Here is a 57,671-nt window from a genome sequence, read left to right as displayed (position 1 = left end):
TTAAAAAGTGGTAAGTTTTAAATAGCTTTAAATAAAAAAAGCCTCTTATATTTAAGAGGCCTTTTTTATTTATCTTTAATTTATTTTATTCTGCAGAATCAAGTAATTTGAAAACCACTCGTCTGTTTTCTTTATTTTTCCATTCAGGACATTTAGAAGCAGGTTTACATTCAGGGTATTTAGGGTTAGTGAATCCCATACCTTTACCTGTTAATTGATAAGGAGGCACACCTTTAGAAACTAAATATTTAATCACAGAAGTTACTCTTCTTTTTGAAAGATTAAGATTGTAAGCATCTGTTCCTCTAGCATCAGTGTGTCCTTCAACTAAAAATCTTGTACCTTGACCGTATTTAATTATAATATCAGCTACTTGATCTAAAATAGGTTGCGATTCTAAAAGAATTTTGTCTGAATCAAGATTAAATTGAATACCTCCCATAGTAGCAATAAGTGGATTAATAGCATCCTCAGCAAGTTTTTGCGGCTCAGGACATCCATCGTTTGTTGCAGGGCCAGGGAAAGTAGGGCATTTATCATATAGGTCAATAATGCCGTCCATATCTACGTCTAAAGCTCTACCGGAACCATCAACGCGAGCACCTTTAGGAGTGTCTAATTCTCTATCCCAATCATCACAAACTCCGTCATCATCTTTATCTCCAAATACACAAACTTCTAGTTGTTGTTGACTTGCTACATCATTGATTTTTGTAAACATTTCACGTAATGGATCAACCCAACCTAAAAATTCATTATGTTTTCCAATTTTATAGGTTACCCCTAAAGATGTTGTTAGGAAGTTATCGGATTTATTACCTTTATGTAAATCGGCATAATGTCCGTTATTACCAGATCCATCAAATAGTTCATCACCGGTAATTACATACATAGCTCTTAAAGATGCATCCCATCTTTTATTTATTTTATATGTTAAGCCTGTACCTAGCTGAGCAAATAAAGATTTTAAACCCATATCTTGGTCCGCCATAGTTTCATAGACGGTTGAACCTTTTTCTAAGAACTTAGTTTTAGCTTTATATTGTATTGTTCCTACACCAGCATATGTATGTAGAGCCCATCTATATGGAGATCTGTTATCAATTCTTCTGAATAAAGATGAAACATTTAAATCACCTAATATGCTTAAAGCAAAATAATTTGTTTTTGCATCAACTTTATTAGAACCATATCCTTGCTTAGATTCACCAAATTGACCTAATAAACTTAATCCTAAGACATGTGAAATTTGTTTATTTATTGAAGCTTGAAAATCATACCCAACTCTCCATTTACTAGATGCACCATTATCTATAGAGGTAAAATCAGATGTTACTAACCAGGGAACACCTCCATATATAGATACAGACCAGTCATTAAATTGCTTTTGTTCATTAGTAAATTTAACATAATCATCAGTGAAATTACTACTATCTACATTTTGAGCTTGTACATTTATGCATGTACAAATAACTGCAAGTAAAAATAGAATACATTTTTTATTCATAACTATAATTAATTAGTAAGTATATTAAGTCTTCTCCTAATACATAATGATTGAAGGTTGTAAAATTATCAAAATTTTTTAAATAAAAAAATATATTAAACCAGTTCATATAAAATTTTTTTTGAGAAACTTCTTTTTGATATGTGTGAAGCGTGTGGTATCCCTAAGATTTTTGAAAAATATTTTATTGAATTAAAATAAACTATATCAATGTCGATAGTCCTATCCTCATATTTTCCGCTTAAATAACTGTCATTAATTCTGCCTAATGATCTTTCAATTTCTTTAATTGATTTTAAAAGTTTTATGGGTGACAAATTGGTTCTAACTATAATTCCAATATTTAGATAATTATTTGATGAAAAATAATCTTCAGGTTCGGATTCAATTAATTTGGTTTTTTTTAAAATTGGTCCAATTTTAATATTTATTAAATTTAAAGCTAATGTTATATTATTTTTTTTATTTCCTAAATTGCTACCCAGTAACAAAACGACATTATTCATCTACTAATTAATTATTTGTTAATAGAAAGAAATGAAAAAATTTATCATTCAAGTTTTGGCAACCATTGTTGGTATAGTGTTATTAACGAGTATAGTTGTGTTCGGCTTGATTTTAATAAATATTATAGCATTTATTCCATCTAAATTTGTTGTTAAAGATAAATCAATTTTAGAAATAAATCTAAATAATCCTATTTTGGAATCCCCAAATGATAAAGAAGCATCAATTTCACTTTTAAATAATGATAAGCGTGTTTATTTAAAAGATATTTTACAAGTAATAAATCAAGCTAAAACAGATGAAAAAATAGAAGGTATAAGTCTTAAATTATCCAATATAAATTCCGGATATTCACAAATAGCAGAAATTCGTCAAGCCTTGCTAAATTTTAAAGAAAGTAAAAAGTTTATATACTCATATAGTAATGATTGTGATCAAAGATCATATTATTTATCTTCTGTGGCCGATTCTCTATACGTTAATCCAAATGCAAGTATAGAATTAGCGGGTTTATCTGCAGAAGTCTTATTTTATAAAAATTTAGGACAAAAGTTTGGAGTAAATTTTGAAGTTTTAAGGCACGGTAAATATAAATCAGCCGTTGAACCTTATCTTAGGGATAATCTTTCAGAAGAGAATAGATATCAGTTAAAAAATTTGTTAGAGAACTTTTGGTATAAAATATCATCAGATATAATCTCGTCAAGGAAAATCACTAATGAAAGTTTTAATAAATCTGTAGATAGTTTATATGGTTTTATTCCGGAATTAGCATATACAAATAATTTAGTAGATAGGTTGATCTATGAGTCTCAATATGATAATTTAATTAAAAAGAGATTAAGTTTGTCGGATGAAGATTCCATTAATAAAATATCCTTGGAACAATATAAAGAAATTATTGAAGATGTTTCGTTTATTAATGATAAAATAGCCATATTATATGCATCCGGACAAATATATACAGGTAAAGGAGACTCAGAGATTTACTCCAAAACATTTATAAATCTTATTAATGAAATAAAAAATGATGATGATATAAAAGCGGTAGTTTTACGAGTAAATTCACCTGGTGGAAGTGCTAATGCATCAGCTGAAATTTTGTATGAATTATATGAGCTTAAAAAGAAAAAACCTTTAATAGTTTCATTTAGTGATATAGCAGCATCCGGAGGCTATTATATTTCAATGGCTGCTGATAAAATTTATGCCCAAGATAATACACTAACAGGATCCATAGGCGTTTTAGGTATGATCCCGGATGTTAAAAAATTAGCCAATACTATTGGTATTACTTCAGACTATGTTTCCACAAATGCAAACTCAAATTATTATTCAATTACCCAGGGAACATCTCAAGGATTTAAAGGTATAATGAATAAGGGGATTACTATAACATATAACAAATTTATTAATGAAGTAATGAAGGGTAGACATATGACCTATGCTCAAGTAGATTCGGTGGGACAAGGTAGAATATGGAGCGGAAGGGATGCATTAGAAAAGGGGTTGGTTGATGAAATCGGAGGATTCAATGAGGCTGTTGAATATGCTGCAAAAAAAGCAGGGGTAACATCCTACAATTTAGTATCCTATCCGGAAGAAAAAAACAAATGGGATCTTATAGTAAATATGTTTACCTCTGATGCCAATGAATTGAATCAATCGGGTGTAATAGATAATCTTATAAAATATGAATTAGGTAAGGATCATTATAAATTATATCAAAAAATTAAAAATATAGAAAGTAATCAAGGAATAATGTACTTAATGCCGTATGATGTAAAAATTAAATAACGGATAGAAAGTCTTGAATAAAAATATTCTAACTAATATATCATTTTCAATAAAGATATTATATCTTTGCAAAACTTAAAAGTTTGAGGAAAGTATTTTTATAATTTTTTCGAGAATTTATTCAACCAAATAGTACAATTATTTAAAAGTTAAATGGGATTATTTGATTTTCTTACACAAGAAATAGCAATTGATTTGGGTACAGCAAATACCCTAATCATTCATAATAATAAAGTAGTAGTAGACAGTCCTTCTATAGTAGCTATAGATAGAAGGACCATGAAGCCTATTGCAGTCGGAGAGATAGCTAAGCAAATGCAGGGGAAAACGCATGATGATATAAAAACTATTAGACCTCTAAAAGATGGAGTTATAGCTGATTTTGGCGCATCCGAGCATATGATCAGGGAATTTATAAAACAAATTCCGGGAATAAAAGGAAAAATTTTTAATCCTTCATTGAGGATGGTTATTTGTATTCCATCAGGTATTACAGAAGTTGAAAAAAGAGCAGTAAAAGACTCTGCAGCTAAAGTAAATGCTAAGGATGTAAAATTAATTTATGAGCCTATGGCTGCAGCCATAGGGGTTGGTATTGATGTTACACAGCCTAAAGGTAATATGATTATAGATATAGGGGGAGGAACTACTGAAATAGCAGTTATAGCTTTGGGAGGAATTGTTTGTGATAACTCTATTAAAATTGCAGGAGACGTATTTAATAATGATATCTTATATTATTTAAGAACTCATCATAATTTGTTTATCGGAGAAAAAACAGCAGAACACATTAAAATGGAGGTTGGTTCAGGACTTGAAGAACTGGATAATCCGCCTGAAGATCTACCAGTTCAAGGAAGAGATTTAATTACCGGTAAACCTAAAGAAATTATGGTAAATTATAAAGAAATGGCCAGAGCTCTAGATAAATCTATTTTAAGAATCGAAGATGCTATTATGGAAACTTTATCAAGAACACCTCCGGAATTATCTGCAGATATCTATAATACCGGTATATATTTAGCAGGAGGAGGGGCTTTACTTAGAGGTCTCGATCAAAGAATAGGAAGGAAAACAGGGTTACCTGTTTTCATAGCTGACGATCCATTGAGAGCAGTTGTGAGAGGTACTGGAATTGCACTAAAAAATATTGAAAAATTTGAGAATTTTTTAATCAAATAATAAATTATTCTTAAGATAAAACTTATTAATGTCTGTATTGATAAATTTTCTATCAAAAAATAGTAGATTCCTGCTATTTCTATTTTTGCAGATATTAGCTCTTTTTTTTACGTTTAACAGAAATGTTTATCATAATTCGATACTAGAAGAAAAAATAATTTCATTCACCGGTTATGTAGATTCTAAAATATCTTATTTAACGTACTATATAAATCTCAAAAAGGAAAATGAACGTCTAATAGAAGAGAATAAAGAATATAGAAATAAATTTCTAGGAAAAACGGGAAAAATTAAGCCTGAGTTTTTTGCTATGTTAGATTCTACAAAATATAAGCAAAAATATTATTATACAACTGCTGATATAATATCAAACTCAATTACAAGGTCAAATAATTATTTAATTATAGATCGAGGGACAGATCAAGGTGTGAGTCCGGAAATGGGCGTTGTTACCTCAACCGGAGTTGTAGGAATGATTATCAATTGTACGAAGAATTATTCCAAAGTTATTTCCATTCTTAATAGGAATACCAGGATAAATGCCAGATTAAAATCAAGTAAATATTACGGTACATTATTATGGCAGGGAGAAGATCCCAGAATCATGCATTTATCAGATATACCTAAATATGTAGGTGTAAAGATAGGAGATACTATTGAGACGGATGGAAAATCTAAAATATATCCTGAAGGTATATTAATTGGAAGAGTGAGCAGTAAATCCATAGATGAGGAGACCGGTAATTGGAATATTTCAATTGAATTATTTCAAGATATGGGAAATATACAAAAAGTATATGTAGTGGATAAACTGGATAGAGAAGAAATTAAAAGTTTGAAAGATTCTATAAATTAATAATGCTTAACAGATACACATTAATAAATCTCATCTTAATTCCCATCTTACTATTATTGCAAGTTTTTGTATTTAATAACATCTATTTTTTCCATAAATATAATCCTATCATATATATTATTTGGATCATTTTTTATCCATATGACAAATCTTTTAATTATCTGTTTCTAATTTTTTCATTCCTTTTGGGATTTGGAATTGATTGTTTTATGGATACCGGAGGCGTTAATGCTTTCTCATCCGTATTAATTTCTTATATAAGAAATACAGTACTTCGATATATCTCAGATTTAGATCGAGAAATGAAAATATTAAACTTTTCAGATTTAAATTTCCTTCAATTACTATCGTATATAATAATAATTATATTAATTCATCATTTAAGTCTTTTTATTTTAGAAAGTTTTAAAATATCTATGATATTAGATGTAATAGAAGACGCTCTTATAACATCAGTATTTTCATTTTTATTTATCATTATAATTTACGCTTTCTTTAAAAATAAGATTGGATAGTGAAAAAATTTCAGATTATAATAGGGGTGTTGATTTTCTTAGCGTTACTGTTTATCGCGCGTATATCCTACCTACAATTATTTACAGAAAAATATAAGCTTAACGCAGCAAATACTTCAATAAAAGCAGAATATCAAATTCCATTACGGGGATATATAATGGACAGAAACGGTAAAATATTAGTAGGAAATACTCCTTCCTATGAGTTAACTTTTACCCAATCCCAGATGGAAAAAAATTTTGATACCTTAGGTTTTTGCAAATTAGTTAATATTTCGAAAGCTGATTTTATAAAAAAAATCAAAAGTATTAAATCAAATAAGAAAATTTACAATAACCTGGTTCCTATGACCTTTATGAAAGGTCTGACTAGTGAAGATTTAGCCAGAATACAAGAAAAACTTTTTAAATATAATGCATTTTCAATTGTTCGAACCCCAGAAAGAAATTACTTGGTCCATTCTGCAGGAAACATATTGGGTTATATTAATGAAGTTAATGAAAAGTATATAAAATCTGATTCGTCCTATTACATGCCCGGTAATTTAGCTGGTATGACAGGAGTAGAAAAATCGTATGAAAAATATTTACGAGGAATAAAAGGAATTAAATATATACAAAAAGACAGAAGATTAAGAAGTATAGGCTCATATAAGGATGGAGAGTATGACCAGCAAATGCATAGTGGTAAAGATATAACACTCTCAATTGACTATGATTTACAAAATCTGGCAGAAAAATTGTTAGTTAATAAAAGAGGCGGTATCGTAGCTTTAGATCCCAATAATGGAGAAATATTGGTTATGGCCTCAGCTCCTGTTATTGATCCGTCAGTATTTGTAGGAAGAGATAAGAATAAACATATATATGCTCTTCAAATGGATTCTATGAATAAGCCAATGTTTGATCGAGCGGCTCAAGCAGCATATCCTCCAGGATCTACTTTTAAATTGATAAATGGTTTAGCTGCTTTACAAATGGGAGTAATAGATGAAAAAACAACATTTATATGTAAACATGGTTTTCATTATGGAAACAGGAAGATAGGTTGCCATTGTGGATATTTTTATACTCCTATAGCTATGGATAAAGCTATTCAAAAATCATGTAATAATTTCTTTGCAGAGGCTTACGTAAGAATACTTAACAAGTATCCGGGTAACATTGAAAAAAGCATTGATGAATGGAGTGATATAGTTAAAAGTTTTGCCGTCGGCGAATTTATGCATAATGATTTAGCAGTGGGAAGTAAAGGAAATATTCCGGATGCTAATTATTATAATAGACGTTACGGAAAGGATAAATGGAATATCTATACTATAATTTCGAATTCAATAGGGCAAGGTGAAGTTTTGGCAACTCCATTACAAATCGCAAATTATACGGCTGTTATTGCCAATAGAGGATTTTTTTACACCCCTCATATTGTAAAAGCTATAGATGGAAAACCGATAACAGATCCTCAATTTACTGTACCCAAACAAGTAAAAGTCGAGAAAAAATATTTTGATATTGTAAATAAAGGAATGAGTATGGTAGTTTTGTCGGGTACGGGTCATAGGATTTTTACCAATACATTTAGTCAGGAAGGAAAAACAGGTACCTCGCAAAATCCTCATGGAAAAGATCATTCCATATTTGTCTTAATAGCTCCCGTAGATAAACCAAAAATAGCAATTGCTGTAGTCGTTGAAAATGGAGGTTTTGGAGCAACTTATGCCGGACCCATGGCCTCTCTACTTGCAGAAAAATATCTTACCGGAACCATTGAAAGAAAATCAATGGAGGAAAGCATCATAAAATCTGATTTCAGTAATGAATATTTGAGACAATGGAACGATTATTTAAAAAGAACAGGAAAATATGTTCCAAATAATTTACCTCAAGCTTTAAAAGATAGTATAAATAAGATTAATTCGAATAAAAAACTATCCTTAAAAGAAAAGCAACGATTAATACAAAATATAATTAATCAGGGAGAAGCAGCTAAAAAATTAGATAATTTTATTGGTGATTAAAATGAATAAAATTTTTAGGGGAGTAGATGGCTTAATGTTATTTTTATATTTGCTTATAGCCTTATTTGGTATCGCAAATATATACAGCGTTGATAGTTCCAGTGGTACTAAACAATTCATCTGGCTGTTAATATCTTTAACAGTAGGAATTTCAACCTTTCTTGTTCGTCCTAAATTTTTTGAGAATTTTGCGGGCTTATTTTACTTATTTGGCTTATGTCTACTTACCGGTGTTTTATTGTTTGGAAGCTATGTTAACGGAGCTAAAGCCTGGTATCGAATTGGAGGTTTCAGTTTACAACCGGTAGAATTAGCTAAAATTTCCACAGCATTAATGTTAGCTAATTACGTAGATTCTCCCAATTTTAATATTAAAAATAATCAATCATTAGGAATTGCATTTCTAATTATATTTATTCCCATAGTATTAATTTTGCTGCAACCCGATGTTGGATCCATTTTAGTGTTTACTGCTTATTTTATCGCTTTATATAGAGAAGGAATGACGGGATGGTTGTTTATCATTGGTTTTTATTTTGCGATTTTATTTCTAACTTCCATCTGGGTCCCATCATGGATCGTTATTTTAATATTAACACTTTTACTATTTCTATTATTATTCTTGCTTAGAAAGAAAATTAAATGGAATCAACACCTTAATATTTTATTTATCATAGTATTTGTACTAATATCAAGTGTTATAAGTATATCCTCACCGTTTATATTCGAGCATTTACCCAAGCATCAAAAAGAAAGAATATTAGTACTATACGAAGGAGAAAAAAAATACAGAGATACCGCAGGATATAATTTGCTTTATTCTAAAACAGCCATAGGATCGGGAGGTTTCTGGGGTAAAGGATATAAACAAGGAAGTGTTACAGCAGGTAAATTTGTGCCGGAGCAACAAACAGACTATATATTTTGTACCGTGGGTGAAGAATGGGGATTTGTAGGATGTGCCTTATTGATCGGGTTATATACTTGTTTAATAGCAAGAATATATTATTTGGCAGAAACACAGAAAAGCGCATTTTCCAGAGTTATGGGATATTCATTAGCTTCCATATTATTTATGCATTTTTTAATTAATATAGGAATGGTCATAGGATTGTTTCCAACCGTAGGAATCCCATTACCTTTCTTTAGCTATGGTGGTAGTTCACTATTAGGATTTTCTTTATTTATTTTTATATTTTTGCGCTTGAATTATTCTGACAAAAATAGTCTTATCTAGATACCCTTTAGTATTAACTAATTTTTGACCATTTAATTTTATTCTTATGATATTTTAAGAAGAATTTTCTTATAGCTTGATTTTTTTCCTTTGTAAGATCAGGATCATCTTGTAATAAATGATCTACACAGGATTTAGATAATGATACTATTACCTTATCATGAATCAAATCTGTTTTTTTAAAATCAATGGTACCGCTTTGCTGAGTTCCTAAAATATTACCGGGTCCTCTTAATTCCAAATCCACTTCAGATATTCTAAATCCGTCGTTTGTTTCACACATTGTTTTAATCCTTTTCTGAGCATCATTCGATAGCTCTGATTTGGTCATCAAAATACAATAGGATTGTTCAGCACCTCTACCCACTCTTCCTCTTAATTGATGCAATTGAGATAATCCGAATTTCTCAGCACTTTCAATAACCATGACACTTGCATTCGGAACATTTACTCCCACCTCAATAACAGTAGTAGCAATCATAATTTGCGTCTGATTATTGACAAATCGTTGCATTTCATATTCTTTATCCGCAGGTTTCATTTTCCCGTGTACGATGCTTATTTGATAATCAGGAATTGGGAAATCTCTGACTATACTTTCATATCCATCCATAAGATCTTTATAATCAAGACTTTCACTCTCTTCTATAAGGGGATATACAATATATACTTGTCTGCCTTTTTTAATTTCATTTTTCAGAAAACCAAAAACGGATAGCCTGTTTGAATCTGTTCTATGATAGGTTTTAATTTCTTTCCTTCCACTTGGTAATTCATCAATTATAGATACATCCAAATCACTATAATAACTCATGGCCAATGTTCTCGGTATAGGAGTTGCTGTCATCACTAATATATGAGGAGGTATAGAATTTTTTCCCCACAATCGAGAGCGTTGTTCAACCCCAAACCGATGTTGTTCATCAATGATAGCTAAACCTAAATTTTTAAATTGTACTTTTTCTTCAAGTAAAGCATGGGTACCCACCAATATATTTATTTTTCCCGACAGTAATTCTTGATGAATTAGTTTTCTTTCCGAGGTTGAAGTTGATCCCGTTAATAACTGTACGGAAATATTCATTTCATCAACCAATTCACAAATGCTTTTATAATGTTGAACGGCTAAAATTTCGGTGGGAGCAATCATACAAGCTTGAAATCCATTATCAATAGCTAAAAGCATGGATAAGAGAGCGACCATCGTCTTTCCACTTCCTACATCACCTTGCAATAACCTATTCATTTGAATATTTCGGCTAAGGTCTTTACGTATTTCTTTAATTACTTTTTTTTGAGCATTTGTTAATTGAAACGGAAGATGAAAATTATAAAATTCATTAAAATGATGTCCGACATTAGAAAAAGGATTTCCTAAATTTATACGTTGTCTATGAATTTTTTGTAATCCAAAACCAAGTTGAAAAAAAAACATTTCTTCAAATTTCAACCTGTATTCGGCCTGTTGTAATTCAACGTAAGAATTTGGAAAATGAATTTGTTGATAAGCTTTTTTACGAGAAATTAACTTATAATTTACTGAAATTTCTTGCGATAAATTTTCCTCTATTTGATCATCAATAGCGACTAAAATTTCCCTAATTGATTTTTTAAAAAAACGTTGATTGATCCCTCTTTTTTGTAATTTTTCCGAGTTTGAATAAATTGGTTCTAAAACTATAGGAGCTAGTTTTGCATCATTTATTTTTTCAATTTCCGGATGCGCAAGGGTTAATTTTCCATTAAAAAAATTTACTTTACCAAATAATAAAACTTCTTCATGTAAAGGAATGCTTTTTACTAACCAGTTCGTTACATTGAACCAAATAAGTTCTAATTTTCCGGTACTATCTTCAAATATACCGGACAATCTGCTTTTCTTATTTAAAGTAGTTTCTTTTAAAGATATTATTTTACCTCTTAATTGAATTTCAGCAGAAGAAGAACCTAGTTGATTTACTTTATAAATTTTACTTTTATCCACATATTTAAAAGGAAAATAATTAAGTAAATCCTCGCATGAGTGTATATTAAGCTGTTTTTTTAATAAGTTCGCTTTTTCAGTTCCTATACCTTTAACATATTCAATAGAAGATTGAAGATATAATGCACTCATATTACAAAATTAAGAAACTGATCTTACTATAACTAGCAATAGAGATATAAATTAATTGAAATTTACTATTTAAAGAAAACACATAAGAAGGGAATTATTCCCTTCTTATGTGAAAGTATATATTTGGGTATCTTAGTTAATTAAATTATTGATATCAGATATTTTAGAAGTAATTTTTAAAATTTTATTTTTTTGATCTACTAAAATTAGAGTAGGGGTACCGGTTATATTTAGTTCTTTTACAAATTTACTATCCCAGTATATTAAATCTGAATCGTTTAACCATGAAGTTTCTTTAATAGCATTTTGCCAATCCTCTTTATTATAATCAACAGAAAGGGCTATAATTTCTCCACCCGATTTTTTAAAATTTTCGTAAAACTGTTTAACATATGGCATTTCTTGTTGGCAATGACTACACCAAGACGCCCATACCACAATTAATTTATATTTAGTTTTAATGTCATATAAATACGTATACTTATCGTTTAATTTATGCGTAAATTTTATGTTTGGAATTATTTTACCTTCCTTTATAGAATTATTGTCTTGAATTGTTTTTTTCAGTTCCGCACTTATTTCGCATGTTAGTGATTCAGCTCTTTTCATATATTTATCAGTAAGATTTACTAAACCATATCCATTTAGAAAATTGATAGTTGCGGATAATATCTCTTGTCCCCTGCTTGTTTCTTCACCAACTTCTTCCAATAAAACTTCTATAGCTTTATCAATTTTATTTTCCCAATCTTTTTGAGAAGTGGCTCCCATTGCAGACAGTTTAAAATAATTATATAAAAGAGATTTACCAACACCGGAAGTTTCAAATTCTTGTCCGGCATTTTTAAAATGATCTAAGATTAAATTTTTATTAGAAATAGCATCGCCGTTTCCTATTTCAGTGTTTTTAATTAGATCTGAAGTTTTTAAATAATAGGATAAAAATGGGAATTCGGAAATATCAGGTTCATTCATTTCAGATATTCTTTGAATTTCATCCTTTAATGGTAAATAAAAATCATCTTTAGAATTATAATAAAAATTTATATTTTGTAATTGAGGAAGAATTGAATTTTTTTTAATATCATAATTTAAATAATTTTGATAACGGTCATTAATTTGATTACCTGGTATATTTATAATAAATTCATCATTTGCAGTAATTGATGCGCTAAAGTCTATATCGGTATTATTAGAAATGAAAATGTAATTCTTTTTGGCATCCAGTAATGAAATTTCAATTATACCGGAATAGTTATCTTTAACAGGAATTGAAAAAGATCCATTTGAATTTGTAGTTATATTTCCTATTAAAATATCATCAAATGCTCTATCTATTTTTACTAGTATTCTTTTATTAGAATAATTGGCAATAGTACCTTTAAAAGTAAATTGAGCTTGAGCTATTAAGTTTAATAGAACTAATAAGAATGTAATTGAAATTTTTTTCATAAAAAAAGCCTTGTTATTTATTTAACAAGGCTAATTTATGAAATTAAAATCTTTATATAGATTTAATTCTTTTCTTTTTAAAAATATAAAATATTAAAAGTATAGCACTAATTAATAAAAATGGTACTATAAAATTTATTGGAGTAGTTGTGTGTGGTTCACCAATACCTATATATGCTTGGACTTCTCCTTCAGGTACAGGAGGAACCTCATTAGTTTCAACTACAACTTGTAATAAATTATAGGCATAAGTAAAATTATATATGATGACTATAAATATTATGGAAAATAATTTTTTCATATTAATGTACTTTATTATTTAACTATTTTTTTAGTTATTTTTTCGCCAGTAATCGAATTAGTTACAACTATAACGTACAAAGATGAGGATGTAGTATGAATAGGTAGTAAATAATCATTTTGGGTAGTAATATTTTTTTCTGTCGAAATTAACTGACCTAAAACGTTAAATATATTAACTTCTGCTTTACTCCAATTTTGGTCAAAGTGAATTTTATATTCGTTTCCGGTCTTATAAATTGTTGTTAAACTATTTAAAGTATTAATGTCTTCATTTCCTAAAGTGCCAGGTTCTTTCCAAAATATTTCAAATCTGTCATTAGTTGATTCATTAATTGTTACAGAATATGAAAAATTAGAATTGATTTCTTTGATAACATTCAAATCTTTATCGTGAAAATAAAATCTTGCATTAGGATTATCAAAATTTGTTTGACCTTTTTTTAATGCGTTCATATTCAATCTAAGGTCAGATTTAAATGTAAATTGTTTACCTCTGTCTTCTTTAAGAACATTTATTCCTACTGGCACAGCGATCCTAGAAGCGTTATCTGTATTAATAACATTAATGTATAACTTGGTATCCTCATATCCAGCTTGTTTTCCTCCATTAGGAGATTCTGGTATAGTATAAATATTAGTTTCATAAATAATATTATCACTATTTTTGGCCTCCCATTGATTAGTATTTCCAGTTATTAAGTCAGCACCCGCAGCAATAAAAGTATTACCATAAAAGGTTTTTCCAGAAAAAAGTTCAAGATTTAATTGATATTTATCTGTATTTACTGGTTTTATACTATATTCTTTAATGCCCCCCTTATTATATTCGTATTCTGATTGGCTAAACGTTTGAATGTCAGAATTATATAGATTAATGTTTACATCATCTGTATTGGTCTTTATAAAAAAGTTAGTCATCGGAGGAATAATTGTAATAGAATCACCACCCACCGGACTTCCATTTTTATAAGTACGCAATTGCATTTTTTGTTTATATCTAGTTACTCCATCGTCAACTACATTTGTTATAGGACCTTCACTACCAAGACCTATAATATATTGTGAATTATTTTTAACTAATACATCAAGATTTATATTAGACGTATAAGGATTAACTAAGTGCAACATCCTGTCAGCATAATATGCATTGTCTAGAATTTGGTCATCAGTTTTATTATCAAAAGTTATATTGGTAACGAAAGGGTCAGATAAATAAGTCCAATAGTAAATACCATATTCATTTTCTCTATTTTTTCCAATTTTACGTCCATTTGCAACTCTATTGCTAACATGTAAAGACAAATCAGAAGTTGAAGCTATATTTCCATCAGCTGGTTTGGTTCCTGCCACATAAGGAGTTCCAGTAAATAATAAAGGATTATTAAAATTTGATCCCTTATCAAATTTAGCTTTTTTAAATGCATAATAATTTCCGGGAACAAAATTTTCATCTCTTTGAAAAGGATCAAATCTAAAATATTCCTCTCTCCATTTAAATACAGGGTGTTTAGACCAATTTTTACTGTTTCTACAATTATTGTTTACATCAGCTCTGTAACAAATAAGTTTCGGTATACCGGCTGTTGAAGTAGAGTTTGTAATATTTTGATAGAATTGATCATATGTATAATTAACAAAAGGAGTACCAAAGAGTATTTGACCGGACCCATCATCAAAAATTTGTTTTTGAATAGTTATTTTACCAGAAGCACTTTTATTACTTGCAATAATTAATTGACCGTAATGTTGCTCGTCTATGTAAGTGAGAACAAATTTGTCTGGAAGGGCATTATTTTTAAGTGTACCTTCAGATATTTTTATATCACCTTTATTAGTAAATACATCCGAACTATTATCTATGGTTATATCTCCAGTACTAAATAATTTCGTTCCTGGACTCACAAAGAACTTTGCACCACTCGTAGTGGTTATTTGTGAATTGCTTGCAATACAACCCAATACAAAAAGCAAGGGTATAAATTTCATTTTCATTTATTAAGCATTTATTAGTTAAATTTATTTATTAAATATAATATATACTAGTAGTGCAAATATAAATAAAAATATTATTCGCAAGTCTTTTTTTTTTATTTTATTGATTTGTGTTTCGTTAACGCAACAAATTTATCCATATCTATAAGTAAATCTCCGTTATAATTGTCAATATCATAACTAATTTTAGAAAATAGGTTTTCAGAGATGCTTCGCAACCCTCTTGCCCCTAAACCTAAAATTCTGGTTTCTTTTACAATTTCTTTTAATACGTCATCGGTAATGGAAAGATTGATTCCATCTAATTTAAATAATGCCTGATATTGTTTAATTATTGCATTTTTAGGTTTAGTAAGAATTTGTAACATAGCCTCATCATCCAATGGCTCTAAATTAGTTATTACGGGGAATCTTCCTAATAGTTCAGGAATAAGTCCGAAAGTTTTTAAATCGGTAGCATTTACCTTAGATAAAATGTGTTCTTCTTCAAGTGTCTTTTCATCCGTTTTGCTGAAACCTATCGTGTTTTTATTTAGTCTATTTGAAATAATTTTATCAATACCTGAAAAAGCTCCTCCTGCAATAAATAAAATATTTTGTGTATTTACTTGAATGTATTTTTGATCGGGGTGTTTTCTGCCTCCTTGAGGAGGAACATTAATAATACTGCCTTCTAAAAGTTTTAATAAAGCTTGTTGCACTCCTTCCCCGGAAACGTCGCGTGTAATACTGGGATTATCGCTTTTTCGACTAATTTTATCTATTTCATCTATAAAGACTATACCTTGTTCAGCTTTTTCAACGTTATAATCAGCAGCTTGTAATAATCGACTTAATATACTTTCAACATCTTCACCCACGTATCCGGCTTCTGTTAAAACAGTTGCATCAACTATAGTAAAAGGAACATCCAAAAGTTTAGCAATTGATTTGGCAATTAGAGTTTTTCCGGTTCCTGTTTCACCAACCATCAATATGTTGGATTTTTCAATTTCAACCTCCCTGTCAACTTCTAAAGAATGTGCTAACCTTTTATAATGATTGTAAACAGCAACAGATAACGTTTTTTTTGCGTTTTCTTGACCTATTACGTATTGATCTAAAAATTCTTTTATTTCTTTAGGTTTTTTTACTTGCAATTCAAAATTGCTGTCGTCTTTAAAATTTTCTTCCTGTACAACAATGTTATGTGCTTGTTCAATACAATCATTGCATATATGTCCGTGAAGTCCGGCAATTAATAGTTGAACTTCAGATTTTTTTCTTCCGCAAAAAGTACATTTTTGTTCCATAAGCTTTAATAAAGCTGATATTAATTTAAAATTCAGGTTTCAAAATTAATTTATTAATTAAAATTGAAACCTGAAAAAATATTTTTTAGTTTATATTATTAAAGAAAATAACTACGATTACTTTTTATATAAAGTATTTTTAACTGCGGTTATTACTTGGTTCACATTCGGATACCATTTAGAAAATAAAGAAGAAGAATAAGGGGCTGAAGTATCAGCAGTTGTAATTCTTTTTATAGGTGCATCCAAATAATCAAAAGCTTTTTGTTGTACCATATAAGCAATTTCACTAGCAACAGATGCAAAAGGCCATTCTTCAATTAATAATACCAAACGATTGGTTTTCTTAACGGAATTAATAACAGTGTCATAATCTAAAGGTCGAACAGTTCTTAAATCAATAACTTCTGCATTTATGCCTTCTTTTTCAAGTTCAGCAGCAGCTTGTAAAGCAACTTTCATTATTTTACCAAAAGAGACAATAGTAACATCGGATCCTGGTTTCTTGATGTCTGCAACACCTATAGGGATAAGATATTCATCTTCAGGAATCTCCATTTTGTCGCCATACATTTGCTCAGATTCCATGAAAATAACAGGGTCATTATCTCTAATAGCGGATTTCAATAATCCTTTGGCATCATAAGGATTAGAAGGTACGATAACCTTTAATCCGGGACAATTGGCAAACCAACTTTCAAAAGCTTGAGAGTGAGTAGCTCCTAATTGTCCGGCTGAAGCGGTTGGACCACGAAATACGATTGGTACATTCCATTGACCACCGGTCATTTGATAAATTTTAGCTGCATTATTTATGATTTGGTCGATTGCAACCAAGGAAAAATTAAATGTCATAAATTCTACAATAGGACGGCATCCATTCATGGCTGCGCCAACACTAATTCCGGTAAAACCACTTTCTGCAATAGGGGAATCAATGACTCTTTTGGCACCGAATTCGTCTACCATTCCTTTGGAAGCTTTATAAGCTCCATTATAATTAGCAACTTCTTCGCCAATCAGATAAATGGAAGGATCTCTTCTCATTTCTTCGCTCATAGCTTCACAAATTGCTTGTCTAAATTGAACTTCCTTCATTGTACTTAAAATTATTACGGCAAAAGTACAAATTTTTTGAACAATCAAATTCTTTTATGTTTAAAAAGAAAAGAAAATTTGTATAAAAATTAAGAAATAATTTTATATAAAATAAATTGACTATAGGTTTTGGTAGTATTTTATATTGTTAATATGTTAATTTATCGAACGTTATCAATTTTTGATATACTGTAAGTTTTTAATCTAAGTAATTAGAGATGTTGTGATTATGAAATAATTTTAGGTATATATACAGTATAAAAATACTAATTATAAAATAGTTTGACTTTTTATTTTATTTAAGATATAGGAACATTCCAAATTTCTTGTACATGCCCAATCATTTCTATAACAAGGTTTATTTCCAAAAATCGAGCAAGGTCGGCAAGGAAGATCATTTATTTGTATCACATCATTTAATTGTTGACCATAACCTAAAAAACCGGCGAAAGGATGAGTAGCTCCCCAAATGGAAATAACTTTGGTTCCCACTAAAGAAGATATGTGCATATTGGCAGAATCCATAGTTATCATTAAAGGCAATTGGCTAATTAAATTCATTTGTTCCTTTAAGGTAATTTGCCCTGATAAAGAATGAATATTTGAATGCATTTTCTGCCAAGAATCAAGAATTTCAGTTTCTTCCTTTCCGCCTCCAAATAAATATATTTGATAATCATCTTTTGCAAGATGTATGCAAATATCTTTCATTTTATCTAAAGGTAACATTTTTTCCTTGTAATTTGCAAAAGGTGCAACGCCTATGGAGTTTTTCTTCTTTATAGGGTTTGATGATAATTTATGAGATAATTTTAAATCAAATCCCAATCTTCTGAAAACATCGGCGTAATATTCGGATACAGGGCGAAGTGGATAAAGTTTTTTATTTTTTCTTCGAGTTAATAATTTTTTTTCTTTACGATTTTTATCAAGGGTAGCAATTTTTTTTATATGTTTAGATAAAAATAATTTTAAAATTTTAGTTCTTAAGACATTGTGTAAATCAGCTACCATAGTAGGTTCGTAAACCTTTAATTCATCGGCAAGTTTTTTTAAACCTAAAATTCCATTATAGTTTTCGATATCCACTCCTATAAAGGTTATATTAGGAATTGATTGAAAAAAGGGAGCAAAAAAATGGCGGGTAACTATCAGCAACTCAACATCTTTATTTTGCTCGATAAATTCTCTTATAACGGGTACAGTCATTGCGACATCTCCCATTGCAGAAAAACGAAAGACTAAAATTTTTTCTTTGATCTTACTCACTTTTTTTACTAATTATTTTTTTGCAGAGTAAGCAATTGCGTAATATTTAATTTGTTTAATCATTGCCAATAACCCATTAGCTCGAGTAGGAGTTAAAAATTCTTGAAGACCTATTTCTTCAATAAAATTTTCATCCGATTTTAAAATGTCTTCAATGGGTTGTCCTGAATAGATGCGTACTAACATGGCAGCTATTCCTCTCGGTAAAATAGCGTCAGAATCTGCTTCAAAAAATAATTTACCATTTTCCGAACGAGTAGTTAGCCAAACTTGTGACTGACATCCTTTGATTAATTTATCTTGAATTTTGTCTTTTTCAGACATTTCGGGCAGAGATTTACCTAATTCAATAACATATTCATACCGTTGTTCCCAAGAGTCAAATAAATTAAATTCATTTATAAGTCCTTGTTGTATTTCAGAAATTGTCATGGAAAAATATTTAATTAATTAAGTCGAAACCGGTATAAGGAACTAATACCTTCGGAATTTTAATTCCTTCTTCCGATTGGTGATTTTCAAGCAAAGCTGCTAAAACTCTAGGTAATGCAAGAGATGAACCATTAAGTGTATGGCAAAGCTGATTTTTTCCTTCTGATTTATATCGTAATTTTAATCGATTAGCTTGAAAAGTTTCAAAATTTGATACTGAGCTAACTTCCAACCATCTTTCTTGAGCAGCCGACCAAACTTCAAAATCATAAGTAATTGCTGAGGTAAAGCCTAAATCCCCGCCACATAGTCGTAGTATTCGGTAAGTGAGTTGTAGTGACTCCAATAAAGATTTTACATGTTCAACCATTTCATCCAATGCCTCATAAGAGTTTTCTGATTTTTCGATTCGAACAATTTCAACTTTTTCAAATTGATGTAATCTGTTAAGCCCTCTAACATCTTTACCATAAGAACCGGCTTCTCTTCTAAAACAAGGAGAATAAGCAGTTAATTTAATTGGTAGTTGATTTTCATTTAGCAATACATCCCTGTACATATTGGTTACCGGAACTTCAGAGGTAGGAATCAAATATAATTTGTCTTCATTAATATAATACATTTGACCTTCTTTGTCAGGAAGTTGTCCGGTGCCGTATCCGGAAGCTTCATTTACTACAAATGGCGGAACAATTTCCATATAACCGGCTTCAGTATTTTTATCTAAAAAATATTGAACCAAAGAGCGTTGCAATCGAGCTCCTTTTCCTTTATAAACGGGAAAACCGGCACCGGTTATTTTTACTCCTAATTCAAAATCTATTAAATCGTATTTTTTAGTAAGTTCCCAATGAGGTAAAGCATCATTTATGATATTTTCATTTGCAGTATGCTTAAAAACCTCAAGATTATCCTCTTCATTTGTTCCTACAGGAACTAAATCGTTTGGAATATTGGGTACTTCATATAAAGCTAATTTTAACTTTTCCTCTGTTTCAGATAAATTTTGTTGCAACTTTTTAGTGGATTCTTTTAAAGAAAGAGTTTGTGATTTAGCATTTTCGGCTTCATCTTTTTTACCTTCTTTCATAAGAATTCCAATATCTTTTGAAATTTTATTCATTTCTGAAAGCTGGGAATCCAAATCAAATTGTATCTTTTTTCTGGATTCATCCAGTGAAATAATTTCATCGATAAGTTCTAATTTGCCGAAATTTCTTTTTTTTAATCCGGCTAAGACCTTTTCTTTATTATCTTTAATATATGCAACCTGTAACATATCAATGTAAACTTTAAATGGCAAATTTAGTGTAAAAAAATAAATATCTAATAAGGAATAGAAAAGCTCAGTTAAATATACGTTCAGACATTAAAAAAATATCTGATGAATAAAAATCATTTAAAGAATTAATAAGATGGAAAAAGAACGAAAAATCTTTTCAAATAAGAAACGATCGATTTATTTAAAGTCTAAAGTGACTCATCTAGTATGTATTGTTTAGGTGTTTTTCCAAACATTTTTTTGAAGGAGGTTATAAAATGAGAAGTGCTTTTATAACCTGTTGCCAATGCAATTTCATTTATTGGGTAATGGTTATTCAACATTTGAAGTGCCTTTTTCATCCGTAATTGTATAATATAATAATGAATGGTACAACTATAAGCCTGTTTAAATCCCGTTTTTAATTTTAGTTCATTTAAATGAATGATTTTAGATAGCTGGTTAATTGTAGGCGGTTCTTCGTAATGGGTAGTTAAATAGGCATTAGCTAGTTCAATTTTTTTGAAATCTTCCTCTTTTATAGACTTTATTTCTTTCTTGTTTGTTGATAATTTTATAAAGATTTTTAAAAACAATTCTTTTAACTTAATTTGATAATAACTGTGACCGAATACTCCCGTTTCTTTAATTTCAATTAATTCATTTATAATTGTAAGCATATTGAAATCTATCGGTAAAACTATTTCGTTAAAATCAGAATGAGCATTCCGTTGAATATCTTTACAAAAGATACTATCCAAAAACCATTTTTCATTTTTTAAGATAGAAAAAATAAAAGGTTTAGATATGAAAATACTAATAGAATAAAATGTCTTTTCATAAGGATCTATCTTAATTTTTATGTTATTTTTATTTTGATATGCTAATTGTAAAATACCGGGCTTAATACCATAAATGGTTTTATTTTGAGAAGATTCAATAGTTGCTTTTCCTTGTAATAATAATGATACTTGTATGTAGTCATTTTCAATATTTAATGTTTGAATACAATTATGCACTACAGAAAATTTTTGAATAAGAATACATAAACCTCCGGTATATATACTTTTTTGAATACCACTGGCAAAATGTTTTTTAAAATGGTTTTTCTTAGTAATTATAGGTGAATTAATATTTAATCTGTCTTCCAATTCAATAGTCAGTAAAAGATCTTGATTTATTTCCGAATAAATATTCATGATACTGTTTATATTATTTTTTATACCAAATATGATATTATTATATGGTTCTAAAATTATACTTTCGTAAATAATATTTATTTAGTCTAAACAAAAATAAGAAATAAAAAATTATTGAGGTCTTAAACTTACTGCTCCATGAAAGTAATTATCAATATTCTAATTATATGCTCATTTTCAACCTGTTTATACTCTCAAATGGCATTTGTAGAAGGAATAGTTACCTCTAATACCCAAGTATTGGAAAATTGTTCTGTTCAGGTAGACAATATAGATTATATAACTAAAACCGATCAAAAAGGATATTATAAGATAATGCTTCCTGAGGGAAATTATGGGTTAACGTTTTCAAATCCTAAATTTGACACCCAACGTATTCCTGTTTATTTAAAAAAAGGAGAAAAGAAAAATATATCCATTAAACTTAAACCTATAACCTATACCGATATTGATAACGTTGTAATTATCGGAAAATCGGCCTTACAAAAAACTAAAGAAACCCCGTATAATGTAACTGTTTTAGATGCTAAATCATTTTATAATAGCTCATTAGATTTAGCTCATATGCTTGAGAAAGCACCCGGAGTAAAAATAAGAGAAGCCGGAGGGGTAGGTTCGGATTTGTCAATTTCATTAAATGGTTTTACGGGAAAACATGTTAAATTATTCATGGATGGTGTTCCTATGCAGGGTTTCGGTTCTGCTTTTCAATTAAATAATATTCCGGTAAATATAGCGGATCGAATCGAGATATATAAAGGAGTGGTGCCTATTGAATTTGGCACTGATGCAATAGGTGGAGTGATCAACATTGTGACGGCTCAAAGTACTAAAACCTATATGGATTTATCGTATTCTTCCGGCTCATTTAATACCTACCGAACCGATTTAAATATGGGCCATACATCAAAATCAGGATTTACGATTCAACTTAATGCTTTTCAAAATTATTCAGATAATAATTACAAAGTAAAGACTTCTATATTGGATTTGAAAACAAATGTCTTTTCATCCGAAAAATTTTGGGTCAAAAGATTTCATGGAAAATATCACAATGAAACAGGTATTTTAAAATTAGGCTTTATTAAGAAACGATGGGCAGATAAATTTCTAATAGGGATTACATTAGGACAAGAATTTTCCGATATTCAAAATGCCAATTTAATGGAAATTGTTTACGGAATGAAAAAAAGAATGGGTACAACTGTTATGCCTTCTTTAGTTTACGGAAAAAATAATTTTTTGATCAATAAATTAAATCTTAAACTTACAGCAAATTATAATAGAAATTATAATAAAAATACGGATACGGCAGCCAGACAATACAATTGGTTAGGAGACTATGTACCCAAAAAAACCAGAGGTGAAGGCATTCATTCTCTTTCAAAATTTTATAATGATAACTATTCATCAACAGCAAATTTAACTTATCGATGGAATGATATGCATTCCTTTGCTGTAAATGATGTTCTTTCCGGCTACAAAAGAAAGAAATCCGATCGGGTTTCTATAGTGGAAATCGGTTCCGTGCGCGATACTATGAGAAGAACCAATTTGAAAAATATTTTAGGAGGTTCTTATAGTTTTAATTATAAAAATATATGGAATGCGAATGTTTTTGGTAAATATTACTATCAAAAAGTGAGAGGTCCTAAAAATATTTCTACCATAACCAATAGTACAAAATATATTGAAAACACGGAAAAATTTAACACCAACGGGTATGGCTTAGCCGTCACTTATTTTTTGAAAGATTTTCAGTTTAAAGGATCATTAGAAAAGGCATACCGTCTGCCCACAGATAATGAACTCTTTGGGGATGAAGTATTAGAATTGGGAAATTCAGTTTTAAAAGCTGAAAATTCCATTAATTACAATTTAGGAATCCTTTTAAATAAACAATTTAAAAATAATAATGTTATCTACTTTGATGTCAGTGGTTATATAAGAGATACTAAAGATTATATCCGAAGAATTATTGAACAACATTATGGTACAGCAACTTATGTCAACCACGGAAAAGTAAAAAATATTGGAATAGATGCTGAAATAAAATTCTATTACAGAAATAAATTTTCGTTAGGAGGAAATGTAACTTACCAAAATTTAAGGAATAAAGAGCGATATTCTTCCGTCAGTGGAAACAGGAAAGATATTACCTATAATGACAGAATACCTAATGTTCCTTATTTTTTCGGCGCAATTGATGCAGCATATTTTATTAACGATCGGGTAAAAAGAAAAAATAATTTAAGTATTGGTTATACATTCAACTTTATTGAAAAATTTTATCTTAATTGGGAAAGTTTGGGAAATAAAAAATCGAAATACACTTTACCCCGACAACTATCACATGATCTAATTATAAATTACACCCTCTACGAAAGTTCATTGAGTGTTTCATTGGAACTTAAAAATATCACCAATGAATTTCTTTATGACAACTACAGTTTACAAAAGCCCGGTAGGGCTTACTATATCAAGCTAAGATATTCATTTTCAAAATCACATAAAAAGTAAATAAATCAATAATATGAGAAATAGATCATTTAAAAGAAAATTCCTTTTAATAGCAGCACTATCAGTTTTCATAGTGGGATGCGGAAGCGATGACAATGATAACCTATCAGAAAATCCGGGAACAGATTCTGCTACACAAAAATTTGTTATAGCTGCAACTATGGGCAGTTCCAGCTATATGTTAACTTCCGATAATCTGGATATAGGCAGAACCTCGCTATCGGGAAATGGCGTGGAAGTAGGAAGAGTATTTACACATTTTATAAATAACCACTATAAATCATTAGTAGGGCTGGTATACGGACAAGGAGGGGCATACGTTGGATATTGTTTCATTTTGGCTCCAAACGGCAAAATTCAAAAATTAAAAGGAGATCAGGATATGGGATTTCAAGTAAACAGTTATAATACCGTTGGAAATTTCGGAAATTATATGATTTCTGCACGAGGATCACAGGCTTTAGCAGACGGAACGACAGGAGCCATCTTCAGTTTTATAGAACAAGAAGGAACAAATATGTCTATAACCCAAAAAACATTACATACCGATAATATAGTTGGAAACGATTATAATCCAACGATTAGCGGAATTGTTGATACCGAAAATGGAGAATTTCTTACCTCAGCCGTTAGTCCCAATGATCCCGATAAAGTGCATGTGTTAGCTTTAGACGCAAATTTAAATGTTAAACGAATTTATTCGGATGATAGAATCAGTTATTCTGCAGGAAGATGGCGATCTGCCATGTATTCTCAAATAGGAAAAGATGATAACGGAAATACCTATGTATTTTCAGGTTCATACGAAAGCGCTACCACAAAACCAGCGGGTGCGTTATGTATAAAAAAAGGAAGTACTGCCTTCGATAAAGATTACTATTTTAATATTGAACAAGCATCAGGGGGCTACCGATTTCGTAAAGTATTTCATATAACGGAAGACTATTTTCTATTAGAATTTTATAACGAATTGGACTATAACATTATAAGCCCTGCCTCTCAATATGCAATTCTAAAAATGAGCACAAAAAATTTTAATTGGTTAAGAGATGGTTTCCCATCTAAAGAACAAATTACGGCAACGGGATGGCCATTAAGTTATGACGGTAAAATATATCTGCCGGTTACCACATCCAATGAGCAGCCTACCGTATACGTGATCGATCCTAAAACTACTTCAGCTAAAGCAGGATTAGTGGTTGAAGCAGATGGCATTACGGGATTATCCCTGTTAAAAAAACAATAAAATTCAATAAACTCTTAAATAAAATATAGTATGAAAAAAACAAATTTTATCCAAAAAGTATTAGTAAGCTTTTTGGCCGGATGCATGACTATATCATGTAGTAGCGATGATGATAATACGGTAGCCACACAACCCATTCCTACTAAAGCAGATAAGTTTGTAATAGCGGCTGCTCCCGGGAGTGGAAAATTAGGTACAGGAACTTATTTTTTGACTGTCAATCATTTAGATAGCGGTAAAGATAGTATTTCAGGAAATTCTAATTCAGTGAAAACAACCAGTTCTTTTACACAGATCGTAGTAAACAATGCAAGCACCTTGGTTGGATTTATTTATCCCAACGGATCAGATTTAGGGCAAGGAAAATCGGGATGTAGAGCATTTAAATATGACACAGATGATAAAATGAAAGAATTGCAGGGAAGTCCGATAATTATTGGTAGATTTTCAGTTACAGGAAATTTTGGAAAATATGTTTATGCCATATCCAATAAAGATAACAGCTTTCTGTATGAGAGAAATGGAGATAATATATCAATGATAGATAAACCTATCGATTTAAGTTCGCATATGATTGATGACAAAAAACCAACCATTACAGGAATTGCAGATAGAGGAAATAATGAAATAGCTGCTGCATTTAAATATACAAATTCAGATAATGTTTATGTAGCCTTGATGGATTATAATATGACTATTAAATCAGTCATTAACGATTCTCGCTTAAGCTATTCTGGAGGCCAATGGAAAGGTGCTGTATATTCTCAAATTTGGCCGGATGGATCAGGAAACGTATATGTATTTTCAGGTGCCGGATCCGGAAATACCACTGCTAAAAAAGCAGGGGCTTTAAAAATAAATAAAGGTTCTCAAACATTCGATTCAAATTATTATTTTGATATTGAAACCGCTTCAGGAGGATATAAATTCAGAAAAGTTTTTCCGATTACTAAAGATTACTTTTTACTTGAATTTTACAACGAAACAGCAAATACCGGAAACGGTTCCAAAGCAACACGTTTTGCAGTCGTTAAAATGGAATCTAAATCTTTTAAATGGGTAGAAGGAATTATGGACTATACCCAAGTGTCAAGTAACGGATGGCCGTTAGCATATAAAGGTAAAATATATTTACCATTAAATCCGGTAAGCGGAAATTCAGCCATATATGCCATAGATCCGGTAACAGCAACAGCAAATAAAGGATTTGAACTTTCCAATGATAAGGAGCATATTAGAGCGGTCACTTTCTTGAAAAATTAATTAATTTTACTCAGATAATTTTTTAATAGAAGCAGTTGATTTATTCAACTGCTTTAAACTATTTTGTTTTTATTTAGTCTATATAAGTATTATTGCAAAAAAATTACTATTATAGTGCTCTCATTTAAAATATAAAAAAAAATGAAAAGAAGTTTCGTAACTCTACTTTGCATGGCATCCATTTGGATGAATGCTCAAATAAATAATACCTTGTTAGATAATAACTTTTGGAAAAATAAACCCGATTTACAAGCAGTTGAAACAGAAATTAAAAAAGGTAACAGTCCGATTGAGTTTAATGATAACAAATTTGACGCTGTTACAGTTGCCATACTAAATGAAGCCCCTTTAGAAACTATTAAATACCTGTTAAAACAGAAAGGAAATGACATAAATAAATTAACTCATGATAACAGAATTTATTTACATTGGGCAGCTTTAAAAGGAAATACTGAATTAATAAAATATTTAATCGATAAAAAGAGCAATATTAATTTAGAAGATTCCCATGGGCTCACTCCTTTAGTATTTGCAGCAAATGCAGGTCAAACCAATGTTGAAATCTATCGCTTGTTTTTTGATGCCGGATTAAATCCTAAGCAAAAATATAAAAACGGGGCAACCATTTTGCTTTTAGCTATTCCCTATGATTCTGATATTCACCTTACCGATTATTTACAATCCAAAGGTCTTTCTTTATCGGATACAGACGATAAAGGAAGCACAGCATTTGATTATGCGGCCAGAAAAGGCGATATAGAATTATTAAAAAAATTGAAAACAAGAGGGGTAAAAAGCACCAACAATGCTCTTTTACTGGCAGCTGAAGCTACACGGAGAACAGCCAATACCTTAGATGTTTTTAAATATTTGGTAGAGGATATAAAATTAAATCCTTTAATTGTCAATGACGATCAACAAACCGTACTTCATATAGTCGCAACAAAACCTGATCAGGCAGAAATTATCAACTATTTTATTTCTAAAAAGGTTGATCCACAAAAAAAAGATAAAGAAGGAAATACAGCATTTATAAAAAGTGCTTCAGGAAAAGATATTAAAAATACACAAGTATTTTTACCTTTAGTTAAAAATATCAATGAAGTTAACAATAAGGGAGAAAGTGCTCTAATGTTAGCAGTAAAATCTAGTACACCGGAAATGATTGCTTTGTTACTTGCTAATGGAGCTAATATAAATCAGAAAGATAACAAAGGAAACAGTTTGGTTTATTATCTTATCCAATCTTATCATCCTAGAAATAAAGATTTTGATGCAAATTTAGAATTACTAAAAGATAAAAGAGTTGATTTTAATGCAAAACAAGAAGAAGGCAATACCCTCTATCATTTAGCAGTCGGTAAAAATGATATCAATTTGATTAAAAAAATTTCAGGATTGAAAGTAGACGTTAATACAGCTAATAACGAGGGGATAACTCCTTTACAAAGAGCTGCAATGATTGCTAAAGACGATACTATTTTGAAATATCTGCTATCTTTAGGGGCAAAAAAAGACCTAAAAACAGAGTTTGGAGAAACAGCCTATGATTTAGCAAAAGAAAACAAAATCTTAACTCAAAATAAAGTATCCGTTGATTTCTTAAAATAATCTATTATGAAGATGAATATTAAATTAGTAGCTTACAGTTTACTTCTTATGTTGATGCCTTTTATGGGCCATGCACAGACTCATAAATATAAATGTTTACTTCAAATGAATAATTATATAGGAGAAGGTGCCTACATAGTAGTATCATTAATTTCTCCGCAAGGTCAATATGAAAAGACATTATATATAATGGGAGAAGATAAAAGATGGTATAATACCTTAAAAGAATGGCATAAATACAATTCAAAAAAGAAAACTATAGATGCTAAAACCGGAGCATCCGTAACCGGCGGAGACCGTAGCATAACCACGTTGGAAATTGAAGATTCTAAAATTGATAAGGGATATAAACTCCGATTTGAAACTGCTGTTGAAGATCAAAATTATTATGTAAAAGATCTGGAAATCCCTTTAAATTCTCAAGCCTTTACGGGTAAAATATCCGGAATGGGATATATAAATTATGTGAGACTAAGTAAGATTCAATAATTCAATGACGCTTTCCATTTGGAGATATGCTCACTTAACTTTAGCATTAGTTTCTTTCATATTTTTGAGTATGGCTTCCATAACGGGATCCATACTTGCTTTTTATACCATTGAAGAAAATACGTCACCATATTGCATTCATAATTTAAATCGTATTAGTATTGCGCAGACTCTTTCAGCATTACAATCTACTGTTCAGGAAATTTCTGAATTGGAAATTAATGAAAAATCGTTTGTAAAATTACAAGGAACCGATACGAATGGGGAGGAGGTAGTAGGATATATAAATCCTAAAACGGGAACTATCATAGGAAAACCTCAAAAAAACAATTCTTTTATCTTGTGGGTTACCTCATTACATAGATCCCTGTTTATGCATGAAACAGGACGCATACTTGTGGGTATCAATTCATTTTTACTTTTTTTAATAGCAACTTCGGGAAGCATACTTATAATAAAAAGACAGAAAAAATTCAGCAACTTTTTTTCAAAAATAAAAAAAGCATCTTTTTCTCAATATTACCATACTTTGTTTGGACGTGTACTGCTTATACCTATTGGTATAATTTCATTAACCGGAAGTTATCTATGTTTAGAAAGGTTTCATTTTTTTTCCAAAGAAGGTGAGAAAATTATTTTTCATTCTCCCCAAGATCAAACTTCAACAAAGAAACTATTATATAAAGATATCCCTCTTTTTTCACGAATTAAACTTTCAGAAGTTCGTAAAATAGAATTTCCGTTTTCCGATGATCCCGACGAATATTTTATTTTAAAATTAAAAGATAAAGAATTAACCGTCAGTCCTTTAACAGGTGAAGTTGTCTCTCAAGTTAATGATCCGATTTCAAAAAAGTTAGCAACTCTAAGTTTAGACCTTCATACCGGCAGAACTCATGTAGTTTGGGCTGTCATTCTTTTTATAGCCGGTGTATATATATTGTTTTTTATAGTTTCAGGATTTACCATAACTTGGAAAAGAGGAAAACGTAATTTTAAAAATAAATACCTACCTGAAGATAGTCAAATTATACTATTGGTAGGATCAGAAAATGGAAGTACGTTCAACTTGGCTCATTCAATTCATCAACAAATGGTTTCGCAAAATTATCGATCCTATCTAACAGAGCTTAATAAGTACCAAGTATTTCCAAAAGCGGAATATATACTAGTTTTAACTTCAACCTATGGATTGGGAGATGCTCCCTCAAATGCGCGTAAATTCGAAACACTTCTAAAAGAAAATCCACAAAACCAAAACGTTAAGTTCAGTGTAGTAGGGTTTGGTTCAAAGTCCTATGAAGATTACTGTTTGTTTGCTAAAACTGTAGACGAACAAATCAAAAAAGAGGCATGGAGCGAACAGATATTAGATTTATATACAGTAAACGACCAATCAATAGATGAGTTTACAACATGGATAAAAGAATGGAATATTAAAACGGGTATCAAACTATATGCTGATGCAAAATTTTATACAAGTAAACCTAAGAATCGTATAAAAATGAAGATAGAGGAGGTTTACATACCCAATGATTCAAAAGAAACTTTTATAGTACAAATAAATCCCGGTAAACAAAAATTTACTTCAGGAGATATCCTTGCTGTTTATCCCTGTAAAGATCAAAAGGAAAGATATTATTCCATAGCCAAAGTCAATCATAACATACATTTATCAATAAAATATTATCCGAGCGGCTTGGCGTCAGAATATTTAATAAATCGGAAAAAAGGAGATACCATATACGGGAAAATCATAACTAACACTTCTTTTCATTTTCCCGAAAAAGCAGAAAAAGTAGTTATGATTGCCAATGGGACAGGAATAGGTCCCTTTTTAGGAATGATCGATCAAAATTCAACCAAAGTTAAAACTTATTTGTATTGCGGATTCAGACAACGAAGTGAAATGGTAGATCAATATATTTGTTTTTTGAAGGAACAAATGAACCAAGGATATTTAGAACAATATAATTTTTCGTATTCATCAGATATAGAAAATAAATATGTGATGGATTTAATTCAAAATGACAGAGATTTTTTTGTTAATTTATTGGAAGAGGGAGGAGTAATCATGATTTGTGGAGCTTTGCAAATGCAACTGGAGGTTGAAAAAGTCTTGGATGAGGTTGTTTTTGTAGATAGCATAAAAAAATGTAATGATTACAAAAGAAAAGGACAAATTGTAACCGATTGTTATTAATGAATTTCAAGAAAAATAGTAAATATATGAGTAGGAAATATGTTCTATTGGCAGCATTATTTGTATTATCTTACATAAACATTAATTCGCAAGTACAACGAAACCGCACGGCAACTTTAATGGGTTGTAAGTTTGACTTTTCAATACTAGCAGAAGATTCCCTACAAGCAGAAAAATACATAGATAAGGCTATCGATGAAATAGTACGGATTGAAAATTTAATATCGGATTGGAAGCCTGATTCGCAAGTTTCAAAGGTTAACCAAAATGCAGGTATACAGCCCGTAAAAGTAGATAGAGAAGTATTGGAACTTACCCGAAGAGCTATTAAAATTTCAGAGATTACAGAAGGAGCATTTGATATAAGTTTTGCAGCTATGGATAAAATTTGGAAATTTGACGGTTCTATGAAAAAAGTGCCCTTAGAGGAGCAAATCAAAGAATCCATAAAGAAAATAGGCTATAAAAATATCATTATAGATACTTTACACTCTACTCTCTTTTTAAAGCTCCCCGGAATGAAAATCGGATTTGGATCCATTGGAAAAGGATATGCAGCTGATAAAGCAAAAGAACTAATGGTGAAGAATAATGTAAAAGCGGGGATAATCAATGCTTCAGGAGACATAAGTGTTTGGGGGCATAAAATTAATGGAGAATATTGGAACATTGGAATAATTAATCCCTTTGAGCCTTCGGATATTACAGGTTTTTTTACACTTAAAGATGAATGCGTAACAACATCCGGTTCTTATGAAAAATATGTCGAATTAGAAGGTAAAAAATATTCTCATATTATCGATCCTCGCACGGGATATCCCGTAAAAGGAATTAAAAGTGTTAGTGTGATAGGTCCGAATGCAGAAACGGCTAATGGATTCAGTACCTCAATAATGGTACTTGGAGTAAAAGCCGGACGCAAACTCATTAACCACTATCCGGATTATAGTTGCCTCATTATTACAGATGCGGGGAAAATTCGTAAATCAAAGTATTTTAAAACAAAAGTAGAATTTTATAATAAAAAAATAAAGTCTGCAACCCGACTTTAACTTTCTACTAATCGCTGAAACAAATTCATCCATTTTTGCATAATTATATCCTGTGAATAACGCAGAATATTTTCAGAAGCCGCTTTTCCCATTTGTTTTCTTATAGTTTCATTTTCTATTAAGTAGGAGAGTTTTTGAGCAAAAATTTCTTTATCATTAAAAGGAACTAATAGTCCGTCTACTTCATCATGGATAATTTCTTTAGGTCCGCATTTGCAGGTATAGGAAACAGGAGGGACTCCATGAACCATAGATTCAATTAATGTTAATGGAAATCCTTCATATTTAGAGGTCATAGCATAAATGGAACTATTTAGCAAAACAGAACTTATATCCGAAGTCGCCGGATGTAATTCAATGTTGGAATTTAAATTTAATCGATCAATCATTTCTTCAAGCTCTCTTTTTTTCTCACCATTACCATATAGTAACAATTTCCAATCCGGATGTTTTTGAACGATAGTGTTCCATATTTCAATAAGATGATCAAACTGTTTTTGCTGGTTTAATCGGCCTAAGCTAATTACTATTTTATTTTCAAGAGATGCATGAGTTTTAGGTAATATAGTAAGTAGATTTTCAATTACCTCAAGGTTGGGAAGAGTATTTCCCCAGGATTCTCTGTCTTCATTTGTTAAAACTATAAATCGGTCAAAATTCTTACCAATATCATAATCTGTTTTACGGTATAAATACGTTATGATTCTTCCTAGAAAATAATTATCCAATTTTGAATAATATTGCGCACGTTTGTATTTAGCGAAATGTCGTTCAATAATTTTTTTACTTCCATCATTTAACTCAAAAATATATTTCGAGTACTTACAAAAAGTGGATATAGCTATATCGGGCTTAATTTCCTGAAAAAGATTTCCGATTGTTTGAAGAAAAATTTTTTTATTTTTTTTAAAATTAATATGTTTTTTCAATCCCCTATCTTTTTCAAAATCCAAATTCAAATAATGAAATTTAATACGGGAATCAAAGTTGAAAAAAGGCTTTTGAGAAGATGGATATATAACGACAATATGAACTTCATAGTCTTTGTCAACCAAATAATTGGCCTTAATTGAAATCACACGTTCTATTCCTCCGGAATTATGAATGTTACCTATACAGTATGCAATTTTCATTTAGGAATTGGTTTTTAATTACGATAACGTCTAAAAAATTTTTACAATATTATGTAAATATTTTTTAGCTGTAATTTGTTGAATTTTAACTTAGGAAAGTTTACTCTTATATTAAGTATATACTTTTTGTCTATAAAGCAAATTCAAAGTTATATGAAATAGTATTTATTAAAAAGAATTAATAAATATTTCAATATGTATAATTAAACCCTAAAATAATTGATATATTTTTTTGAGTTTAAATGAATCGTTTTTTAAAAAATGAGTTATATGATAGTTGGATTATTTGATTCCCTTTTTAGCAAAATATTCTAAAAAATGATCGGGATGAGCTCCGGTTCGATCATTGGAATCTAAAGAATCTATTTTTTTTACATCTTCATCACTTAAATGAAAATCGAAAACATCAGCATTGGAAATTATTCTTTCTTTTTTTGTACTTTTCGGAATAGTAACTACCCCTTTTTGCAAATCCCATCGAATAATAATTTGTGCTACATTTTTATTATACTTATGAGCTAATTCTAAAAGTAAAGGATCGTTAAACAAAGCCCCTCTTTTTAAAGGAGACCAAGCTTCGTATTGAATTTGATTTTTTTTGCAAAAATCCAATAAATCCTGTTGTACTAAATTGGGGTGGAATTCCATTTGATTAACCATAGGAACGGTTTGTCCCAAATCTATGATTTTTTGGATATGATGCTGCAAAGAATTACATAAACCTATTGCACGTATTCTACCCGCCTTATATAATTCTTCCATTGCTTTCCATGCTTCCAAATAGAAATCCGGATGAGGCCAATGGATTAAATATAGATCAAGATAATCAAGACCAAGTTTTTCCATAGATTCATCAAATGCTTTAAAAGTGTCCTCATATCTTTGTCTACTGAACCATATTTTGGTAGTTACAAAAATTTCTTCACGAGGAATTGAAGCAGATTGGATGGCTTTTCCAACTCCTTCTTCATTATAATAATAAGCAGCCGTATCAATATGACGATATCCTGCATCTAAGGCATCATGTATAGCAGTGATTACTTCTTGCCCTCCGTCAGCTTTATACACGCCTAAACCCAAATAAGGCATTTTTACACCGTTGGAAAGAGTAGTTGTTCCTGAAATATCTGTTATATTCATGATTGCTGTATTATAATTTAATCAAATATACGATAAATATTTTTTTGCCGGAAACTGCGGAATAAGGAATAATTTCCTATAATTTTGTTTAGTAAATAGGCAGTTAAAAAATATGAAAAAATCTACCATAGCGTTAGCTTTAGGTACTTTAGGATTGGGAATGTCTGAATTTGGCATGATGGGCATACTTCCGGATATTGCACGAGATATGTCTATAAGCATACCAAAAGCAGGGCATTTTATATCGGCATATGCTCTCGGGGTAGCTATTGGAGCCCCCTTACTGGTTTTAATATCCGGTAAACTTCCCTTAAAGAGAATATTGTTGATTCTTATTTTAATCTTCATATTAGGTAATTTATTTTTTTCTTTGACTTCGTATTATGAATTGAATGTATTGTTCAGATTTATTTCTGGTCTTCCACACGGCGCTTATTTTGGTGTCGGTTCCATTGTTGCCAGTAAACTGGCACCTAAGGGAAAAGGAACTTCTGCCGTTTCGGGAATGATTTCAGGAATGACGATTGCTAACCTCTTAGGGGTTCCCTTGGGTACATTCATAAGCCATCATTTTTCGTGGAAAATTACATACTTTCTTATAGCTTTATTAGGAATCATAATTTTCATATCCATTAAAAAATTTGTTCCTGAATTGAAACCGCTTCCCTATACTAGATTTAAAGATCAATTTCATTTTTTGAAGAACTTGAATCCGTGGCTGATTGTTGTAACAACCATTGTAGGAAATGGAGGTATATTTTGTTGGTATAGTTATATAAATCCAATTATGACCCATTCGGTTGGCTTTTCAGAAGAATCTATGACAGGAGTAATGATGTTTGCAGGTTTGGGAATGGTAGTTGGAAATCTGTTGAGTGGAAAATTATCGGATAAATATTCTCCGCAAAAGGTAGCTACAGTTACCCAAGGGTTGGCAATGCTATCCTTATTATTTTTCTTTTTTTTCAGCAAATCTCAAATCCTTTCGTTACTACTTATGTTCCTTTGCACAGGTTGTCTTTTTGCCGTATCAGCTCCTCAACAAATTTTATTGTTGCATAACTCAAGAGGAGGAGAGATGTTAGGTTCTGCAATGGCACAGGTAGCTTTTAACATAGGAAATGCTTTAGGCGCTTATTTAGGAGGTATTCCTATCAGTAAAAATTATCCCTATGAATATAGTGCTTTCCCGGGTGTTGTATTAACATTCATTGGGTTTCTAGTGTTTATATATTACACCCATTTCAGAGCCAAGCTGAGTAACTGAGTAATTGTACTATTATCTAATTGATTCAAAAATCAACTTAAAAACTTCAAATTTTACTTATAGACTGTCGGTTTTAAAATTTCAAAACGAAAAGTAGTAACGTTGAAAAATGTCGTTACGATCTAATATAATTTTTATAAATATTTTATTAAATGATTGATTAATTTTGGATAATGGATCTATTTTTTTTCTAAACGGGATAAAGCTGATTTGATTTTATAGATGATTTCCTCCATTTCTTCTGTGGTAAAACTTCCAAATCCCAATCTCATAGCAGATAAATTGTGCGTTTGATAAAGCAAGGACTTAGGAATGAGCAAATCTTCCTTTAGACAATACTCTCGTAATTTCATCAAATTTACCGATGAATTCCATTGTGTCCAAAAAGCCAATCCACCGGTTGGCAAAGAAAAATTTAAATAATCCTTCAAATGAGTGTTTAATAAAGATGCCAGAAAATTTCTTCTTTCTTTATAAATAGCAGAGGTTCGTCTCAGGTGTCTGTTAAATTCGCCTTCTTCAATAAGTTCGCCCAAAGCATATTCCATAAAAATATCTCCTTGCCTGTCAAGCATGTTTGATAATTTTTGCATTTCTAAAATTAAATTCTCAGGAGCGATCACAAAGCCTTTACGGAATCCCGGGGCTAAAGATCTTCCAAACGAACCGATATAAACGACCATTCCCGAGGTATCTGCACTGGCAAGAGGCAGAATCCGATTGTTTTCGTAATGAAAATCATAATCATAATCATCCTCTAAAATAATGAATCCATACTGTTGAGATAATTCCAATAATTCCATACGACGTTTTACACTTAAAGAAACCGTTGTTGGATAATGATGGTGTGGAGTTATATATAACATACGAATCTTTCTTTTTTGACAAATTTTTTTAACAGCATCCGGAGAAATGCCTTCTTCATCAACCGGGATGGTTATTATATCTGCACCAACTTTTTGCAGAATCATATTGATCAGAAAATAACTAGGTTCTCCGACCAATACAATATCCTTTGGGGTAATAAGTAATTCTGCTGCTATATAACCTCCCATTTCGATGCTTCGCGTGATAAGAAGATTTTTTGGTGAAATATGTAATCCCCGAGATAGATTTAAAAAATTAGATAAGTTTTTTTTTAGATATTCACTTTTTTCAGTAACTTCATTATTTCCTTTAGTAAAATGTCTTTTTCTTTTAAGGTTCGATGAATAGAGGCTCGACAAGGTATTCATTTGTAAAAGTCGAGTATCGGGTCCACCATCGTTTAACATCCATGAGCAAGTTGAAGATTCAAAAGGGTTATCCAATAAATTGGAAGTTCTATATGAAAATCCCGTTTTAGAAGGATAATGAGTCAGAGAATCTTTAGATATGGATTTAATTTTTTTATTAGTCACATTGTCTTTTTGAATGATAAAACTGCCCTTATTGGGATGTACTTCAATCCATCCTTGTGCATGCAATTCATCATATACTTTAACGATCGTGTTGCGATTTACTTGAATAAGATTACTTAAAATACGCGTTCCGGGAAGTCTCATACCTATACTTAAATAACCTCTTTGAATAGCATTGATGATCTGAGTGGTAATTTGTAGATATACAGAAACTTTAGCGTTTCGGTCGATATGTATCAAGCTATAATAAGGTAGTAAATCCGGACTAGTCATAATAATAAAACTGGTATAGTTTAATCATCCGGAAAGTTACTACTTTTGTATAAACTAACTAGTATAAAAATAAATTTTAACTAACTACTGCGAAAATTTGCTGTGAACAATAGAATTATGAAACTATTTTATTCAATTATTGCCTTGTTTATATGTTTAGTACTGGTTGCGCAGGAGAGTAAAGAACTTGAAGGAGTTGTAATTCAAGGGAAAACACTTTCCTTACCTTATAATAAAACTTCACAAGATGTTCAAATAATTACGAAAGAACAAATCAAAGCTATGCCTGCCTCCAGTATTGAAGAAGTTCTTTCTTATTATTCAGGAATAGATATAAGACAAAGAGGAGCGCATGGAGTACAAGCCGATGTTAGTATAAGAGGAAGTTCTTTTGAACAAGTATTAATTCTTATCAATGGAATACGCATGAATGATAGCCAAACCGGACATAATACCATGAATCTTCCGTTAGATTTAGCATCCATTGAACGAATTGAAATAGTTAAAGGTCCTGCAGCTCGTCGTTTTGGACAAAATGCATATGCCGGTGCTATTAATATTGTTACTCGTCCGTCTACCAAGAATGATATAACAATTTCAGGATCTTTAGGTGATTTTAATACGACATCTTTAGGTGCTTCATTAAATGTTTCAGGAAAAAAGTTTTCTCACTTTATTCAAGCAGAAACTTCACAATCTGATGGATATCGTTACAATACAGACTATCAAGTTAAAAATGTATGGTATCAGAATCAGTATAAATTAAACGGGGGAGAACTTCGTTTACAAGGAGGATTTATTGATAAAAAATTTGGAGCCAACGGATTTTATTCCTCCCCTTTAGCAAAAGATCAGTATGAAGCAATTCAAACTTCTATGGTTAGCATTGGTTGGAATCAAAAATCAGGTAAATTCAAATGGGAATCCAATGCATATTGGAGATGGTCTCAAGACGAATATATTTTCGAAAGACATAATCCCTCAAAATATAGAAACCTTCATATAGGTAATAATGCAGGAATCGAAGTCAATACAAACTATTCATCTTCTTTAGGAATCACCGGCGTTGGATTGGACTTTAGAAAGGAATATTTATCTTCCAATAATTTAGGAAAAAATCATCGTACAGTTTATTTTGCATTTTTGGAACATCGATTTATGTTTTTTAAAAACAGATTGGATATTACTCCGGGAATTAGCTTTTCCGACTATTCGGATTTTGGGAATTTTTGGTATCCGGGAATTGATATTGGATACAGTATAAACCAACAAAATAAATTATTTGCTAATTTAGGAAAAACCTATAGAGTTCCTACGTATACAGATCTTAATTATACAGACCCGGTCACCGAAGGAAATTCCAATTTAAAACCGGAGAATGCTTTGTCTTATGAATTGGGATATCGATTGAATCATAAAAACATAAAAACTACCATCAGCTTTTTTAGAAGGGAATCAAGAAAAAGTATAGATTGGAAAAAAGATAGTGAAGAAGGTAAATGGAAGCCCGAAAATATTTCAAGAATAAATACGGATGGTGTAGAAGTTGATTTTAATTATTCTTTTACGGCACTCTTCATAAAATCAATCAATTTAGGTTATACCTATTTGGATAAAAATTTAAAATATTCTGACCGAGCGTACTCTAGATATTCATTAGATAATTTAAGACATCAGTTGGTTGTAAAAGTAGAGCATAAACTCTTCAAGAATATATCCAATCAAATAATTTATAGATACAATGACAGAGTAAACTTAGATGATTACCATTTATTGGATGATCGTCTTATGTATCAAACCAATAACTTACAGTTATACATCCAAATGACCAATATTCTCAATACTAAATATACTGAATCAAATTTGGTACCCATGCCGGGTAGATGGATACAAGGAGGAGTAGTTTTTAAGAATTTTTTATAAAGTTTATACATATATCTTAATAGCCATACATTTTTAAAATGTATGGCTATTATATTAATAAAGCTAAATTAAATGTTTAAATAACAGAATATTTTTATTTATTCATAAAATTTAAGCTTGTTTTTAAGTTCGGTCATCTCAAGTTGGAGTTTACGTATTTTAAAAAGTAAATTTTTTACAGCATCAATTCCTGCAAGGTTTATATCCATGTCATAAAACATTCTGGAATAAGATTCCAACTCGGAAAGAATATTAAAAGTAATGTATTTTATTTCCTCCTTTTGAACGGTATGGATAATACCCAAATTTTCTAAATCCTCAATAAATGATACATCTACATTATAATGTATGGAATATTCTTCTATAGTTATCAAATCATTTTTCATGTATCAGATAATTTTATGATTCTGCTAATTGTTTAAATAAATTTTTTTGCTTTTCAGAAAGATGAGTAGGTATTTTTACTTGGTAAATCACGAATAAATCTCCATGTTCTCCTTCTTTTTTATACACAGGAAATCCTTTACCTTTCAATCGCACTTTAGTTCCATTTTGTGTACCCGGACTCACTTTGAGTTTAACTTTACCATCCAGAGTATCAACGGTTATTTCTCCCCCTAAAACAGCTGTATAAAGGTCTACTTCTGCAGTAGTGGTTAAATCATAATGTAATCTTTTAAATTTAGGATCTTCCAAAAGATTGAAAGTAATATATAAATCACCGTTGGGACCTCCGTTTGCACCTGGGCCCCCTTGACCTTTCAATTTTATTTGCTGACCATTAGAGATGCCTGCAGGAATGGTAATACGTATTTGTTTACCGTTGACGTTAAGAGTCTGTTTATGTGTGTTGGCTGCGTCTCGCAAGGAAAGACGTAACTCTGTGGTATAATCTTGCCCTTTAAATTGAGAACTTCTTCGATGGGTTCTACCGGTTCTTCCACCAAAAAGATCACTAAAAAAATCAGAAAAACCTTCCGTACCAAAACCTTGGGAAAATCCTTCAAAAGGGTTACCGGAATTGTCATAATAGTATTGACCGCCACCGCCTCCTTGTTGTTGACGTGCTTGTTCAAATTGTTCTGCATGTTTCCAATTTTCGCCGTATTGATCATACTTCTTACGTTTTTCGGGATCGCCCAAAACTTCATTAGCTTCATTAATCTGCTGAAATTTTACATTAGCTTCTTTATCATTAGGATTTAAATCCGGATGGTACTTTCGGGCTAATTTTCGGTATGCCTTTTTGATATCATCCTGAGAAGCATTTTTACTTAATCCTAAAACTTTATAATAATCAATATATGCCATATAGTGTAAGTCAAATTTTTTATATTCGTGGAAATTTCGTGTATAATGTATCGGTACAAATTCTAAACCAAAGTACACTTTGTCATATATTTATCTGATATATGCATTTTAACTTCACTATTGAAAACTTTTTCTAAACTTATTATAAATTTAACAGAATAAAAAATATTGTTAACTAAAACGGAGTCCCGCATTTGAAAAGATAATAAGAGGTAAGAGGAAATGATCGATTAATGATATAAATTTTTGAATGTATGAATTTTCCTTTTTAATAAAGCTTAGCATATTTAAAAAAAATAAAACCATCTATACGAAGATAGATGGTTCCATTTTATAAAATAATTGATATTATAAGATAAAAAACCTCAAATTAGCTTAATCTTGAAGATTTACCACTCTTTATAACAGAGTCAATCAAATTGTCATTTGATTTAGTATCCTTGGTAGCTACAACAGAGTCGATAGATAAGGCATATAAAGCATCAATGGTTGATAGAGTACCTAAAGCTGAATTTTTTCTACCGTTAAAAGGAAGCGTATCAGGTCCACGTTGACATTGAGCATTAATGTTGATTCTACCTACTTGACAACATAGGGCATCAACAAGATAAGATACAGTATCTTCATCATTACTGAAGATAGCTGCTTGTTGTCCTTTAGTTGAATTGGTAATATAGCTAATCGGAGATTCAAGATCGTCAAAAGGAACTATCGGGATGATAGGAGCAAATTGCTCATTATTATATAATAGATTCATTTTCTCATTAGCCGGATAAATTATAGTTGGGCTAACTAATGAATTTAAAATTTGTCCTCCTCCATTTTCTTTATTAATAATTTCACCGTTGTTTTCTAAAGCTTCATCAATACATTTTTGAACATATTGAGGTTTGTCCGGTTCAGCTAGCGGAGTAATGGTTACATTATCTTCCCATGGCATTCCCACTTTCAATTTAGATATTTCCTCAGTGAATTTTTTATTAAATTCATCAGCAATTGAAGAGTGTACAAATAGTATTTTTAAAGCTGTACATCTTTGTCCGTTGAAAGAAAAAGTACCCAAAATAGCTTCTTTGACCGCTAAATCGATATCAGCAGTTTTGTCGATAATAGCTGCATTTTTGGCGTCTAATCCTAATACAGAGTGAAGACTGTTTGCATTAGGATGTTCTTTAATCATTCCGTTTACCACTTTGCTGGAACCGATAAAAGCCAATACATTAATTTTACCTGATTGCATTAAAGTAGGTATAACATCTTTACCTCTACCGTATAAAGTATTGATAACCCCTGCAGGAAAACATTCTTTAAATGCATTTAATAAAGGTTCAAACAATAATGTACCACGACGCGGTGGTTTGAACAATACGGTGTTACCCATTAATAAAGCAGGTATCAAAGTCGCAAAAGTCTCATTTAACGGATAATTGTAAGGACCCATACAAAGGACAACTCCGTAAGGAGATTTTTTAACCTGAGCAACTACCCCTTCATCTGTTTTTGTACGAGATGAATTTATATCTAATTCTTTCAGAGCTTCAATAGAACATTTTATTGCATCAACCGTTCTGTCGAATTCTTTTTCGGAGTCTTTATAGCTTTTACAAATTTCCCAAACTAGTAATTTTACTACTTTTTCTCTTTGCTCAACCATTTTAACGATGAAATTTTCCATCGCAGAGATTCTTTGAGAAACAGACATAGACGGCCATTCTCCTCTTCCTCCGTTAAAAGCTTTTAAAGCAGCCTGTAAGGCTTTTTCAGCTTCTTTAGAAGTACAGATTGGATAGCTCCCTAATTTAGTTTGTACTAACTCATCTGTAGAGTTTGATCGGGTATAAATAGGAGAATAAACTTCTTGAAATGGACCTTCCCATTCAATAAATTCTCCATCGATCAATACTCTTTTCTGAGAGATTTCGTTTTGAAGTCGAAAATGTTCAGGAATTTCATTTTCTTTTGGAAAAAAATTTATTAAGTTCTGATTCATAATACTTAATTATATTTATTGAGCAAGAAAAAATTTACTTTCAAGCTAATTAGCGTTTGCAAAGATAATAAGTTTATTTTTTTTCGTCATGATTATTTTTAGATTCATATGAAAGAAATAAAATAAATATTGAAATTAAAAGAAACTTTATTTTCTAAAGTATTGATGGATAATTATATATAGTTAATTGAAATAAAAATATCTTTTAGCATATTTTAATTGTTTGTATCCAAAATTTATATTGGAAAGACGCAATAATTTATGAAAATGAAAATATTTAAGATTAATGTAATTAATTTAATACAAAACTATTTGAAGATAAAATTACTATAGTATAAATAATTTAAAATAATTAATGATTATGAGAAGTTTGAATTAATTTTTCGAGTTTACTGTTTTTCCTTCCATATAAGAAGTAAATTGATAATCCGATCAGTAGCCATAATATAAACATTCCCCAATTAGACCATCCTAATTCCGTCATTAAATATAAATTAAACAAAATACCGAGAATAGGTATTAGCGAAAATTTATATTTGAATGCACCTAAAGATAAACCGAACCAGATAATCCAAAAAATAGCTAATAAAGGTTTATCAGCAAGTATTTCCTTATAATTGGTTTGGGTTAAGAACAAAATGATTGCCAAACAAAAAGATAAAGGAATTAAATATTGACCGTTGATATAAATTAATTTAAATTTTGCTTGATGAGAAAGACCTTTGTTATCTAAATATAAAACTCCGGAACAAACTAAAATAAAAGCGAAAAAAGTTCCCACACTTGTCAAATCCACAACCAACTGCATATCCAGGAACATAGCAGGTATTCCCACAAAGAAACCGGCAATAATAGTTGCAAATCCGGGGGTATGATATTTTTTATGAATAGTACCAAAAGGCTTCCACAATAAACCGTCTCGACTCATGGTCATCCATATTCTCGGTTGTCCGATCTGGTAAACAAGAATAGCTCCTGTCATGGCGATTACCGCACTTACGGAAATGATTCCGGCTATAAAATTTATTCCTATTTTATTGAAAACATACGCCAACGGATCATCAACGCGTAATTCTTTATAATTAACCATACCGGTTAAAATTAATGCAATTGAAGCATATAAAACGGTACAAATTATAATACAATATAGCATGGCGCGAGGCAAATCCCTTTGTGGATTTTTAGCTTCTTCAGCTGTAGTCGATATAGAATCAAACCCGATAAAAGAAAAAAATACGGCAGCCACTCCTCCCATAACTCCTCCTAAACCATTAGGAAAGAAAGGCGACCAATTATCCGGTTTTATATAAAATACACCAATTAAAATAATGCCTATGATTACAGATAATTTAATCCAAACTAAAGCATTACTTACACGGGTAGATTCTTTAATTCCTACGTACGCCAGGGTGGTAACTAATAAAGTAATTAATCCCGCCGGTAAATTAAATATTATTTTTATGTTGGCTATTTCCGGAGCAGATTGATATATTTCCGATAATCTAAGATCATTTTGGGATAGACTTTGAGGATGTGCCAGATATTCAAGATAAGCTCTGTGAGCATTCCAATAATCAATGGAAAGCCAATCAGGCCAATGAATGCCAAAACCTTGCAACATAGAGACAAAATATCCCGACCAAGAGATTGCGATCACCATGTTTGATACAGCATATTCAAGTATTAAAGCCCACCCGATAGTCCAAGCAAATATTTCACCTAAAGAAACATAAGCATAAGTATAAGCGCTGCCGCTCACCGGAATCATAGAAGCAAATTGCGCATAACATAATGCGGTAAAAATACAAGCAACAGCCACTAAGATAAAAAGTAATGAAATGGCGGGTCCTCCTTCATAAGAGGCTCTTCCGATGGTACTGAAAATGCCGGCGCCTATAATCGCAGCAATTCCAAAAAAAGTTAAATCCTTTACAGTCAATACTCTGCTTAATTCAGATTTTTGTGTTGTATCCTGTAAATCAGAAATATTTTTTTTACGAAAAAATGTGTTAAAATTCATTCCGGCTTTTTTGAATTTTTAAATAAGGGAAATGATATCAAGTGCAAAAGTATAAATATCTTTTAATTCTTGTTTAAATATTGAAAAGTTTTTACAAATGTTCATAAAAAAATAATAATTTAGCTAGTTTAAAATTATCTCATTTATAATTAAAATAAATAGTAAATGAAAAACATAGTAAATCCTAAGAAGTATATTTTTTTAAAGAAATTATGATCAAATAATGAGTCGATACTTTGGAAGAAGTTTTACAATTGTTACGGTAAAGCATCAATATTGTACTAAATTTTGTGGCAATAAGTGTAGCGTTCTTACTTATAGTGAGAGGTTTTCATATCCCTATTGACTTAGATAAACCATTTTTCATTCATTATGTCACTTTGGCAGATAGGGTAAATATTTAAAAACTTGAAAGAGTAAAGATTTTTTGGGGAATTTATTAGGGTACTTAATTTCCTACATAAGTTTTATGGATTAAATTACTAAAAAGTCTCATTAATAAATTTAGAGTAAAAATTTTTTTGCAACAAATTTAAGAGGATGATCTCGTTAAGCAAAGGATGTTAATTTCTGGATAAAGATCTCAAAAATAATTTATTAGTAAAAATAAAATAATTTAGGTTAGATAAATAATTAAAGCCTCAAAATTTATATTTTGAGGCTTTAGATGAGTTTATCCTTTTTAATAATATGAGTTATTTTTCTTTTTAGGCGGATAATAATTAAATATTTTTTGAATGGCTTTATTTATTTGTTCGTCTTTATTTTTGATATTACCAACATCAAAACCATCAACCATACCCTCCCAAACTAGAATATTTTTTTTAGAATCCACTAAATGAAACGTTAATTTACCTTCACGAGTTTCATAAACGGTACTGGAAGGTGCCCAATAGTAACCCCATCCCCATGGACCATTCCAATAAGGATCATTATCAACGTTAATAACTTTTTTTGATGAAGCAAGAACATTTACGATCAAATCTCCGTCGGCACTTTCGGTTAATCCCTTGCTTTTTAATTGATTCTCTAAAGCACGGATGATACGACTTTTATCAATATCATTCAATTTTAATTTATCGATACCCTGCTGATAAATGATAAAAGATTTATAATTTGAAAAATCAACCGTTTTGTCAAAATCATAGGAAGTAGTTAATGCACAGCTGGAAAGTAAGATGCAAAAAGCAGTCATAACTAAAAGTTTTAATTTCATAGACCTTTATTTTTTTAATTAATATTTCAGAACTAAAAATTTTCTCATCTAATATTATACCAAAAATTATAAAAATTATAACCGAATTTATTATAAAAGATTTCTTAAATTATTTCAGGCTAATATCCAAGTGGATAACATAAAATTTATTGATTAAAAACTTGTAAATTTGGAAAATTAATGACAATTTAGAACAGTAATTTGAACACTAAACTTAAAAGAGTAAACAGAACTAACTTGTAGTATAATTATATGAATAATAAAATAATAGCTATTGATTTTGATGGAACAATTGTAGAAGATAAATATCCAGAAATTGGTAGACCGATGATTTTTGCTTTTGAAACTATGAAAAGACTTCAAAAAAAAGGTTATAGACTGATTTTGTGGACTTATAGATATGGAGATAGATTGAATGAAGCAATAGAATTTTGCAAAAAAAATGGAATTGAATTTTATTCAGTTAATTCAAATTTTGAGGGGGAAATATTTGAAAGTGAAAATCAGAGTAGAAAAATAAATGCCGACTATTTCATTGATGACAGGAATTTAGGCGGATTTCCCGGTTGGGGAGAAGTTTACGAAATTATAAAGGAAAAGATAGAATTTGGAGTAGAGGGAAGACAAATATTAGTTTATTCAAAAAGAAAACATAAAAATAAGAGAGGTTTTTTTTCAAGAATTTTTAAATTATGATACAATTAAAAACAAAAGAAGAAATTGAATTGATGTACGAAAGCGCTCAATTAGTTTCTAAAACTTTGGGAGTACTGGCTAAAGAAGTTAAACCCGGAGTGACTACCATATACTTAGATAAAATTGCTGAAGAATATATACGAGATCACGGTGCTATTCCCGGTTTTTTAGGATTGTATGACTTTCCTAATACATTATGTATGTCTCCTAATGAACAAGTGGTTCACGGTATACCTAATAATAAACCGCTCGAAGATGGAGATATAATTTCCATTGATTGTGGAGCATTAAAAAATGGATTTTACGGAGATCAAGCGTATACATTTTCTGTAGGAAGCATTGATCCTGAAGTTGATAAAATGATGCGAATTACTAAACAAAGCTTATATGCAGGAATAAAAAAATGCAAAGCAGGAAATAGAATAGGGGACATAAGTTTTGCGATTCAATTAATTTGTGAAAATGCAGGATATGGAGTAGTACGCGAATTAGTAGGTCATGGTTTAGGTAAAGAAATGCATGAAGATCCGCAAGTTCCTAATTATGGAAGAAAAGGCAATGGTCCGAAAATAGAAGAAGGATTAGTATTAGCAATTGAACCGATGGTCAATTTAGGTACTTATAAAGTTAAATTCCATAACGATGGATGGACAGTAACCACGCGGGATAACAAACCTTCTTGTCATTTTGAACACGATGTTGCAGTAGTAAATGGAGAGCCTAAATTACTCTCTACCTATAAATACATATATGATGCTTTAGGCATTGCTTCCATTGAAGAAGATGAATTTTTATACCAACCCGCGCAGGATTAATTTAGTTAATGAAGCAAGTATTTAAGTTTTTTTTGAATTTAATACCCAGACCGATTCTTATTAAATTCAGCTATTTCTTTGCTCCTTTTTTTGCGTGGTTTTACAAAGGAGATCAATTTGTAGACCCAATAGACGGTAAAAAATACCGAAAATTTTTGCCGTACGGTTACGGTAAACCTAGAAATAATGCTTTAGCACCGGGGACATTATCTCTAGAAAGACATAGGCTAATGTGGTTGTATTTGCTAAAAGATACTGATTTTTTTTCAGCTAATTTAAAAGTTTTAAGTATTGCTCCGGAGCAATGCTTCCTAAAAAGGTTTAAAAAATTAAAAAATTTAGACTATATAACCGCTGATCTTTATTCTCCTATTGTAGATGTTAAAGCGGATATTTTGAACCTGCCTTTTAAAGATAATGAATTTGATGTGATTTTTTGCAATCATGTTTTGGAACATATAGAAGATGATCGTAAAGCAATGTCAGAATTATACAGGGTGATGAAACCGGGAGGATGGGGAATTTTTCAAGTGCCCATGAGATATGGATATAATAAAACGTACGAAGATTTTTCGATCACAGACAAAGAAGAAAGAAAAAAACATTTCGGACAATATGATCATGTGAGATGGTATGGGTTGGATTATTTTGAACGTTTAGAAAACGCAGGGTTTCAAGTAGAGCAAGTAAAGTATTATGAAACTTTACCCGAAAGTGAAATGGAAAAATACGCATTATCGAAAAATGAAATTTTACCGGTAGTAAGGAAAAGGTAAAAAAATATATGTAACTTCTAAAAATCAATCAACATTACTGAAAATATGCAGCAACAGGAAAGAGTAGAGAAATTAAAATTAGAATCGTTAAACAGAAAATCCCTTGAAGATTATAAAGAAAGTGAGAAAATTCCCGTGATAGTATTGCTGGATCAAGTTCGTTCCATGCATAATGTAGGATCAGTTTTCAGAACCTCAGATGCTTTTGCTATAGAGAAAATTTATTTATGCGGAATTACGCCGTGCCCTCCTCATCGTGAAATCCAAAAAACAGCCTTGGGAGCTACGGAAAGCGTTGAATGGGAGCATCAGGAAAATATAAGTGAATTAATAACTAACTTAAAAAACGAAGGGCATATTATTGTAGGAGTAGAACAAGTGAAAGGAAGCATTTTATTACAAGATTATCCTATAAACAAGGAGCAAAAGTATGTTTTAATTTTCGGAAATGAAGTTGAAGGGATCAGTGATTCAATTCTCCATTTAATTGATATTTTTATTGAGATCCCTCAATCAGGAACAAAACATTCTTTAAATGTAAGTGTTTGTGCCGGAATAGTTCTTTGGGAATGGTATCGTAATCTTTTAAGATAGTATTAAAAAGAAGTTCGGAACTAAAATTCCGAACTTTTTTATAGTGTAAATTAATAATTTTATCTTACTACATTTCTAGAATATAAGCAAAGACTAACGGAGCTACAATAGTTGCATCACTCTCAATAATAAATTTAGGAGTATCAATATCTAACTTTCCCCAGGTTATTTTTTCATTGGGAACAGCCCCCGAATAAGAGCCATAGCTGGTGGTTGAGTCGGATATCTGACAGAAATAGCTCCAAAACGGAACATCTTCCCACTCTAAATCTTGATACATCATAGGAACTACACAAATAGGAAAATCTCCGGATATTCCTCCGGCTATTTGGAAAAATCCTACACCTTTACCTTCAGAATTGTTTCGATACCATTCGGTTAAATATATCATATATTCAATACCGCTTTTCATGGTTGAAGCTTTCAAATTTCCTTTAATCACATTAGCAGCAAAAATATTACCCATAGTACTGTCTTCCCAACCCGGAACTACAATAGGTAAATTTTTTTCAGCAGCGGCCAACATCCAACTATCTTTAGGGTCTATTTCGTAATATTGTTCCAATACTCCCGAACGAAGCATTTGATACATATATTCATGAGGGAAATATCTTTCTCCTTTATCGTCTGCATCTTTCCATATTTTTTCAATATGTTGTTGGATACGTCGAAAAGCTTCTTCTTCCGGAATACACGTATCTGTAACGCGATTTAAATGATTTTCAAGTAATTCCCATTCTTGTTGAGGAGTTAGGTCGCGATATTCAGGAATTCTTTTGTAGTGGGAATGAGCCACCAAATTCATGATGTCTTCCTCTAAATTAGCTCCCGTACAAGAAATAATGGATACCTTATCTTGGCGAATCATCTCAGCCAAAATTTTTCCTAATTCAGCGGTACTCATGGCACCTCCCATAGTAATCATCATCTTACCCCCATCTTTAAGATGAGCTACATAACCTTTAGCAGCATCTACTAAGGTTGCAGAATTGAAATGTAAAAAATATTTTTCAATAAATTCCGAAATAGGTTTATTCATTGTAAATTCTAATTTTTATTTTAAATTATTAAACATTTTTTTCTTTTTTTTCAGGAAAAGTTAATGAAAGCAATACTGAAATTACAAGTACTCCTGCCACAACTCCTAAAGAAACTATAGATGAAATATGTATAAAAGGAGCTACCAACATTTTAACTCCTATAAAATTTAAGATCACAGCCAATCCATATTTTAATTTACTGAACATATACATAAAATTAGCCAGTAAAAAGTAAAGAGATCGCAAACCTAAAATGGCAAATATATTAGAGGTATATAATATAAACGGATCATTAGGTGCAATAGCGAAGATAGCAGGTATGGAGTCCACGGCAAAAATTAAATCAGTAAATTCAATGATAACTAGAGCAGTAAATAAAGGGGTTGCCATTTTAATCCCATTTTTGACTGTAAAAAATTTACTTCCGTCTAATTCATCAGATACTTTAAAAAATCGTTTTACAAAACGAGCACCGAAACTCTCATTTAGATTTTTTTTGTCGGAGTTGTTATCATCTTTGGATGTCCAAGAATGGATACCGGCATAAATAAGGAAGAATCCAAAAATAGTTAAAATTATATTAGGTCTGAAAAACAGCATTTGACTATAATCGGCATGTTCCGCACTTTGTTGGTCTAAAATAAAATGAAAATTTCCGATGGAAAAAGGAGGAAGATAGGTTTTATTAATCATTTCTACACCTAAGAAAATAAATACGGCACGGAAAGCCAAGGCACCAATAATACCCCAAAATAAAATTTTATGTTGATATTCTTTTGGAATTTTAAAAAATCCAAAGACCATTATAAATACAAAAAGATTGTCAACGGATAGTGCTTTTTCTATCCAATAAGCAGATTGAAATTGAGAGAATTTTTCAAGGGCGAATTTTGATCCATCAGCCCCTTTAAAAACAAAATAAATAATCCCACTGAAAATCATGGCTAATGATATCCAAACTACCGACCATATCGCAGCTTCCTTATTAGAAACAGCATGAGATTTTTTATTGAGAATTCCTAAGTCAAGAAGTAGCATAATAATAATCGAAACCGCGAATATGGTAATTAATCCGGGATGATTAAGCATATTGTCCTGCATGTACAGCTATTTAAAATTATTAATCCCAAAGGTACTTATTTTTAAATACAAGGGCAAAAAGTAAAAATAATTTAAATCTTGTAGTAATTGTTAAAAATATAAAAGATAAAATATAAAATTGTATAATATTAATTTAGTATTTGTAATTTTACCGAATAATGAGAATATCAGATATACATACAGTAGAATTAGACGGTATTGATAAAATCATTTTAAAAGCATTAATGGAGAATTCGAAAATACCGGTTTCAACAATAGCAAAACAGGTAGGAGTTTCATCCACAGCAATTCATCAACGAATTAAGAAACTGGAAGCAGCAAAAATCATAGAAGATCCGGTTACCCCTTTAAATTATAAATTATTAGGATATAAAACTACCGCTTATGTCGGTATTTTTCTTGAAAAATCGGCTCAATACAAAGAAGCCATTAAAAGCATGATGCAAATTCCTGAAATTATCGAAGCACATTTTACAACAGGAAATTATGCTATTTTCATCAAAATATTATGTAAAGATAATGATCATCTCATGTCGGTTTTAAGAAATGAGATACAAAATATAAATGGAATTGAAAGGACTGAAACCATTATTTCTTTAGAACAAAGTATTTCACGACAAATTATACCCTAAAAACACAATTAAAAATTATAAGATAAATGGATATAACAAAGTATTTAGATTCAACTTACCTTAAGCTACCTTCTCAAAGTGGATTAACCGAAGAACAAACTTGGGAAGAAGTTAAAAAACTTACTGAAGAAGCAATTGAAAATCATTTTTATTTAGTAATGATTCGTCCCGAATACATTAAAAAAGTGAAAGAAATGATTCAAAAAGTTGATTCTGAGGTAAAAGTAGGAACCGTCATTGGGTTTCATGAAGGTACCTATTCATTAACTGAAAAAATCGCAGAGGCACAGAAAGCTATTGAAGATGGAGTGGATGAGTTGGATTATGTAATCAACTACGAGGCTTTTAAAAAGGGAGATATCGATTTAATTAAACAAGAATTTATTACCGGAACGTCATTAGGTTTAAAAGCATCCAAAGTGGTTAAATGGATTATTGAGATTGCGGCATTAACTGACGAACAAATCCAGTCTATTTGCTCTTATTTTTCCACCTGGGCTCAAGAAAACTTTGAAAAGAATGATTTTGGTAACATTTTTGTGAAATCTTCCACCGGTTTTTACCAAGCAGAAGAGGGAAAACCAAATGGAGCGACGTTCCATGCAATGGAAATTATGCTTAAATATTCTCAACCCTTGCCGGTAAAAGCAGCTGGTGGAGTTAGAACTTATGATGAAGCAGTGAAAATGATTGAAATGGGAGTAAAAAGAATTGGAACTTCTTCGGCAAAAGCCTTATCTCAAAAAGGTAATACAAATGATTCATACTAATGAAAAAACTAATTAATATAGCGCTAAAAGCTGCTATAGAAGCTTCTCAAGAAGTCAATAAGATATATGAGGACGGCTTTTCAGTTTCCTTAAAAAAAGACCAATCACCCGTAACAACGGGTGATCTTAAGTCAAATGAAATTATTACCACTTATTTAAAACAAACATCAATTCCTATTTTAAGTGAGGAAACCGAGCACGAATCGGAAAAGGTAATGGAAAGTTGGGAAAAATATTGGTGTGTAGATCCAATTGACGGAACTAAAGAATATGTAAATAAAACCGGAGAATATTGTATTTCAATTGGCTTACTGACTCCCGAAACTTCTTTGCTCGGAGTTTTAGCTGCTCCCTCTATGGGATTGTTTTATTTTGCTGCGGAAGGATTAGGTAGCTATAAATGGAATGGAAAGTATGAAGATTTATATGCGTTACTGAATGAAGATGATCTTACTGACAAACTACTGGAACAATCCGTTACATTACCTTTAAAACCCGATTTAAAAAAATATACCGTTTTAACAAGTCGTTCCCACTATAGTCATGTGGATGAAGAGTATATAAAAAACTTAAAATTACAACATTCAGAAATTGTTGTTTTACAGATGGGCAGCGCCATTAAAATTGGCCTGGTAGCAGAAGGAAAAGCAAACGAATATGCACGATTAAGTCCTATAAATTTTTGGGATATTGCCGGTGGACACGCCATTGCCAAATATGCCGGATTGAATATCATAGATTATGAAACCAAAGCACTAATTACTTATAAAAATCTTTCATCATTAAAAATATCGGGGTATATCGTTAAAAATAATTAATGTATTTTTACCTGTGACAAACATACTTTTATGAGAAAAATATTTTTGATAGGTTTAACCTTTATTTTCTTATGTTCTTCTTGTGAAAAAGAATATAAGGTAATTGACGGGACATCAAAGGAAACCTTTACTAAAAGTGTAAAATCTATATCGTCCAAATTGACTATCCTACAACAGGATAAAATTCAAGAAGCGGTTAAACTGATTTATAAGTTTAAAACAGAAGGATCCGATGAAAATAAGAGATGGGAACAACTCTATTCATTACTTAATGGTAAAAATGCTGAACAAATTTTCGATATTGCAGAGGATATAGCAAAGAAAAACAAGATTCCTTGGTCCAGTACTTCCATGAACTCAGTAGATCCTTCTGTTTTCGATAATGATTTAAAGCCATTAACAGAAGCTGAGCAAAAACTAAAACAAATAGAAAAAGCAACACGGATCAATATTCGTTATTCTCCGATTAGCAAAGATGAAACCATCAATGATGGATTTTATTTATACCCCGAATTAATTGATGATTCAGGATCAGAAATTTTTTATGATGATTTACCATTGACTTTATCCATATCATTTATAAACAATGGTACCATAGTATATGTAATCCAAAGAGAAATTAATTCTTCGGCAGTGGGAGATCCCTCATTAAATAAAGGTATTAAAATTCCTTTTTTCATGTTTGATAACAAAAAATTGGCGACATCCTCCCTGGATGTTGAAATAAAGATTAATGCCGAAGATAAATACCTATACGGTAAACTGTCGGGTATTCCTATAGATTTATCCAAAACAAGAGATGCATCCACTCCTATAGAGGATGAAATAAATAAACAAGTTGCGTTGGACAATGTTAAAAAATTTATACAATTAATTGGTGATAAGCAATATTCCGAAGCTTATAATTTAGCACAGAATCCTAAATGGACTTCTTTAGATCAATTTTCGTCTACTACCAATGGATTTGGAACTATTGCTGCTACTAACTTAATAAACGCACAATTAGAAGAAAAAAATGATGATAAACAAACTGTTAATGTACAATATCAGATCAAAGACATTAATGGAAAAATAAAAACTTTAACTCAAAATTTTATACTAAAAAAAGTTAAAGATAATTGGTTAATAACAAATACAGAAACTAAAGAAATAAAAGAAGATACTTGGAAATAAGATTTTAAGTAAAATTAAAAATGAATTGAATGAAAGAATTAAGTTTAGGCCAAGAAATAGATTTACATATTGATAGAGTTCAAGATTTTCCAAAAGAAGGCATTCAATATAAAGATATTTCTCCCATATTTTTAAATGCAGATTTGTGTACCAAAATTGTAAAAGCTTTTGCTGATTTAAGTAGAGGTAAAATTGATGCAGTTTGTGGTATTGAGAGTAGGGGGTATTTATTTGGAGTTCAAATTGCCAGGGAGCTTGGTTTGCCGTTTATATTGGTACGTAAAGCAGGGAAATTGCCTCCTCCGATAATTTCCCAAGAATATGATTTAGAATATGGTTCAGCAATTATTGAAGTTAAAAAAGGACACATTAAGCCGGGACAAAGAATTCTTATTCATGATGACGTTCTAGCAACAGGAGGAACAGCTTCTGCATGTGCTAAATTAGTGCAAAATTGTGATGCAGTAGTCTCTCAATTTAGCTTTATATTGGGACTTTCCTTTTTAGGAGGTTTAGACGAGTTAAAAAAGTATACACAGGATATTCAATTATTGGTAGAATATTAAATTTTAAAAATTGCTTTATAAATATAACAACGCTCTGTTTATAATTAAACAGAGCGTTATTCATATATGAAATTTTAACTAAGTATCAATTTACATCCCAAACTAATTTTGTTTTCATATCATCAGGTCCTCCCAATCCTTTAACAGCTTCATAATAATTTTTTGAATTCTGTGTAGAAAGATGAGAAGGATAAGGAATACGTGACGGTAGATCAGTCACATTAATGACTAAAGGCTTAAAAGTATAGGTAGTACCTTCAGGAGTTGTATTATACGCTGGAAGAGTATGCGATTGATCAGGTAATAATAAAGTTTTAGGATACCCGGTTCTTCTATATTCAGCCCATGCTTCATGGGGTTGCATATAAAGTGCAATATATTTTTGTGTAAGTACATTTTCTTCGTTTGCTGGCGGCAAAATGCTTAAAAAGGCTGTTTGATCTGCAGCAGATACATTCCACTTATCGAGTGAAGCTTTTACACCACTTTCATAATGTATTTGATCCCAATTATTTAATTCGGATAATATAAATTCAACTTCAGCATATTCCATAAGTACTTCACCTCTGTTAATATGTAAAACGTCATAACTAGGGAAAGAAATAGTGCTGGAGGTAAAAATTTCAGATGCCATTCCGCTTGTTATACCGTAAGGCATTCCCTCATAATCATCCAAATTAGTGGATGATTTATACGTATTATTTTTTACATCGTCTATACTTGCTTTTTTAGGAGATGAGAATTTATAAAGTCTTGGATCAGAAGAAAAATTACCTGTTTTTCCTTTTAATAAATCAATAAAAGTATTTGTGACTGCAAAATCAGTTCTATTTTTAACAAAATAAGCTATCCACATTGGATTTGCATCTGATGTAGTGTTCCCATACGCAAATACTGCATTATCATCATTAGATGTAAATACACCCATTGAAATTGCATCATTAGCTTCGGCTAATGCTTCAGGTAAAACGTTTTTTAAACGATTAGCTAATCTTAGACGTAAAGAATTAGCAAATTTTTTCCATTTTATTCCCTTACCTTCATATATGTGATCTCCTGTTGTAACTTTTTCAGAGGTATCAAGTTGGCTGGAAGCTTCTTTTAATTCTTTTAAAATGTCTTTATATATGGTTATTTGTGAAGCAAATTTAGGGGTTTTATATTTTTCAACCTGTAAAGCCTGAAAATCTGGATTAGATTGTCCCCCGTAAGACCAATAAGGAACATTTCCGTAGGTATCTGTAAGTTGCATAAATAAATAACTTAACATTATTCTTGCGACAGCTATTTGATTGTTTATAGCACCAAATTGCACATTGCTTATCGGATCGGCTTCTACTAATTCAATGGAGGTTTTAAGATTTTCTGCAGCGCGATAATAATCTTTCCACAAGCTTTGATTAGCTCCGTCTCTATATTGATATCGATCTTCTTCCGTATAATTTACCTGACACCAATATTGTATCCATGGAAGAACCATTCTTCCGGATCCCCATTCATCTCGAGTGTTATCAATAAAATATCGGCTACCGTATCTAAATGTAGTGTAACCGGGTACTTTCTCCGGATTATTGGGATTGGTATTGATGTTTTCAAAATTATTATCGCAAGATATAGTGGCAGACAGAAAAATTAGAGAAGCTATATAGATGGTTATTTTTTTCATATTAAATATTTTAATTAGAATTTAACTTGCACATTAATTCCAAATGATCTTGTAGTAGGCATGGATCCTCCTTCAATCCCTGAAGCATTTCCACTACCATAATTAGCTACCTCAGGATCCATGGATTTCCAATCTAATCCCCATACAAATAAATTTCTTGCAAAGGCAGAAAATGTTATGGAATTAATAAAATCTCCTAAATATTGAGTAGGAAGGGAATAAGCCAATGATAATTCACGTAGTTTGATGTAATCCGCATCGAATACATTTTGTGCGCTAGGTCCACTAAAAAAATGCTTAGAATAATCGGTTGCTGAAACTCTAATATCATTAGGATTTCCATCTTCTTTAACACCGTCTACAATAATACCATTTTCTCTAATTCCATTAGCAGCAGTTTCGGGCAATATTCCTGAGCTCATCCCCCACATATGGGTTGTTGAAAAATATTTACCTCCTTTTTGCCAATCTATTTGAAATCCTAAACTCCAATTTTTATAAGTGAAAGAATTTCTAAATGTCATATTAAAATCGGGAAGTATTGATCCTAAAGGTACGTTTTTATCGGTTTTCAGATATAGCCCATCACTACCCACTACTTTTTTTCCATCTTTATAAACAAAGTCTGTCCCATAAATTTGTCCGTATCTATATCCTGGAAGTGCAACTACAAAAGCATTAAAGGGAGCTTTTGCTATGGTTAATGAACTTAAATCCTCACTCAAAGATTTGATTTCATTATCAGATTTTGAAAAATTATAATTAAAATCCCATCTAAAATTCTCTTTTCTAATTGGAACTATATTCAATGAAACTTCTATTCCTTTATTAACTAATTTTCCAGCATTCATCATTGCATATTTGAAACCGGCAGAACCGTCTAAAGGTACTTTAGTTATTAAGTCTTTGGTGGTAGTTTGATATAATGAAATAT

General features: G+C 30.8%; 47 protein-coding genes (1 of these 47 only partly in view). 23 read left to right on the top strand and 24 right to left on the bottom strand.

What is annotated here, in order from left to right; genetic code table 11:
• Window positions 1-85 precede the first annotated feature (85 nt).
• Together GYM72_RS07300 and folK are read right to left on the bottom strand one after the other, a co-directional pair.
• Complete coding sequence (locus tag GYM72_RS07300) at window positions 86-1,507, bottom strand: OmpA family protein (protein WP_220263948.1); 1,422 nt, start codon at window positions 1,505-1,507, stop codon at window positions 86-88.
• A 95-nt stretch (window positions 1,508-1,602) separates the two neighbouring features.
• The gene (gene folK / locus GYM72_RS07295) at window positions 1,603-2,013 is read right to left on the bottom strand and encodes a 2-amino-4-hydroxy-6-hydroxymethyldihydropteridine diphosphokinase (RefSeq protein WP_220263947.1); all 411 of its coding nucleotides are present in this window, start codon (window positions 2,011-2,013) and stop codon (window positions 1,603-1,605) included.
• Between the two features lie 31 nt (window positions 2,014-2,044).
• Between folK and sppA the strand changes: the two genes are divergently transcribed.
• The 5 genes from sppA (at window position 2,045) to GYM72_RS07270 (ending at window position 9,619) form a co-directional block, all read left to right on the top strand.
• Entirely contained in the window at window positions 2,045-3,811 is a 1,767-nt protein-coding gene (gene sppA / locus GYM72_RS07290; protein WP_220263946.1) for a signal peptide peptidase SppA, read from the top strand.
• 153 nt (window positions 3,812-3,964) lie between these two features.
• A complete protein-coding gene (locus GYM72_RS07285; RefSeq protein WP_055425343.1) occupies window positions 3,965-4,993 on the top strand; it encodes a rod shape-determining protein in 1,029 nt (342 codons plus the stop codon).
• A 28-nt stretch (window positions 4,994-5,021) separates the two neighbouring features.
• Window positions 5,022-5,849, top strand: a complete 828-nt coding sequence (gene mreC, locus GYM72_RS07280) for a rod shape-determining protein MreC (protein ID WP_160564284.1) — start codon at window positions 5,022-5,024, stop codon at window positions 5,847-5,849.
• Window positions 5,850-6,363: 514 nt separating this feature from the next.
• Window positions 6,364-8,382, top strand: a complete 2,019-nt coding sequence (locus GYM72_RS07275) for a penicillin-binding transpeptidase domain-containing protein (RefSeq protein ID WP_255571475.1) — start codon at window positions 6,364-6,366, stop codon at window positions 8,380-8,382.
• 1 nt (window position 8,383) lies between these two features.
• Window positions 8,384-9,619, top strand: a complete 1,236-nt coding sequence (locus GYM72_RS07270) for a M50 family metallopeptidase (RefSeq protein ID WP_220263945.1) — start codon at window positions 8,384-8,386, stop codon at window positions 9,617-9,619.
• A 13-nt stretch (window positions 9,620-9,632) separates the two neighbouring features.
• Here GYM72_RS07270 and recG read toward each other — a convergent pair whose 3' ends face one another.
• The 10 genes from recG to GYM72_RS07220 form a co-directional block, all read right to left on the bottom strand.
• A complete protein-coding gene (gene recG, locus GYM72_RS07265; protein WP_220263944.1) occupies window positions 9,633-11,735 on the bottom strand; it encodes an ATP-dependent DNA helicase RecG in 2,103 nt (700 codons plus the stop codon).
• Window positions 11,736-11,867: 132 nt separating this feature from the next.
• Entirely contained in the window at window positions 11,868-13,187 is a 1,320-nt protein-coding gene (locus tag GYM72_RS07260) for a TlpA disulfide reductase family protein (protein ID WP_220263943.1), read from the bottom strand.
• 52 nt (window positions 13,188-13,239) lie between these two features.
• Window positions 13,240-13,488: a hypothetical protein gene (locus tag GYM72_RS07255; RefSeq protein ID WP_160557084.1), complete on the bottom strand. Its 249-nt coding sequence runs from the start codon at window positions 13,486-13,488 to the stop codon at window positions 13,240-13,242.
• Window positions 13,489-13,502: 14 nt separating this feature from the next.
• Window positions 13,503-15,482: a T9SS type A sorting domain-containing protein gene (locus GYM72_RS07250; protein WP_220263942.1), complete on the bottom strand. Its 1,980-nt coding sequence runs from the start codon at window positions 15,480-15,482 to the stop codon at window positions 13,503-13,505.
• A 95-nt stretch (window positions 15,483-15,577) separates the two neighbouring features.
• Window positions 15,578-16,774: an ATP-dependent Clp protease ATP-binding subunit ClpX gene (gene clpX, locus GYM72_RS07245; protein WP_220263941.1), complete on the bottom strand. Its 1,197-nt coding sequence runs from the start codon at window positions 16,772-16,774 to the stop codon at window positions 15,578-15,580.
• A gap of 117 nt (window positions 16,775-16,891) precedes the next feature.
• Window positions 16,892-17,872 (bottom strand): pyruvate dehydrogenase complex E1 component subunit beta, encoded by a 981-nt coding sequence (locus GYM72_RS07240; RefSeq protein WP_160541881.1) that lies wholly within the window; start codon window positions 17,870-17,872, stop codon window positions 16,892-16,894.
• A 270-nt stretch (window positions 17,873-18,142) separates the two neighbouring features.
• A complete protein-coding gene (locus GYM72_RS07235; protein ID WP_369682264.1) occupies window positions 18,143-19,141 on the bottom strand; it encodes a glycosyltransferase family 9 protein in 999 nt (332 codons plus the stop codon).
• 12 nt (window positions 19,142-19,153) lie between these two features.
• Window positions 19,154-19,573, bottom strand: coding sequence for a SufE family protein (locus GYM72_RS07230; RefSeq protein ID WP_220263940.1), 420 nt, complete (start codon window positions 19,571-19,573; stop codon window positions 19,154-19,156).
• Window positions 19,574-19,583: 10 nt separating this feature from the next.
• Window positions 19,584-20,852, bottom strand: a complete 1,269-nt coding sequence (gene serS / locus GYM72_RS07225; protein ID WP_220263939.1) for a serine--tRNA ligase — start codon at window positions 20,850-20,852, stop codon at window positions 19,584-19,586.
• A 191-nt stretch (window positions 20,853-21,043) separates the two neighbouring features.
• Window positions 21,044-22,033: a helix-turn-helix transcriptional regulator gene (locus GYM72_RS07220; protein WP_220263938.1), complete on the bottom strand. Its 990-nt coding sequence runs from the start codon at window positions 22,031-22,033 to the stop codon at window positions 21,044-21,046.
• Window positions 22,034-22,171: 138 nt separating this feature from the next.
• Here GYM72_RS07220 and GYM72_RS07215 point away from each other — a divergent pair, with 138 nt between their 5' ends.
• The 7 genes from GYM72_RS07215 to GYM72_RS07185 all read left to right on the top strand — a co-directional run bounded on the left by GYM72_RS07215 (window position 22,172) and on the right by GYM72_RS07185 (window position 32,417).
• On the top strand, window positions 22,172-24,553 hold the full coding sequence (locus GYM72_RS07215) for a TonB-dependent receptor plug domain-containing protein (protein WP_220263937.1): 2,382 nt from the start codon (window positions 22,172-22,174) through the stop codon (window positions 24,551-24,553).
• A gap of 13 nt (window positions 24,554-24,566) precedes the next feature.
• The gene (locus GYM72_RS07210) at window positions 24,567-25,799 is read left to right on the top strand and encodes a DUF4374 domain-containing protein (protein WP_220263936.1); all 1,233 of its coding nucleotides are present in this window, start codon (window positions 24,567-24,569) and stop codon (window positions 25,797-25,799) included.
• Between the two features lie 30 nt (window positions 25,800-25,829).
• Window positions 25,830-27,062 carry a DUF4374 domain-containing protein gene (locus tag GYM72_RS07205; RefSeq protein WP_220263935.1) on the top strand — a complete coding sequence of 411 codons (1,233 nt, stop codon included), beginning with the start codon at window positions 25,830-25,832 and terminating at the stop codon, window positions 27,060-27,062.
• 141 nt (window positions 27,063-27,203) lie between these two features.
• Complete coding sequence (locus GYM72_RS07200) at window positions 27,204-28,673, top strand: ankyrin repeat domain-containing protein (RefSeq protein ID WP_220263934.1); 1,470 nt, start codon at window positions 27,204-27,206, stop codon at window positions 28,671-28,673.
• Between the two features lie 6 nt (window positions 28,674-28,679).
• Window positions 28,680-29,162, top strand: coding sequence for a DUF2271 domain-containing protein (locus tag GYM72_RS07195; RefSeq protein WP_220263933.1), 483 nt, complete (start codon window positions 28,680-28,682; stop codon window positions 29,160-29,162).
• A gap of 4 nt (window positions 29,163-29,166) precedes the next feature.
• Complete coding sequence (locus GYM72_RS07190) at window positions 29,167-31,365, top strand: PepSY domain-containing protein (protein WP_220263932.1); 2,199 nt, start codon at window positions 29,167-29,169, stop codon at window positions 31,363-31,365.
• Between the two features lie 26 nt (window positions 31,366-31,391).
• The gene (locus GYM72_RS07185) at window positions 31,392-32,417 is read left to right on the top strand and encodes an FAD:protein FMN transferase (RefSeq protein WP_255571474.1); all 1,026 of its coding nucleotides are present in this window, start codon (window positions 31,392-31,394) and stop codon (window positions 32,415-32,417) included.
• Here the strand turns inward: GYM72_RS07185 and GYM72_RS07180 are convergent.
• A complete protein-coding gene (locus GYM72_RS07180; protein ID WP_220263930.1) occupies window positions 32,414-33,550 on the bottom strand; it encodes a glycosyltransferase family 4 protein in 1,137 nt (378 codons plus the stop codon). The genes GYM72_RS07185 and GYM72_RS07180 overlap by 4 nt on opposite strands.
• Window positions 33,551-33,832: 282 nt before the next feature.
• The gene (locus GYM72_RS07175) at window positions 33,833-34,690 is read right to left on the bottom strand and encodes an aldo/keto reductase (RefSeq protein WP_160541893.1); all 858 of its coding nucleotides are present in this window, start codon (window positions 34,688-34,690) and stop codon (window positions 33,833-33,835) included.
• 112 nt (window positions 34,691-34,802) lie between these two features.
• On the opposite strand from GYM72_RS07175, the gene araJ reads away from it, so the two are divergent.
• The gene (gene araJ / locus GYM72_RS07170; protein ID WP_220263929.1) at window positions 34,803-35,957 is read left to right on the top strand and encodes an MFS transporter AraJ; all 1,155 of its coding nucleotides are present in this window, start codon (window positions 34,803-34,805) and stop codon (window positions 35,955-35,957) included.
• 179 nt (window positions 35,958-36,136) lie between these two features.
• Here the strand turns inward: araJ and GYM72_RS07165 are convergent, their stop codons facing one another.
• On the bottom strand, window positions 36,137-37,630 hold the full coding sequence (locus GYM72_RS07165) for a PLP-dependent aminotransferase family protein (RefSeq protein ID WP_220263928.1): 1,494 nt from the start codon (window positions 37,628-37,630) through the stop codon (window positions 36,137-36,139).
• Between the two features lie 117 nt (window positions 37,631-37,747).
• Here GYM72_RS07165 and GYM72_RS07160 point away from each other — a divergent pair, with 117 nt between their 5' ends.
• Window positions 37,748-39,553, top strand: a complete 1,806-nt coding sequence (locus GYM72_RS07160; RefSeq protein ID WP_220263927.1) for a TonB-dependent siderophore receptor — start codon at window positions 37,748-37,750, stop codon at window positions 39,551-39,553.
• A gap of 98 nt (window positions 39,554-39,651) precedes the next feature.
• On the opposite strand, the gene GYM72_RS07155 is transcribed toward GYM72_RS07160, so the two are convergent.
• The 5 genes from GYM72_RS07155 to GYM72_RS07135 form a co-directional block, all read right to left on the bottom strand.
• A complete protein-coding gene (locus GYM72_RS07155; RefSeq protein ID WP_220263926.1) occupies window positions 39,652-39,939 on the bottom strand; it encodes a chaperone modulator CbpM in 288 nt (95 codons plus the stop codon).
• Window positions 39,940-39,952: 13 nt separating this feature from the next.
• Window positions 39,953-40,864 carry a DnaJ C-terminal domain-containing protein gene (locus tag GYM72_RS07150; RefSeq protein WP_220263925.1) on the bottom strand — a complete coding sequence of 304 codons (912 nt, stop codon included), beginning with the start codon at window positions 40,862-40,864 and terminating at the stop codon, window positions 39,953-39,955.
• 370 nt (window positions 40,865-41,234) lie between these two features.
• Window positions 41,235-42,854 carry an aldehyde dehydrogenase family protein gene (locus tag GYM72_RS07145; protein WP_220263924.1) on the bottom strand — a complete coding sequence of 540 codons (1,620 nt, stop codon included), beginning with the start codon at window positions 42,852-42,854 and terminating at the stop codon, window positions 41,235-41,237.
• A 352-nt stretch (window positions 42,855-43,206) separates the two neighbouring features.
• A complete protein-coding gene (locus GYM72_RS07140) occupies window positions 43,207-44,874 on the bottom strand; it encodes an amino acid permease (protein WP_160541899.1) in 1,668 nt (555 codons plus the stop codon).
• A gap of 682 nt (window positions 44,875-45,556) precedes the next feature.
• Window positions 45,557-46,090, bottom strand: a complete 534-nt coding sequence (locus GYM72_RS07135) for a DUF4136 domain-containing protein (protein WP_220263923.1) — start codon at window positions 46,088-46,090, stop codon at window positions 45,557-45,559.
• Window positions 46,091-46,342: 252 nt separating this feature from the next.
• On the opposite strand from GYM72_RS07135, the gene GYM72_RS07130 reads away from it, so the two are divergent.
• Genes GYM72_RS07130 through GYM72_RS07115 form a run of 4 tightly spaced genes read left to right on the top strand, consistent with a single transcriptional unit; the run spans window position 46,343 to window position 48,971 of the window.
• On the top strand, window positions 46,343-46,786 hold the full coding sequence (locus GYM72_RS07130; RefSeq protein WP_160557107.1) for a BT0820 family HAD-type phosphatase: 444 nt from the start codon (window positions 46,343-46,345) through the stop codon (window positions 46,784-46,786).
• Window positions 46,783-47,601 (top strand): type I methionyl aminopeptidase, encoded by an 819-nt coding sequence (map, locus tag GYM72_RS07125; protein ID WP_220263922.1) that lies wholly within the window; start codon window positions 46,783-46,785, stop codon window positions 47,599-47,601. Before GYM72_RS07130 ends, map begins: the two co-directional genes overlap by 4 nt.
• A gap of 8 nt (window positions 47,602-47,609) precedes the next feature.
• Window positions 47,610-48,377 (top strand): methyltransferase domain-containing protein, encoded by a 768-nt coding sequence (locus GYM72_RS07120; RefSeq protein WP_220263921.1) that lies wholly within the window; start codon window positions 47,610-47,612, stop codon window positions 48,375-48,377.
• A 45-nt stretch (window positions 48,378-48,422) separates the two neighbouring features.
• A complete protein-coding gene (locus GYM72_RS07115; protein WP_220263920.1) occupies window positions 48,423-48,971 on the top strand; it encodes an RNA methyltransferase in 549 nt (182 codons plus the stop codon).
• Window positions 48,972-49,038: 67 nt separating this feature from the next.
• Here GYM72_RS07115 and GYM72_RS07110 read toward each other — a convergent pair whose 3' ends face one another.
• Together GYM72_RS07110 and GYM72_RS07105 are read right to left on the bottom strand one after the other, a co-directional pair.
• Window positions 49,039-50,010 (bottom strand): deoxyhypusine synthase family protein, encoded by a 972-nt coding sequence (locus GYM72_RS07110; protein WP_105298079.1) that lies wholly within the window; start codon window positions 50,008-50,010, stop codon window positions 49,039-49,041.
• Window positions 50,011-50,038: 28 nt separating this feature from the next.
• Entirely contained in the window at window positions 50,039-51,112 is a 1,074-nt protein-coding gene (locus GYM72_RS07105) for a hypothetical protein (RefSeq protein WP_220263919.1), read from the bottom strand.
• 158 nt (window positions 51,113-51,270) lie between these two features.
• On the opposite strand from GYM72_RS07105, the gene GYM72_RS07100 reads away from it, so the two are divergent.
• From GYM72_RS07100 to GYM72_RS07080, 5 genes are read left to right on the top strand one after another with little or no spacing between them, the layout of a single operon-like run.
• Window positions 51,271-51,744: an Lrp/AsnC ligand binding domain-containing protein gene (locus tag GYM72_RS07100; RefSeq protein ID WP_220263918.1), complete on the top strand. Its 474-nt coding sequence runs from the start codon at window positions 51,271-51,273 to the stop codon at window positions 51,742-51,744.
• A gap of 26 nt (window positions 51,745-51,770) precedes the next feature.
• Complete coding sequence (gene deoC / locus GYM72_RS07095) at window positions 51,771-52,514, top strand: deoxyribose-phosphate aldolase (protein WP_220263917.1); 744 nt, start codon at window positions 51,771-51,773, stop codon at window positions 52,512-52,514.
• Window positions 52,514-53,332: a 3'(2'),5'-bisphosphate nucleotidase CysQ gene (locus tag GYM72_RS07090; protein ID WP_220263916.1), complete on the top strand. Its 819-nt coding sequence runs from the start codon at window positions 52,514-52,516 to the stop codon at window positions 53,330-53,332. The genes deoC and GYM72_RS07090 overlap by 1 nt, the downstream gene beginning before the upstream one ends.
• 30 nt (window positions 53,333-53,362) lie before the next feature.
• Window positions 53,363-54,505: a hypothetical protein gene (locus GYM72_RS07085; RefSeq protein WP_220263915.1), complete on the top strand. Its 1,143-nt coding sequence runs from the start codon at window positions 53,363-53,365 to the stop codon at window positions 54,503-54,505.
• Between the two features lie 29 nt (window positions 54,506-54,534).
• Window positions 54,535-55,071, top strand: coding sequence for an adenine phosphoribosyltransferase (locus tag GYM72_RS07080; RefSeq protein ID WP_220263914.1), 537 nt, complete (start codon window positions 54,535-54,537; stop codon window positions 55,069-55,071).
• Window positions 55,072-55,156: 85 nt separating this feature from the next.
• Here the strand turns inward: GYM72_RS07080 and GYM72_RS07075 are convergent, their stop codons facing one another.
• Complete coding sequence (locus tag GYM72_RS07075) at window positions 55,157-56,737, bottom strand: SusD/RagB family nutrient-binding outer membrane lipoprotein (protein ID WP_220263913.1); 1,581 nt, start codon at window positions 56,735-56,737, stop codon at window positions 55,157-55,159.
• 14 nt (window positions 56,738-56,751) lie between these two features.
• Window positions 56,752-57,671, bottom strand: partial view of a SusC/RagA family TonB-linked outer membrane protein gene (locus GYM72_RS07070; protein WP_220263912.1) — the 3' portion only. The gene runs 2,278 nt beyond the window's last position; 920 of the gene's 3,198 nt are visible here — the last part of the coding sequence; its start codon lies beyond the right edge, outside the window; the stop codon is at window positions 56,752-56,754.

Source organism: Apibacter sp. ESL0404 (assembly GCF_019469245.1).
Lineage (GTDB): Bacteria > Bacteroidota > Bacteroidia > Flavobacteriales > Weeksellaceae > Apibacter.
The sequence above is the reverse complement of the archived record's forward strand: the minus strand, read 5'-3'. Positions and strand labels throughout refer to the sequence as shown.

Coding starts and splice junctions, on each gene's coding strand:
- GYM72_RS07210 (WP_220263936.1), top strand. CDS start 24,567: ATGAGAAATAGATCATTTAAAAGAAAATTCCTTTTAATAGCAGCACTA.
- GYM72_RS07180 (WP_220263930.1), bottom strand. CDS start 33,550: ATGAAAATTGCATACTGTATAGGTAACATTCATAATTCCGGAGGAATA.
- GYM72_RS07185 (WP_255571474.1), top strand. CDS start 31,392: ATGAGTAGGAAATATGTTCTATTGGCAGCATTATTTGTATTATCTTAC.
- GYM72_RS07250 (WP_220263942.1), bottom strand. CDS start 15,482: ATGAAAATGAAATTTATACCCTTGCTTTTTGTATTGGGTTGTATTGCA.
- GYM72_RS07155 (WP_220263926.1), bottom strand. CDS start 39,939: ATGAAAAATGATTTGATAACTATAGAAGAATATTCCATACATTATAAT.
- mreC (WP_160564284.1), top strand. CDS start 5,022: ATGTCTGTATTGATAAATTTTCTATCAAAAAATAGTAGATTCCTGCTA.
- GYM72_RS07215 (WP_220263937.1), top strand. CDS start 22,172: ATGAAAGTAATTATCAATATTCTAATTATATGCTCATTTTCAACCTGT.
- GYM72_RS07205 (WP_220263935.1), top strand. CDS start 25,830: ATGAAAAAAACAAATTTTATCCAAAAAGTATTAGTAAGCTTTTTGGCC.
- GYM72_RS07110 (WP_105298079.1), bottom strand. CDS start 50,010: ATGAATAAACCTATTTCGGAATTTATTGAAAAATATTTTTTACATTTC.
- GYM72_RS07220 (WP_220263938.1), bottom strand. CDS start 22,033: ATGAATATTTATTCGGAAATAAATCAAGATCTTTTACTGACTATTGAA.
- sppA (WP_220263946.1), top strand. CDS start 2,045: ATGAAAAAATTTATCATTCAAGTTTTGGCAACCATTGTTGGTATAGTG.
- GYM72_RS07130 (WP_160557107.1), top strand. CDS start 46,343: ATGAATAATAAAATAATAGCTATTGATTTTGATGGAACAATTGTAGAA.
- folK (WP_220263947.1), bottom strand. CDS start 2,013: ATGAATAATGTCGTTTTGTTACTGGGTAGCAATTTAGGAAATAAAAAA.
- recG (WP_220263944.1), bottom strand. CDS start 11,735: ATGAGTGCATTATATCTTCAATCTTCTATTGAATATGTTAAAGGTATA.
- GYM72_RS07140 (WP_160541899.1), bottom strand. CDS start 44,874: ATGAATTTTAACACATTTTTTCGTAAAAAAAATATTTCTGATTTACAG.
- GYM72_RS07190 (WP_220263932.1), top strand. CDS start 29,167: ATGACGCTTTCCATTTGGAGATATGCTCACTTAACTTTAGCATTAGTT.
- GYM72_RS07100 (WP_220263918.1), top strand. CDS start 51,271: ATGAGAATATCAGATATACATACAGTAGAATTAGACGGTATTGATAAA.
- GYM72_RS07270 (WP_220263945.1), top strand. CDS start 8,384: ATGAATAAAATTTTTAGGGGAGTAGATGGCTTAATGTTATTTTTATAT.
- GYM72_RS07160 (WP_220263927.1), top strand. CDS start 37,748: ATGAAACTATTTTATTCAATTATTGCCTTGTTTATATGTTTAGTACTG.
- GYM72_RS07300 (WP_220263948.1), bottom strand. CDS start 1,507: ATGAATAAAAAATGTATTCTATTTTTACTTGCAGTTATTTGTACATGC.
- serS (WP_220263939.1), bottom strand. CDS start 20,852: ATGTTACAGGTTGCATATATTAAAGATAATAAAGAAAAGGTCTTAGCC.
- araJ (WP_220263929.1), top strand. CDS start 34,803: ATGAAAAAATCTACCATAGCGTTAGCTTTAGGTACTTTAGGATTGGGA.
- GYM72_RS07230 (WP_220263940.1), bottom strand. CDS start 19,573: ATGACAATTTCTGAAATACAACAAGGACTTATAAATGAATTTAATTTA.
- clpX (WP_220263941.1), bottom strand. CDS start 16,774: ATGGAACAAAAATGTACTTTTTGCGGAAGAAAAAAATCTGAAGTTCAA.
- GYM72_RS07175 (WP_160541893.1), bottom strand. CDS start 34,690: ATGAATATAACAGATATTTCAGGAACAACTACTCTTTCCAACGGTGTA.
- GYM72_RS07085 (WP_220263915.1), top strand. CDS start 53,363: ATGAGAAAAATATTTTTGATAGGTTTAACCTTTATTTTCTTATGTTCT.
- GYM72_RS07135 (WP_220263923.1), bottom strand. CDS start 46,090: ATGAAATTAAAACTTTTAGTTATGACTGCTTTTTGCATCTTACTTTCC.
- GYM72_RS07200 (WP_220263934.1), top strand. CDS start 27,204: ATGAAAAGAAGTTTCGTAACTCTACTTTGCATGGCATCCATTTGGATG.
- GYM72_RS07080 (WP_220263914.1), top strand. CDS start 54,535: ATGAAAGAATTAAGTTTAGGCCAAGAAATAGATTTACATATTGATAGA.
- map (WP_220263922.1), top strand. CDS start 46,783: ATGATACAATTAAAAACAAAAGAAGAAATTGAATTGATGTACGAAAGC.
- GYM72_RS07090 (WP_220263916.1), top strand. CDS start 52,514: ATGAAAAAACTAATTAATATAGCGCTAAAAGCTGCTATAGAAGCTTCT.
- GYM72_RS07240 (WP_160541881.1), bottom strand. CDS start 17,872: ATGAAGGAAGTTCAATTTAGACAAGCAATTTGTGAAGCTATGAGCGAA.
- GYM72_RS07255 (WP_160557084.1), bottom strand. CDS start 13,488: ATGAAAAAATTATTTTCCATAATATTTATAGTCATCATATATAATTTT.
- GYM72_RS07195 (WP_220263933.1), top strand. CDS start 28,680: ATGAAGATGAATATTAAATTAGTAGCTTACAGTTTACTTCTTATGTTG.
- GYM72_RS07105 (WP_220263919.1), bottom strand. CDS start 51,112: ATGCAGGACAATATGCTTAATCATCCCGGATTAATTACCATATTCGCG.
- GYM72_RS07260 (WP_220263943.1), bottom strand. CDS start 13,187: ATGAAAAAAATTTCAATTACATTCTTATTAGTTCTATTAAACTTAATA.
- deoC (WP_220263917.1), top strand. CDS start 51,771: ATGGATATAACAAAGTATTTAGATTCAACTTACCTTAAGCTACCTTCT.
- GYM72_RS07115 (WP_220263920.1), top strand. CDS start 48,423: ATGCAGCAACAGGAAAGAGTAGAGAAATTAAAATTAGAATCGTTAAAC.
- GYM72_RS07285 (WP_055425343.1), top strand. CDS start 3,965: ATGGGATTATTTGATTTTCTTACACAAGAAATAGCAATTGATTTGGGT.
- GYM72_RS07165 (WP_220263928.1), bottom strand. CDS start 37,630: ATGACTAGTCCGGATTTACTACCTTATTATAGCTTGATACATATCGAC.
- GYM72_RS07145 (WP_220263924.1), bottom strand. CDS start 42,854: ATGAATCAGAACTTAATAAATTTTTTTCCAAAAGAAAATGAAATTCCT.
- GYM72_RS07075 (WP_220263913.1), bottom strand. CDS start 56,737: ATGAAAAAAATAACCATCTATATAGCTTCTCTAATTTTTCTGTCTGCC.
- GYM72_RS07120 (WP_220263921.1), top strand. CDS start 47,610: ATGAAGCAAGTATTTAAGTTTTTTTTGAATTTAATACCCAGACCGATT.
- GYM72_RS07150 (WP_220263925.1), bottom strand. CDS start 40,864: ATGGCATATATTGATTATTATAAAGTTTTAGGATTAAGTAAAAATGCT.